General features: G+C 31.8%; 45 protein-coding genes and 1 pseudogene (1 of these 46 running past the window's edge). 20 read left to right on the forward strand and 26 right to left on the reverse strand.

What is annotated here, in order from left to right; translation table 11 throughout:
- Positions 1-826: 826 nt before the first annotated feature.
- Positions 827-1501: a DUF4294 domain-containing protein gene (locus MW871_RS10680; protein WP_248428494.1), complete on the reverse strand. Its 675-nt coding sequence runs from the start codon at positions 1499-1501 to the stop codon at positions 827-829.
- 81 nt (positions 1502-1582) lie between these two features.
- Here MW871_RS10680 and MW871_RS10685 point away from each other — a divergent pair, with 81 nt between their 5' ends.
- From MW871_RS10685 to MW871_RS10730, 10 genes are all read left to right on the forward strand, one after another.
- Positions 1583-2671: a M42 family metallopeptidase gene (locus tag MW871_RS10685; RefSeq protein ID WP_248428495.1), complete on the forward strand. Its 1089-nt coding sequence runs from the start codon at positions 1583-1585 to the stop codon at positions 2669-2671.
- A gap of 114 nt (positions 2672-2785) precedes the next feature.
- Positions 2786-3466 carry a response regulator transcription factor gene (locus MW871_RS10690; protein WP_188050601.1) on the forward strand — a complete coding sequence of 227 codons (681 nt, stop codon included), beginning with the start codon at positions 2786-2788 and terminating at the stop codon, positions 3464-3466.
- Entirely contained in the window at positions 3463-4824 is a 1362-nt protein-coding gene (locus tag MW871_RS10695; protein WP_188050602.1) for a sensor histidine kinase, read from the forward strand. The genes MW871_RS10690 and MW871_RS10695 overlap by 4 nt, the downstream gene beginning before the upstream one ends.
- Positions 4825-4898: 74 nt before the next feature.
- Positions 4899-6146 carry a TolC family protein gene (locus MW871_RS10700; protein WP_248428496.1) on the forward strand — a complete coding sequence of 416 codons (1248 nt, stop codon included), beginning with the start codon at positions 4899-4901 and terminating at the stop codon, positions 6144-6146.
- 125 nt (positions 6147-6271) lie between these two features.
- Positions 6272-7357: an efflux RND transporter periplasmic adaptor subunit gene (locus MW871_RS10705; protein ID WP_248428497.1), complete on the forward strand. Its 1086-nt coding sequence runs from the start codon at positions 6272-6274 to the stop codon at positions 7355-7357.
- Between the two features lie 3 nt (positions 7358-7360).
- Complete coding sequence (locus MW871_RS10710) at positions 7361-10459, forward strand: efflux RND transporter permease subunit (protein WP_248428498.1); 3099 nt, start codon at positions 7361-7363, stop codon at positions 10457-10459.
- A gap of 400 nt (positions 10460-10859) precedes the next feature.
- The gene (locus MW871_RS10715) at positions 10860-11942 is read left to right on the forward strand and encodes an efflux RND transporter periplasmic adaptor subunit (protein ID WP_210646172.1); all 1083 of its coding nucleotides are present in this window, start codon (positions 10860-10862) and stop codon (positions 11940-11942) included.
- A gap of 28 nt (positions 11943-11970) precedes the next feature.
- On the forward strand, positions 11971-15189 hold the full coding sequence (locus tag MW871_RS10720; protein WP_248428499.1) for an efflux RND transporter permease subunit: 3219 nt from the start codon (positions 11971-11973) through the stop codon (positions 15187-15189).
- Between the two features lie 18 nt (positions 15190-15207).
- Positions 15208-16641 (forward strand): TolC family protein, encoded by a 1434-nt coding sequence (locus MW871_RS10725; protein WP_248428500.1) that lies wholly within the window; start codon positions 15208-15210, stop codon positions 16639-16641.
- 219 nt (positions 16642-16860) lie between these two features.
- On the forward strand, positions 16861-17202 hold the full coding sequence (locus MW871_RS10730) for a hypothetical protein (protein WP_248428501.1): 342 nt from the start codon (positions 16861-16863) through the stop codon (positions 17200-17202).
- A gap of 176 nt (positions 17203-17378) precedes the next feature.
- Here the strand turns inward: MW871_RS10730 and MW871_RS10735 are convergent, their stop codons facing one another.
- The 3 genes from MW871_RS10735 to MW871_RS10745 form a co-directional block, all read right to left on the reverse strand.
- A complete protein-coding gene (locus MW871_RS10735) occupies positions 17379-18332 on the reverse strand; it encodes a phosphoribosylaminoimidazolesuccinocarboxamide synthase (protein WP_248428502.1) in 954 nt (317 codons plus the stop codon).
- Between the two features lie 212 nt (positions 18333-18544).
- Positions 18545-20893, reverse strand: coding sequence for a S9 family peptidase (locus MW871_RS10740; protein ID WP_248428503.1), 2349 nt, complete (start codon positions 20891-20893; stop codon positions 18545-18547).
- Between the two features lie 43 nt (positions 20894-20936).
- Positions 20937-21746, reverse strand: a complete 810-nt coding sequence (locus tag MW871_RS10745; RefSeq protein WP_248428504.1) for a Cof-type HAD-IIB family hydrolase — start codon at positions 21744-21746, stop codon at positions 20937-20939.
- Between the two features lie 263 nt (positions 21747-22009).
- Between MW871_RS10745 and hmpA the strand changes: the two genes are divergently transcribed.
- Positions 22010-23209 carry an NO-inducible flavohemoprotein gene (gene hmpA / locus MW871_RS10750; RefSeq protein ID WP_248428505.1) on the forward strand — a complete coding sequence of 400 codons (1200 nt, stop codon included), beginning with the start codon at positions 22010-22012 and terminating at the stop codon, positions 23207-23209.
- A gap of 9 nt (positions 23210-23218) precedes the next feature.
- Positions 23219-23638, forward strand: a complete 420-nt coding sequence (locus MW871_RS10755; RefSeq protein WP_248428506.1) for an RrF2 family transcriptional regulator — start codon at positions 23219-23221, stop codon at positions 23636-23638.
- 33 nt (positions 23639-23671) lie between these two features.
- Here MW871_RS10755 and MW871_RS10760 read toward each other — a convergent pair whose 3' ends face one another.
- Together MW871_RS10760 and MW871_RS10765 are read right to left on the reverse strand one after the other, a co-directional pair.
- Complete coding sequence (locus MW871_RS10760) at positions 23672-24622, reverse strand: PhoH family protein (protein ID WP_188050614.1); 951 nt, start codon at positions 24620-24622, stop codon at positions 23672-23674.
- Between the two features lie 18 nt (positions 24623-24640).
- The gene (locus MW871_RS10765) at positions 24641-25168 is read right to left on the reverse strand and encodes a hypothetical protein (RefSeq protein ID WP_248428507.1); all 528 of its coding nucleotides are present in this window, start codon (positions 25166-25168) and stop codon (positions 24641-24643) included.
- A 121-nt stretch (positions 25169-25289) separates the two neighbouring features.
- Between MW871_RS10765 and MW871_RS10770 the strand changes: the two genes are divergently transcribed.
- From MW871_RS10770 to dnaN, 5 genes are all read left to right on the forward strand, one after another.
- Positions 25290-26117, forward strand: a complete 828-nt coding sequence (locus MW871_RS10770; RefSeq protein WP_210646164.1) for an SAM hydrolase/SAM-dependent halogenase family protein — start codon at positions 25290-25292, stop codon at positions 26115-26117.
- A 66-nt stretch (positions 26118-26183) separates the two neighbouring features.
- A complete protein-coding gene (locus tag MW871_RS10775; RefSeq protein WP_248428508.1) occupies positions 26184-26480 on the forward strand; it encodes a putative quinol monooxygenase in 297 nt (98 codons plus the stop codon).
- Positions 26481-26570: 90 nt separating this feature from the next.
- Positions 26571-27296, forward strand: coding sequence for a gliding motility-associated ABC transporter permease subunit GldF (gene gldF / locus MW871_RS10780; RefSeq protein WP_248428509.1), 726 nt, complete (start codon positions 26571-26573; stop codon positions 27294-27296).
- Positions 27296-28981, forward strand: coding sequence for a gliding motility-associated ABC transporter substrate-binding protein GldG (gldG, locus tag MW871_RS10785; RefSeq protein WP_248428510.1), 1686 nt, complete (start codon positions 27296-27298; stop codon positions 28979-28981). Before gldF ends, gldG begins: the two co-directional genes overlap by 1 nt.
- A 103-nt stretch (positions 28982-29084) precedes the next feature.
- Positions 29085-30203, forward strand: a complete 1119-nt coding sequence (gene dnaN, locus MW871_RS10790) for a DNA polymerase III subunit beta (RefSeq protein ID WP_188050620.1) — start codon at positions 29085-29087, stop codon at positions 30201-30203.
- Positions 30204-30354: 151 nt separating this feature from the next.
- On the opposite strand, the gene MW871_RS10795 is transcribed toward dnaN, so the two are convergent.
- From MW871_RS10795 to MW871_RS10810, 4 genes are all read right to left on the reverse strand, one after another.
- Positions 30355-30828: a GyrI-like domain-containing protein gene (locus MW871_RS10795; protein WP_248428511.1), complete on the reverse strand. Its 474-nt coding sequence runs from the start codon at positions 30826-30828 to the stop codon at positions 30355-30357.
- 50 nt (positions 30829-30878) lie between these two features.
- Positions 30879-32651 carry a MutS-related protein gene (locus MW871_RS10800; protein ID WP_248428512.1) on the reverse strand — a complete coding sequence of 591 codons (1773 nt, stop codon included), beginning with the start codon at positions 32649-32651 and terminating at the stop codon, positions 30879-30881.
- 169 nt (positions 32652-32820) lie between these two features.
- The gene (locus MW871_RS10805) at positions 32821-33654 is read right to left on the reverse strand and encodes a universal stress protein (protein ID WP_248428513.1); all 834 of its coding nucleotides are present in this window, start codon (positions 33652-33654) and stop codon (positions 32821-32823) included.
- A gap of 71 nt (positions 33655-33725) precedes the next feature.
- Positions 33726-34559 (reverse strand): universal stress protein, encoded by an 834-nt coding sequence (locus tag MW871_RS10810; protein WP_248428514.1) that lies wholly within the window; start codon positions 34557-34559, stop codon positions 33726-33728.
- A 173-nt stretch (positions 34560-34732) separates the two neighbouring features.
- Between MW871_RS10810 and mnmE the strand changes: the two genes are divergently transcribed.
- Positions 34733-36136, forward strand: a complete 1404-nt coding sequence (gene mnmE, locus MW871_RS10815; RefSeq protein ID WP_248428515.1) for a tRNA uridine-5-carboxymethylaminomethyl(34) synthesis GTPase MnmE — start codon at positions 34733-34735, stop codon at positions 36134-36136.
- Positions 36137-36157: 21 nt separating this feature from the next.
- Here the strand turns inward: mnmE and MW871_RS16420 are convergent.
- The 14 genes and pseudogenes from MW871_RS16420 to MW871_RS10885 all read right to left on the reverse strand — a co-directional run.
- Positions 36158-36612: pseudogene (locus MW871_RS16420) on the reverse strand (transposase); the annotation flags it as partial.
- Between the two features lie 324 nt (positions 36613-36936).
- Positions 36937-38298: an AMP-binding protein gene (locus MW871_RS10825; protein WP_248428517.1), complete on the reverse strand. Its 1362-nt coding sequence runs from the start codon at positions 38296-38298 to the stop codon at positions 36937-36939.
- Positions 38285-38866 (reverse strand): hypothetical protein, encoded by a 582-nt coding sequence (locus MW871_RS10830; protein WP_248428518.1) that lies wholly within the window; start codon positions 38864-38866, stop codon positions 38285-38287. Before MW871_RS10830 ends, MW871_RS10825 begins: the two co-directional genes overlap by 14 nt.
- Positions 38859-40619 (reverse strand): hypothetical protein, encoded by a 1761-nt coding sequence (locus tag MW871_RS10835; protein WP_248428519.1) that lies wholly within the window; start codon positions 40617-40619, stop codon positions 38859-38861. The genes MW871_RS10830 and MW871_RS10835 overlap by 8 nt, the downstream gene beginning before the upstream one ends.
- Positions 40612-41580 carry a hypothetical protein gene (locus MW871_RS10840; RefSeq protein WP_248428520.1) on the reverse strand — a complete coding sequence of 323 codons (969 nt, stop codon included), beginning with the start codon at positions 41578-41580 and terminating at the stop codon, positions 40612-40614. Before MW871_RS10840 ends, MW871_RS10835 begins: the two co-directional genes overlap by 8 nt.
- A complete protein-coding gene (locus MW871_RS10845) occupies positions 41568-43160 on the reverse strand; it encodes an AAA family ATPase (RefSeq protein WP_248428521.1) in 1593 nt (530 codons plus the stop codon). Before MW871_RS10845 ends, MW871_RS10840 begins: the two co-directional genes overlap by 13 nt.
- A gap of 30 nt (positions 43161-43190) precedes the next feature.
- The gene (locus MW871_RS10850; RefSeq protein ID WP_248428522.1) at positions 43191-44183 is read right to left on the reverse strand and encodes an AAA family ATPase; all 993 of its coding nucleotides are present in this window, start codon (positions 44181-44183) and stop codon (positions 43191-43193) included.
- Positions 44167-44745, reverse strand: a complete 579-nt coding sequence (gene pnuC / locus MW871_RS10855) for a nicotinamide riboside transporter PnuC (protein ID WP_248428523.1) — start codon at positions 44743-44745, stop codon at positions 44167-44169. Before pnuC ends, MW871_RS10850 begins: the two co-directional genes overlap by 17 nt.
- 311 nt (positions 44746-45056) lie before the next feature.
- The gene (locus MW871_RS10860) at positions 45057-46154 is read right to left on the reverse strand and encodes a slipin family protein (RefSeq protein WP_248428524.1); all 1098 of its coding nucleotides are present in this window, start codon (positions 46152-46154) and stop codon (positions 45057-45059) included.
- A gap of 362 nt (positions 46155-46516) precedes the next feature.
- Positions 46517-46735: a hypothetical protein gene (locus MW871_RS10865; protein WP_210646150.1), complete on the reverse strand. Its 219-nt coding sequence runs from the start codon at positions 46733-46735 to the stop codon at positions 46517-46519.
- A gap of 321 nt (positions 46736-47056) precedes the next feature.
- Positions 47057-48169, reverse strand: a complete 1113-nt coding sequence (locus MW871_RS10870; protein ID WP_248428525.1) for a Fic family protein — start codon at positions 48167-48169, stop codon at positions 47057-47059.
- 119 nt (positions 48170-48288) lie between these two features.
- Positions 48289-51684: a PIN domain-containing protein gene (locus tag MW871_RS10875; protein ID WP_248428526.1), complete on the reverse strand. Its 3396-nt coding sequence runs from the start codon at positions 51682-51684 to the stop codon at positions 48289-48291.
- Positions 51674-52060 carry a hypothetical protein gene (locus tag MW871_RS10880; protein ID WP_248428527.1) on the reverse strand — a complete coding sequence of 129 codons (387 nt, stop codon included), beginning with the start codon at positions 52058-52060 and terminating at the stop codon, positions 51674-51676. Before MW871_RS10880 ends, MW871_RS10875 begins: the two co-directional genes overlap by 11 nt.
- Positions 52061-52259: 199 nt before the next feature.
- A complete protein-coding gene (locus MW871_RS10885; RefSeq protein WP_248428528.1) occupies positions 52260-52766 on the reverse strand; it encodes a phosphatase domain-containing protein in 507 nt (168 codons plus the stop codon).
- A gap of 93 nt (positions 52767-52859) precedes the next feature.
- Here MW871_RS10885 and MW871_RS10890 point away from each other — a divergent pair, with 93 nt between their 5' ends.
- Both MW871_RS10890 and MW871_RS10895 read left to right on the forward strand, forming a co-directional pair.
- Complete coding sequence (locus tag MW871_RS10890) at positions 52860-53474, forward strand: HD domain-containing protein (RefSeq protein WP_248428529.1); 615 nt, start codon at positions 52860-52862, stop codon at positions 53472-53474.
- A 117-nt stretch (positions 53475-53591) separates the two neighbouring features.
- Positions 53592-54605, forward strand: a complete 1014-nt coding sequence (locus MW871_RS10895; RefSeq protein ID WP_248428530.1) for a helix-turn-helix transcriptional regulator — start codon at positions 53592-53594, stop codon at positions 54603-54605.
- Between the two features lie 128 nt (positions 54606-54733).
- Here MW871_RS10895 and MW871_RS10900 read toward each other — a convergent pair whose 3' ends face one another.
- Both MW871_RS10900 and MW871_RS10905 read right to left on the reverse strand, forming a co-directional pair.
- Positions 54734-56302 (reverse strand): GMC oxidoreductase, encoded by a 1569-nt coding sequence (locus MW871_RS10900; RefSeq protein WP_248428531.1) that lies wholly within the window; start codon positions 56300-56302, stop codon positions 54734-54736.
- A gap of 1199 nt (positions 56303-57501) precedes the next feature.
- A protein-coding gene (locus tag MW871_RS10905) for a ketopantoate reductase family protein (RefSeq protein ID WP_248428532.1) crosses the window boundary here: on the reverse strand, positions 57502-57671 show its final stretch. It continues 754 nt past the right edge of the window; 170 of the gene's 924 nt are visible here — the last part of the coding sequence; its start codon lies off the right edge, out of view; the stop codon is at positions 57502-57504.

Raw genomic sequence — 57671 nt, forward strand, 5'->3', positions numbered from 1 at the left:
TTCTAAAACTTTCGCTTTATTTTTGATCCGATTTTCATTATTTAAGTAAGAACTTATGCGCCATTGCGGGTGCAAAACTACAACGTTTATACCGTTATGCAAGCTTTTTTAATCACTTTTTTTTAACCTTTTATTAATGTTTTATTTAAAGAGCTGAAAATCTGATTTTTGAATGTGATATTTTTTTTTCTAAACAACTACTCCACTCTTCTAAATGCAATCTAAAAAAGGATTTTATCCTCTTTTATTGGCTTTGTACATAACATTTGCTCTTTGTAATCTTACTTAAAGCTACCTATTACATATAGTGTAGTCATTTTAAAAGCTTCTATCTTCTTTAATTATTGCTATTCTTGTCTTATATAGGTAAAATGGCACTAGAATTTACATTAATACTGTTTTGACACCTATATATAGGTAGGAGTTTCTTCTTTAGCCACAATCAAATGTCAATATAATATCGCGCTAGGATTGCTATTGTTGTCTTATATATAGGTAAAGCAATACTACCATTTATAAAACTGCTATTTTTTTACACCTATATATAGGTAGGTATTTTTTTTCTTACCTATATATAGGTGTAGTAATCCTATTGAGCAGACTGTGATCTAGAATAGTAAATTGTTTGTTACGCCTAACCTCTTCTAAACGTCTGAGAAAAACAAAATCGCGTTAGGGATAGCAGCGGAAAGCCCACAGTTAAGTGAAGTATAACGGAACTTGACGAGGACTTGAAGCGAATAGCCCGACCCATTCTAAAAAAGAGGCTATAACCGAACTCGGATATAGCCTCTTTTTTAGAATGGGAAACGCCAAAAGGAAAATTTTAATTTGCTTTAGCTGCTTTAGTCAACCATGATTCATTGAGATTTCCAATATCAATAGGTGTTGCCGTTTTTTGATTTTGTAACCTACCAGATTCAAAAGCTCCTACTAATATGGTTTCTATTAAATAATCTTCGTTTACCTCATAAGGTGCGTACTTTGATTTTAAGTTGATATCAAACATACTTGCAGCTGTATTAGACCAAAAGGCTTTCCAGCCACTTTTAAGATTCTTAACTAATTCAAAAGTGGTGCTACCAGTCTGACGATGTATTAATTTGACTAGAATTCGTCCTTGTCCTCTGGATAGTTTTTTGAGTTTGGCTTCAAATTCGTCGTTAAGATAATGCTCTACTATACTAAAATATCTTTTTTTCTCCTTACTTGTTTTAAGATTCGCCATTCCTTTATTCAAATTCGTCAAACGTTCTGAGGCTAATTTTGCATAAGGATAGGTTACGTATACGCGGTTTTGAAGGATCAAAAATTGCTTTCTTGCATCAGAACTCATTTTATCCTTGTATATTAATATTTCAGGTAGCTGAATGGTATCGTTAAGTATAGCGTCATCCTCTCGTAACTCATACCCCATTTTTGTAGTATCTTGAGCAATAATTTGAGCATTTACAGCAACAGCACCGAAAAGAAATAAAATAAAGAATTTAATAATCTTCATATAATAAATTTTAATTACCAAAATTATACATTTAATACACAACTGTAATACCAAAATCCTAATTTAGCAAAAAATTATTTTATGAGCACAAAATCGATATTAAAGGAATCCTCTATCACATTTTTAGAGCAATATTTAAATAACGCATCTCCAACTGGATTTGAAGCTGAAGGTCAAAAAATTTGGATGAATTATTTAAAACCTTATGTAGATACATTTATAACAGATACTTACGGAACTGCAGTTGGAGTTATTAATCCAGATGCACCTTATAAGGTAGTGATTGAAGGACATGCCGACGAAATTTCATGGTATGTAAATTACATTACTGATGACGGATTAATCTATGTGATTCGAAATGGAGGTTCTGATCACCAAATTGCACCATCAAAACGCGTGAACATTCATACTAAAAAAGGAATTGTTAAAGGTGTTTTTGGTTGGCCAGCAATTCATACTCGAAACAGAGGAAAAGAAGAAGTGGTTAAAGTAGACAATTTATTCATTGATATAGGTTGTGAAACTAAAGAAGAGGTAGATAAAATGGGTGTACACGTAGGTTGTGTAATCACTTATCCTGACGAATTTATGATTTTGAATGAAAATAAATTTGTTTGTCGTGCCATTGATAACCGCATGGGCGGATTTATGATTGCTGAAGTAGCGCGTTTGCTACATGAAAACAACATCAAATTACCTTTTGGATTGTACATTACTAACTCTGTTCAGGAAGAAGTTGGTCTTCGTGGTGCCGAAATGATTACTAAAACAATAAAACCTAATGTAGCAATTGTTACTGATGTTTGTCACGACTCTACTACTCCAATGATCGATAAGAAGATTGAAGGCGAAACAAAAATAGGTAAAGGTCCAGTAGTTACTTACGCTCCGGCGGTTCAAAACAATTTGAGAGAATTAATTCTAGAAACAGCAATGGCTAAGGAAATTCCGTTTCAGCGACTAGCTTCATCTCGGGTTACGGGAACAGATACGGACGCTTTTGCTTATAGCAATGGTGGCGTTGCATCCGCATTAATCTCCTTACCTTTACGTTATATGCATACTACTGTCGAAATGGTTCATAGAGATGACGTAGAAAATGTAATCAAATTGATCTATGAAACGCTATTGAAATTAGAAAATGAAGAGACTTTTTCTTATTTTAAATAATATTTTAAGGAGCTAATCCCGCTATCCGCTTTATCTTTTGTCCCGAAACCCGGGACAAAAGGATATCGCTCCTATCGGGGCTAAAGAAAGAATAAATACAAATTCAATTTTTTTATGAAAATTCTACTACTCGAAGATGATTTTACTTTATCAAAAGAAATTGCAACATTTTTTACTTCAAAATCTTATGAATGCACCCCATTTTATGATGGTCTATTGCTTGTAAAAAAATACAAAGCTAATGCTTATGATTTGATCATTCTAGACATTAATGTTCCAGGAAAAAACGGAATTGAAGTCTGTAAAGCGATTAGAGAATTGGACAAAAAAACTCCTATTATAATGTTAACGGCTTTTAGTGAAATCGAAGACAAACTTTCTTCATTCGAAAATGGTGCCGACGATTATCTGGTAAAACCTTTTCATTTTGATGAATTATACGCCAGAGTAATTGCTTTATTAAGACGAAAAGACATTCCACAGCAAACAAAAGATAAAATTAGTATTCATAATTTAGATATATTTGAAACGGAAATGAAAGTTTTTCGTTCAGACGAAGAGATTAAATTGACTCCAAAAGAGTTTAAATTGCTATTAACATTAGCCAATGCCAATGGAAATGTACTGTCAAAGCAATTTATTGCAGAAAAATTGTGGGATTATCATATAGAAACCAATCAAAATACAATTGAAGTTTACATCAACTTTTTAAGAAAAAAAATAGATAAAGACCATCCCGTAAAATTAATTCACACCAAAATAGGATATGGTTATTATTTAAAAGAGTCCGAATGACATTAAATAACAGAATATCACTTTTAGTAAGTTTACTCTTCACCGTCTTGTTTGGCTTGGCTTCAACATTGATATTTATATTATATGCTAATTTTAGAAAAGAGGAATTTAGAGATCGATTAGAAGTAAAAGCACTTTCGAATATAAAACTACTCGTAAATGTTAAAAAGGTAGATAAGCAATTATTAAAAATGATTGATCAAAATACCATTAACAAACTTTACAATGAAAAAACATTAATTTTTGATTCTAATTATCGCTTGATTTATAGCAGTATTGATGATGCAAAAATCAATTGGTCAGTTAATGACCTAAAATATCTTAAAACACATAAAACACTTTTTAAACAACAAGGTAATTATGAAGTATATGGTATCTTTTATGATACTAATTACGAAGATTATTACGCGTTAATCTCTGCAACGGATGATTACGGCAAGCGAAAATTACTTTATTTGCGTTTTATTCTGATTATTTCTTATATCGTTTTTACTGCAATTTGTTGGGTATTGACTTCATTTACTGTCAAAAAAATCATGCATCCTTTGGGTATTTTTCATCAAAAAATAAGAGATATAAATGCAAACAACCTTGATAGTAGAGTTGAAGTTCGAAGTAAAAAAAATGAAATCGACTTGATTGCTAGCGAGTTTAATTTTATGATGGACCGAATTGAAATTTCGTATCAAAAACAAAAAGAATTTACGGCTCACGCTTCTCATGAACTACGTACTCCTTTGTCTAGAATAACCTCTCAAATAGAAAACAATATTGCTCTCAAAGAAACAGATCAAAACGCTAAAAATTTCTTAAACACCATTCTTGGTGACGTCAATCAATTAACAGAACTTATAAATTCTTTGTTGATTCTGTCCAAATTGGAGAATAAAAAATACGAAAACAAAGAAATTTATCGACTAGACGAAATTCTATTTACTGCGATTGAGAAGTTGAACAAAATATTTCCTGATTTTGTTATCCTTTTTGAAATGGAAGAAAGTGACAATTTAGATTCGCTTTTAGAAATTACTGGAAATAAAAAGTTGCTAGAAATTGCGATTAGTAATATTCTAAAAAATGCTTTTACTTATTCGGATAATCAACAAGCGATAGTAAAAATTAAAGTTGATGGAGAGCAACTAATTATCTCCGTTTCAAACACTGGAAGAACATTAACTGCTAAGGAACAAAAAAATCTTTTTCAACCTTTTATGCGTGGTGAAAACGCTAATGGAACCACTGGTTTTGGTCTTGGTTTACGTATTGTACAGCGAATCCTTACGCTTCATAATGCTAAAATTTTATATAAAAATCCTGAAGAAAATACTAATTTATTCCTACTGATTTTTCATACTTAAGGTCTTTTTAAGGTTGAAATTAAGGCTTCTTAAAGATAGCCAGAACATCTTTGTATCCAACAAAAAAGGATATAATGAAAAAATTAATTGGATTAGTACTACTCTTATTTCTAAATCAAGTTGTTTTCGGTCAAAAAATAGTTACAGTTAAAGACTGCGAAAACATTTTTTTAGAGAACAATCTTGTATTGTTAGCCTCACATTACAATATTGATGCTTCAAAAGCACTCATTATTCAGGCACGTATTTGGGATAATCCCACATTTACGGCTGATTTGAATGCGTATAATCCAGAAAAAGAAAAGTATTTCTACAATGGATCACAAGGAGCTAAATCTTTTGGGATTGAACAACTCATCTACTTAGGAGGAAAAAAACGCAATGAAGTAAAATTAGCGCAAGCTACTGCAAAGCAAACCGAATTGGAATTTGATGAATTGCTTCGAACCTTAAAATTTCAATTGCGTAAAAGTTTCTACACAGTTTACTTCAATTCAAAAAATCTTGAAACCATAGACAGACAGCTGTCACATATTGAAGATTTAATAAGCTCTTATTCAGTACAAACTCAAAAAGGGAATTTGCCTTTGAAAGATTTGGTGCGTTTACAATCTTTGTTTTTAAATTTTAAAAATGACAGAATTGAAGTCGTAAACAGTACGATAGAGGAACAAGCAAACTTAAAATTACTGCTGAACGAAAGTGAAAATGTTGTTCCAACACTGACTGACATTGATTTTGAAAAATATACTAAAGAAATCAGCCTTGATGCCAAAGTATTAGAAAACATAGCCATAGAAAGTCGCCCTGATTATCTGCAACAGCAAAAAAACATTGAAATCAATGAGTTGAATATTAAATATCAAAAATCGCTCGCTATTCCGGACTTAACTTTAGGATTAGCCTACGCACAACGTGGAGGCGCATTTGATAATCAAAAAAATGTAACACTTGGAATACCATTGCCACTTTGGAATAAAAATAAAGGAAACATACAAGTAGCTAAAGCTTTATTAGAACAATCAAAAGTAGAAAAACAAGCCTTTGATTTACAGCTTCAAACTGAAATTGCTTCTAATTGGAACAAATGGAATGAGTCTCGAAAAAACTATCAGTTATTAAATCCTAAAATAAATGCTGATTTTGAAATGGTGTACAAAGGTATTTTAGAAAATTTTCAGAAAAGAAATATCAGCTTACTTGAGTTTACTGATTTCATGGAAAGTTACAATCAAGCAGCGATTCAAATGAATGAGTTAAAGAAAAAATTAGTCCTTTCTGGAGAAGAATTTAACAATACCATCAATAAGGATCTATTTTAAAATACCATTCATAAAATCCTCATAACGAATAGCAAACATTCAATTGTAAATAAAAATAAATTAGGCAAATTACACTTGCCTCGCAGCAGTATGCGACAGATACATAACCAAATAAAAGAAACAAAATGAATTATAAAACACTTATAGGAATTGGCTTAGTTGTATTAGCCATGACAAGTTGTAAGCAAGAAGAAGAAAAGCAAGAAACAGCAACCACATTTGTGCTAAGCGACAAAATGCTAAAAACAACCACAACAGCTGTAGCAACAAAAGAAGCGGTACGAAATGAATTAAGTTTTTATGGAAAAATTACTACGGACGACAATAATGCAATTGATGTCTATCCACTTGTTGGCGGAAACGTGGTTAAAGTAAATGTTGAACTTGGAGATTATGTAAAAAAAGGTCAAGTATTAGCAGTGATAAAAAGTACTGATATTGCTGATTTTGAAAAGCAAATGGTAGATGCTAAAAGTGATTTATTGGTAGCCAAAAATAACTTAAAGGTTTCTCAAGAATTATTTGAAGGAAAATTAAATTCGGAGAGAGAAGTACTTCAAGCAAAAGGAGAAGTCGATAAAGCGGCTTCACAATTGAATAAAATTCAGCAAACCTATAAAATTTATAATATAAAAAGTGGCTCCTTATATGAAGTAACAGCACCAATAAGTGGTTTTATAATTCAAAAAAGCATTAATCAAAACATGCTTTTGAGAAATGACCGCTCCGAAAATATTTTTGATATTGCCGAAATCAGCGAAGTTTGGGCTATGGCTAATGTCAACGAAAGTGATATTGAAAAAGTAAAATTAGGAGAAGATGCAGCTATTACCACTTTAAGTTATCCGGATAAAGTTTTTAATGGAAAAGTAGATAAAATTTTTAACGTGATTGATCCTAATACCAAAGCCATGAACGCTAGAATAAAACTGCAAAACAAGGATTTTCTCTTAAAACCGGATATGAACGCCACAATTAAATTATCATTTGAAGAAGATAAATCTATGATTGCGGTTCCAAGTACTGCCATCATATTTGATAAAAGTAAAAACTATGTTTTAATTTATAAAGATCGTAATAACATTAAAACTAGACAAGTTGAAGTGTACAGACAAGTTAGCGGTACGACCTATATTTCTAGTGGACTACAAGAAAACGAAAAGGTAATTACCACCAATCAATTGTTTATTTATGATGCTTTAAACGAATAAAACATGAACAAATTTATCAAAAATATTATTGCTTTTTCTATTAAGAACAAGGCATTTACCTTCTTTTGGGTTGGCGTTTTGGCCGTTGCAGGCTTTATCGCTTTCAAAAATATGCCTATTGAAGCATTTCCTGATGTAACCAATACTCAAATTACTATTATCAGTCAATGGAATGGCCGAAGTGCTGAAGAAATTGAGCGTTTTGTAACTTCTCCAATTGAAATTGCATTAAATCCGGTACAGAAAAAAACCAGTGTTCGCAGTGTTACTATGTTTGGCTTATCAGTAATCAAAATTATATTTGACGATGGTGTAGATGATGTTTTCGCGCGTCAACAAGTCAATAATTTATTAAAAAATGCCTCTTTGCCGGATGGTGTAGATGCCGATGTACAACCGCCTTATGGTCCAACTGGTGAAATCTTCAGATATACGCTTCAAAGTAAAAATAGAGATACTAGAGATTTATTAACCATACAAAACTGGACAATTGACAAGCAGTTGCGCGCCGTTCCAGGAATTGCTGATATAGCCGTTTTTGGAGGACAAGAAAAAACATACGAAGTAGGTGTTGATCCTGTCAAACTGGCTCGCTATAACATTACACCCTTGCAAGTTTTTGAAGCGGTAAATGGGAGTAATCTAAATGTTGGTGGTGATGTAATCGAAAAAAATGGCCAAGCATATGTAGTTCGTGGAGTTGGTTTATTAAGTTCTATTGCAGATATCGAAAATATAATTGTTGACGATGCAAACGGAAACCCTGTTTTGGTAAAAAACGTAGCTTCTGTTTATGAAAGTTCCTTACCACGAGTGGGTCAAGTGGGTCTTAACGACAAAGATGATGTGGTAGAAGGAATTGTTGTAATGAGAAAAGGGGAAAATGCAAAGGAAGTTTTGGCTTTGGTAAAAGCAAAAATTGATGAACTGAATAACTCAATTCTTCCAAAAGACGTAAAAATGGTTACTTTTTACGACCGTGATAATTTGATGAATTTCACCACCGAAACTGTAATGCACAATTTACTGGAAGGAATTATTCTAGTTACCTGCATCGTATTTTTATTCATGGCCGATTGGCGCACCACTTTTACGGTTTCAATTGTAATTCCGCTATCGTTACTTTTTGCCTTTTTATGTCTGAAATTAATGGGAATGAGTGCCAATTTATTGAGCCTTGGTGCAGTCGATTTTGGTATTATCATTGATGGCGCCGTCGTGATGGTAGAAGGTTTATTTGTAGTTCTCGATCGTAAAGCTAAAGATGTTGGAATGGAAAAATTTAACAAATTAGCCAAAGGCAGCTTAATAAAAAATACAGGAACTGAAATGGGTAAATCTATTTTCTTTTCAAAATTGATTATTATAACGGCTTTGCTCCCTATATTTTCTTTCCAGAAAGTAGAAGGAAAAATGTTCTCTCCCCTAGCCTTTACACTAGGTTTTGCTTTAATTGGAGCGTTACTTTTTACCTTAACCTTAGTTCCCGTTTTGTCGCATTTACTGCTGAATAAAAACGTGCGTGAAAAACACAATCCATTTGTTGAATTTTGGGATCGAATTGTAGAAAAAGGTTTTAAATGGAGTTTTAAACATAAGGTTAAATCATTGACTGCTTCAATTGTTTTATTAGTGGTGGTCGTAATTTCTGGAACTTTTTTAGGGACAGAATTTTTACCACAACTCAACGAAGGTTCACTTTGGATCACTGCAGAAATGCCAATGAGTAGTTCCTTGCAAGGATCGATGAAAGTTACCAATGAATTGAAAGCGGTCTTATTATCCTTTGAAGAAGTAGATGGCGTTATTTCTCAAACGGGTAGAAGTAATGACGGAACAGATCCAAATGGTTTTGGTTTTGTACAGTTTCAAGTGAATTTAAAACCCAAAAAAGAATGGAAAAGAAAAATATCCCAAGATGCATTAGTCGATCAAATGGATAAAAAGTTGAAGCAATTTCAAGGAATAACCTATAATTATTCTCAACCTATTTCTGATAATGTCTCGGAAGCCGTTGCAGGTTTTAAAGCAGCAAATGGAGTCAAAATTTATGGAGATGATTTGGTAAAAATTGACAGCATTGCAAATATTGTATTGAAAGAGATCAAAAACATACCCGGAATTAAAGATGCAGGTTTGATTCGGAATCTTGGTCAACCAGAAATTAGCGTAGTATTAAATCGTGAAAAAATGGCTGCTTATGGAGTGATGTTAAATGATGCACAAGCTGTTCTGGAACTCGCTTTTGGTGGAAAAACAGCAACACAAAAATATGAAGATTCAAAGAAATTTGATGTTCGTGTTCGTTATGCTAAAGAATATCGTAAAGATGAAATTGATATACGTGATCTAAAAGTGCCGACAAAAAGTGGTGCGAAAATTCCATTAAAAGAAATATCGGATGTCAAAAAAATTACGGGTCCAGCCTTTATTTATAGAGACAACACGAAGCGATTTATTGGTGTGAAATTTTCTGTACGAGATCGAGATTTAGGAGGTACTATTGCGGAAGCGCAAGAAAAAGTAGCTAAAATCGAACTTCCAACTGGTTATTCTATAGGATGGACCGGAGAATTTGAAAACCAAGTGCGTGCAAGCGAAAGATTAGCACAAGTGGTTCCTATAAGTTTAATTGGGATATTTATTTTATTGTTCCTCTTATTCGGAAATATCAAGGATTCGCTGTTAGTTTTAGCCAATGTTCCTTTTGCCATTATTGGCGGAATTATAGCATTGCATGTTACCGGAATGAATTTCGGAATTTCTGCCGGTGTTGGTTTTATCGCCCTTTTAGGGATTTGTATTCAAAATGGTGTCATCTTAATTTCAGAATTCCATCATAATCTAAAAGCCAAACTGTCGCTGGAAGAATCGATATTCGTAGGAGTAAAAGCAAGAACCAGAGCAGTTGTAATGACAGCGCTTATGGCTTCAATAGGATTATTACCAGCAGCAATTTCTACAGGAATTGGTTCTGAATCGCAAAAACCACTAGCTGTTGTAATTATTGGCGGATTGATTACCGCCACTATTTTGACTTTATTGATATTCCCAATTATATTTTGGATTTTCAACAGAAAAAAACATGCTCCAATAGAATAAAAAATTATTAGTTGTTTGGTTAGAAAGGCATCATTATTCATTTATAATGGTGTCTTTTTTTTGAAATCAATTTGCAATACGAATTCACGGACTATTCCTTATTACTACTATTTACTCTCTTTGATTTACCTTATTTCTTTTTTAAGTTTTTTTTAAGGTCAATTTTAAGGTCTCTTAAAGCCCATCGATAGCATCTTTGTTCTATCAAAAAAGATCAAATGAAACAAATATTGATATTATCAGCTTTATTATTTGAAAATCAATACAGTAATCCACCAAACTAGTTTCTCTACCACTATCTTTTTGATTCGATTTAGAATTTATTATTCTAAACATACCTTCCACAGATTATTTTCTTAAAGTTTCCAAACCTTAATAATCTACTAAAAATATTGATAAAATGAATAAAATTGTAACTCTTATAGGCATCTGCGCCATAATGAATTTAACAAGCTGCAAATCTGATGTAAAAAAAGAGGCAGAAATAGCTGAAATTACTGTTACTTCTCCAGTAATAAAAGATACCACATTTACAAAGGAATATATTGCTCAAATACAGTCCATACAAAATGTAGAACTTAGAGCACAAGAAAAAGGTTACCTAGAAAACATCTACGTAGATGAAGGTAGAACCGTAAAGGCAGGACAATTATTGTTTAGCATTATGCCTAAATTATATGAAGCTGAATACTTGAAAGCTAAAGCCGATTATAGAATGGTTCAAATTGAATTTCAAAATACTAAAGTTTTAGCTGATAAAAATATTGTTTCAAAATCAGAACTAGCGATGTCTAAAGCAAAATTAGAGGAAGCTAATGCAGATTTATCATTAGCAGAGACCCATTTGTCATTCACTAAAATTAAAGCCCCTTTTGAAGGAACTATTGACAGAATTTTGTTCAAAAAAGGAAGTTCTATAGATGAAGGTACTGTATTAACCAAAATTTCAAATAATAAAGAAGTCTATGCTTATTTTAATATGTCAGAAGTAGAGTATTTAAATTATAAATCTCGTGCAACTAAAGACATCAATAACAAAGCTACTTTATTATTATCTAATGGAGAACAACATAAATATCCCGGTCAAATTGAAACTATTGAAAGTGAATTTGATAACAATACGGGAAACATTGCCTTTAGAGCAAAATTTCCAAATCCTGAATTACTTCTAAAAAACGGAGAAACTGGAAAAGTAAGATTGACTGTTCCTATTAAAAATGCACTACTTATTCCGCAGAAAGCAACCTTCGAAATTCAGGACAAAATATATGTTTTTGTTATGGATAAAAACAATGTAGTTCACTCTCGAAATATTGAAGTAAAACAACGATTATCTAATGTTTACATCATAGAATCAGGATTATCTCCAGATGATAAAATACTAATAGATGGACTTCAAACGGTAAAAGAAGATGAGAAAATCAAACCTAAAATGGTTTCTGCTACATCGATTTTCAATAGTTTAGAATTAATCAAACAATAGATAAATTTAATCCTATAAAGTAACTATTATGTTTAATAAATTTATTCAAAGACCTGTTCTTTCTATTGTTATCTCCCTTATCATTGTTTTTTTAGGAGGATTAGCATTAATTCAATTACCAATTACTCAATTCCCATCTATTTCTCCGCCAAAAGTTAATATCGTAGCTGAATATCCAGGTGCTAATGGCGAATTGATGGTCAAATCAGTAGTAATTCCATTAGAAAGAGCCTTAAACGGTATTCCTGGAATGAAATACATTGCTTCGGATGCTGGTAATGATGGTGAAGCTTCTATTCAAGCCGTATTTGAATTAGGAACTGATCCCAATATTGCAGCAGTAAATGTTCAAAATCGTGTCGCTGCTGTTGTAAATAAACTTCCTCCAATCGTTGTTAGAGAAGGGGTAAAAATCACACGTGAAGAATCTAACATGCTGCTTTACATCAATTTGTACAGTAAAGATCCTAAACTAGATGTAAATTTCCTTTACAATTATGCCGATATTAATATGCTTTCAGAGTTGAAGCGTGTGGATGGTGTAGGATTTGCAGATGTTCTAGGAGACAGAGAATATTCGATGCGTGTTTGGTTAAAACCGGACAGAATGTTGGCTTACAAAGTATCTTCAGAAGAAGTTATGAAATCGCTTGACGATCAAAGTTTTGAAGCATCTCCTGGAAGATTAGGAGAAAGTTCTGGAAAAAAATCACAAGCATTTGAATATGTTTTAAAATATCCAGGACGTTATACAACTAAAGAACAATATGAAAATATTGTAATTCGTTCTAATGCCAACGGAGAATTACTCAGATTAAAAGATATAGCTGAAGTTGAATTTGGAAATGCGTATTACAATTTATATTCCAAATTAAACGGAAAACCTTCGGCAGCCATTGTAATCAAACAATCTTACGGAAGTAATGCCAGCGATGTAATTAAGAATGTAAAAAAGAAATTAGAAGAAATAAAAGGCGAATCCTTTCCAAAAGGAATGGATTATGAAATTGGATATGATGTTTCTAAATTTCTAGACGCTTCGATCGAAAAAGTAATTCACACTTTAGTAGAGGCATTTTTACTAGTTTCACTAGTGGTTTTTGTATTCTTAGGAGATTGGCGTTCAACATTAATTCCTGCTATTGCAGTTCCTGTTTCGTTAATCGGAACGTTCTTTTTCATGCAACTGTTTGGAATTACAGTCAACTTAATTACTTTATTCGCATTAGTTTTAGCAATTGGTATTGTGGTCGATGATGCCATAGTCGTCGTCGAGGCCGTCCATGCAAAAATGGAAGAATTTCATGTCAATGCATTGGAAGCTACAAAAATGGCCATGAAAGATATTGGAGGTGCCATTATCGCTATTACCTTAGTTATGGCAGCTGTATTTATTCCAGTTTCATTCATGTCGGGTCCTGTTGGAATTTTTTACAGACAGTTTTCGGTTACCATGGCTACGGCAATTATTTTGTCCGGTATTGTAGCGCTAACATTTACGCCTGCATTGTGTGCTATGATGTTGAAAAACGTACATGGAGTACCCAAAAAAGACACGGTTTTAAATAGATTATTAGCCAAATTCAATAACTGGTTTAATGGCTTGCAAGGAAAATACCAAAAACTGGTAACTCTTATTGTGAACAGAAGAGTGATTACTGTATTAGTATTATTAGTATTTTGTTTGGGAACTTATTTCTTAAGTTCAACTGTACCATCGGGATTTATACCTAATGAAGATCAAGGTTTATTCTATGCGGTGATACAAACTCCACCAGGATCTACTTTAGAAAGAACCGATGAAATTGCAGATCAATTGCAAAAAATTGCTTCTGGAATGGACGAAGTAAAATCAGTTTCAACGATGTCAGGTTATGAAATATTATCTGAAGGTACTGGATCTAATACAGGAAGTGTATTGGTAAATCTAAAAGGTTGGGACGAAAGAAAACACACGTCTCAACAAGTAATGGATGAATTAGAAGAAAAATCAAAAAATATAAAAGGAGCTACTATTGAGTTCTTCCCTCCTCCTGCTGTTCCTGGTTATGGTGCTGCCGGTGGATTTGAACTTCGAGTAGTGGATAAAATTGGTACTGGCGATTTCAAAAAAATGGAAAAAGTCACTAAAGATTTTGTCAAAGAATTAGGTAAAAGACCCGAACTTTCTTCTGTGTTTACTTTTTATAGTGCCAGTTTCCCTCAATATATGTTGAAAGTAGATAACGATAAAGCACAACAAAAAGGAGTTTCAATATCAGATGCTATGGATAATTTATCCACACTTATCGGAAGTAATTATGAAACCAGTTTTATAAAATACGACCGACAATACAAAGTAATGGTTCAAGCTTTGCCACAATACAGAGCAATGCCAGAAGATGTTTTGAAATTATACACCAAAAATGATGCAGGCGAAATGGTACCATACGGCGCCTTTATGACAGTTGAAAAAGTATTTGGTCTTTCTGAAATTACGAGACACAATCTGTACAATGCTTCTGAAATAAGTGGAGGTCCTGCTGCAGGTTATAGTAGTGGAACAGCCTTAAAAGTAGTTGCGGAAGTAGCCAAACAAACGTTACCAAAAGGATTTGGAATCGAATGGGCGGGAATTTCTATCGATGAATCCAGACAAGGAAATCAAGCCGTTTATATTTTCTTGATCTCTTTAATATTTGTTTATCTGGTACTTTCGGCACAATATGAAAGTTTTATGTTGCCTTTGCCAATTATTTTATCGTTACCTGTTGGAATATTTGGAGCTTTCTTTTTACTGAAAGTATTGGGATTAGAAAATAACATTTACGCACAAATTGCCATGGTCATGCTGATTGGTATCTTAGGTAAAAATGCGGTATTGATAGTCGAGTTTGCCGTACAAAGGCACGCTGCAGGACTCACCGCAATGCAAGCCGCCATCGAAGGAGCTACAGCGCGTCTTCGTCCTATTTTGATGACTTCTTTTGCTTTTATTGCTGGATTAATTCCGTTGGTTTTTGCCTCTGGTCCTGGAGCTGTTGGTAACAGAACTATTGGAGCCGCTGCTGCCGGAGGAATGTTATTCGGAACCATTTTCGGTGTAATTATCATCCCTGGATTGTATTACATCTTTGCAAAAATTTCAGAAAAACACATTCTAATTGAAGGAGAAGAAGAAGGAACACTGACAGAAGGTTTAAGAGATTATCTAAAAGGAATCTTCAAGATTGTAAAAAGAAAAAAGAATAAAAAGAATGATCTTTAATCTTAGAAATTTAAGAAAATGAACGTACAAAAAAATTATTATAAAATAGGAATTATAGCTCTTTTTGCAACTTTTACGAGTTGCAAAATGCTTGCTCCTGTTGAGAATGTAGAAAAACCAGAATTACCCGTATCTTTTGCAGATTCAAAAGACACTATTAATTCTGCTACAATAAAATGGAAAAGCTTTTTTTCTGATAAGAATCTCCAAAGCCTTATTGATACTGCTCTTACCAATAACATTGACTTGAAAATGACCTTGCAAGATATTGAAATAGCAAGAAATGATGTTAGAATTAAAAAAGGCTTATTTCTACCAACCGTTTCTGGTGGTTTAGCTGTTGGAACTGAAAAAGTAGGTCGTTACACAAGCACTGGTGCGGGTGATGCATCAACTGATATCACTCCTGGACATGCCGTTCCTGAAACACTAAATGATTTTTCTCTTGGCATTCGTGCCAGTTGGGAAGTTGATATTTGGAAAAAATTGCGAAACTCAAAAAAAGCAGCAGCAACACGCTATCTTGCTACTATTGAAGGCAAAAATTTTGTTGTAACTAATTTGGTTGCCGAAATTGCCAATTCGTATTATGAATTACTTTCATTAGACAATCAAATGGATGTGATTAAAGAAACGATTCAGTTGCAGAAAAATGCTTTAGAAATTGTAAAAGTTCAAAAAGATGCGGCAAGAGTAACTTTATTAGCCGTAAGAAAATACGAAGCCGAAGTTTTAAATTCTGAAAGTCTAGAGTTTGATATTAAACAACAAATTAAAGAAAACGAGAACAAAATTAATTTTCTTTTAGGAAGATATCCACAAACAATTGTCAGAGATAAAACAGTTTTTGAAAGTCAAATTCCAATACAAATTAATTCAGGAATTCCATCTCAATTATTGGCCAATCGTCCTGACATCAAACAAGCAGAATTAGAGTTGTTCGCTACTAAATGTGATGTTAAAGCTGCTCAAGCTGAATTTTACCCATCATTTTCCATTTCAGGAGGATTAGGTTTTCAAGCGTTTAAACCGTCATTACTTTTCACAACACCAGAATCTTTAGCGTATTCATTACTTGGAGAATTAACGGCTCCTTTAATTAATAGAAATGCAATAAAAGCCGAATTTAATAAGGCGAAAGCATATCAAGTTCAAGCAATGTACAATTATCAAAAAACAATTTTGAATGGTTATGTTGAAGTGTCAAATGAACTATCGAATATTAAAAACTTAGAACAATTGTACGCTTTAAAAAGTAAAGAAGTAGAAGCTTTAAATAGTTCAATATCTATTTCAAACGATTTATTCAGATCTTCTAAAGTAGATTATTTTGAAGTTTTAATGACGCAAAGAGATGCTCTTTCTTCAAAACTAGAATTAATTGAAGCAAAGAAAAGAGAATTTAATGCCGTTGTGAATGTGTACAAAGCATTAGGAGGAGGATGGAATTAATTTAATTCCTTTAAATTTTATAACAATAATAGTTTTCTTGTAGGTTGATAAAAGGCATCATTATTAATTTAATGATGCCTTTTTGAATTTAGACTTCACTTAAAATTGGTTTACTCGTGAACAATATCTTTTAATAAAATTTGTATTTTTATTACATTTACTTCAAATAATTGTGTAGTAATATAACACCAATCAAAAACTCTAAACAAAGCTAGAAAAATGTGTGAAAAATGTTTTATTAGAGAATATCCTAAATTTAATTCTACAAAAGAATTTGAAGTGTTTCTAGCAGAATTTGATAAAAAAATAGCAAAGTCAATAATTTTCATTAATCAAGGGGAATACAAAGCAGATAATCATACAATATATCTATGCAATAATTGTCAAACAATATGGTGGCTTTCTGATCCTGATAATCATTGGTGTGGATATTTTATGATAGATACAAATGCTAAAAAGCTTATTGACAAAGATGACCGAAATGGGAAAATCCATAAATATGGATGTTTGTCAATATTTATAATTCTGATCACTTTCACTTTGTTTAGATTAATTTCATAAAAAAGTGGCATCATATAACAGCTAATGCTTTACTGCTTTTTTGGCTAAATTTAAAAATGATTTAATACTTGCAAAATGTGTTTTTAATGGAAAAATAAATCTTACACTAAAAAGCAAAAAACCGCAATTCAAATTTAAACTGCGGTTTTTCTATTATTTATATTCTTTATTAGAAATTATCTATTTGCCAAATAAGCTACAACATTTTTCTCGATCCTTTCATTGATATTTGAGATATCTGCTTTTACAAATTTCTCTCCAAGGATATTCTCGTATAATTCGATATATCTTTCAGAAACCGTTTCAATATATTCGTCAGTCATATTCGGGATTTGTTGCCCTTCTAAACCTTGAAAACCATTTTTAATTAACCAGCGACGAACAAACTCTTTTGACAATTGTTTTTGTTCTTCTCCTTTATCTTGTCTTTCTTGATATCCTTCAGCATAGAAATAACGAGAAGAATCTGGTGTGTGAATTTCGTCAATTAAAACAATAACTCCGTCTCTAGTTTTCCCAAATTCGTATTTAGTATCTACTAAAATTAATCCACGACTTGCAGCAATCTCAGTTCCTCTTTGAAACAAAGCTCTAGTATATTTTTCTAAAACTAAATAATCTTCTTCGGTAACAATTACTTTTGATAAAATAGCTTCTCTAGAAATATCTGCATCGTGTTCGCCATTATCTGCTTTTGTAGTTGGCGTTATGATTGGTTCTGGAAATTTATCATTTTCTTTCAACCCTTCTACCATTTTAACTCCACAAATTTCTCTTTTTCCAAGAGCGTATTCGCGTGAAGCATGACCTGATAAATAACCACGAATTACCATTTCTACCTTAAAAGGTGTACATAAATGACCCACAGCAACACTTGGATCTGGAGTAGCAATCAACCAGTTTGGTACAATATCCTGAGTCAACTCCATGAATTTTGTAGCAATTTGATTCAGAATTTGCCCTTTATACGGAATTCCTTTAGGTAAAACTACATCAAAAGCCGAAAGCCTGTCTGTAGCCACCATCACTAAAAGGTCATCATTTATATTATAAACTTCTCTTACTTTACCTCGGTAAACCGATTTTTGATTAGGAAAATTAAAGTCGGTTGTCGTAATTGTATTACTCATCTTTGTTAAGTGTTGTGTTGTTGTTTTTGCAAAAATAGGTTGTTTGAAAGAGATACACAAAATTGTTGAAACATTATTCTAATTCAAAAATAGAGTCAAAAGTTATAAAGTCATAAAGTTGAAAGTCAGTGATAATTTGGTTTATAAAAAGAAGGAAGCACTACTGTAATTATTCCAGCTTTTAGACTTCAACTTTAGACACTTAAAAAAATCTACTTTTTTAGCAACGTACTATTAAATAAATCTAAAATTCGGCTGTATTCATCTACCCAAGAATAAGTTTCCTTAAAACCATGCGCTTCTACAGGGAAAGAAGAAAGGCTCCAATTTTTCTTGCCTAGTTCTATAAAACGTTGCGATAAACGAACAATATCTTTGTATTCTACGTTATCATCTACCATTCCGTGAAGCATCAATAATTTTCCTTGCAGATTATCAGCAAAATAAATAGGAGAACTTTTTTTGTAAGCTTCTGGATCCGTTTCTGGAAAATTCAGAATGTTTCCAGTATACCCATGATTGTAATGTGCCCAATCTGTTACAGATCGCAATGCGGCACCGGAAGCGAATTCGTTTGGAGTAGTCAACATTCCCATCAACGTAATAAAACCGCCGTAAGAACCTCCGTAAATCCCTACTCTACTTGCATCAATTCCTAAATTTTTAACTAAATAATTTTTACCATCAATTTGATCTGATAAATCTTTTCCGCCCATAAAACGGTAGATTCCAGTTCTAAAATCACGTCCGTAGCCATCACTTGCTCTGTAATCAATATCCAAAACAGTATAACCTAAATCAGTCAATAAGTTATGAAACATGTATTCTCTATGGTAACTACTCCAATAATTATGTGCATTTTGCAAATATCCTGCGCCATGTACAAAAAGAATAGCTGCTTTATTCGCATTGCTTGTTTCTGGTTTGTACAAACGGGCATAAACATCAGTTCCATCTTGAGCTTTAAAAGTAATCACTTCTGGTTCACGCCATTTATAAGACTTAAAAGCTTCAGTGGTAGAATTCGTTATTTGGCTAAGGGTAGTATTTTTTTTGTTGGCTGCCACATACAATTCCCAAGGTTTATTTTTATACGAATAGCGAACTAAAAGCGTATTTTCATCTGGAGACAAACTCACTTCATGAGCTCCATCTTTCGTTAAAATAGGTTGTAAAATAGCATTTGAAACTTCTAATTTATAGAAATTTCTATTTCCTGGATGCGTAGTATTTGTTGTTAAATAAAAAGATTTTTTATCCTTTGCCAAAGTGACATCACGAACTTCCCAATTTCCTTTTGTCAATTGTACTTTCTTTTTTGACTTTAAATTATAAGTGTATAAATGAGAAAAACCGGTTGCTTCTGATTGAAAATAAATCGTTTCATTATCTCCCAAAAATCCAAGTGTTCCACCGGAATAAGAATAAGAAGGAATACCAGGTCCACCAATCCAAGCTTCATCATGTTGATGGTCTAATTCTTGAAAAGTACCAGTCTCTAAATTTAAACTTACAATCCAACGGTCTTTGTTATCCTGACTTCTAATTTCAGAAATGGCATAAGATCCATCTTCATTATAAATGGGTTCTTGAACTACTATTAATTTATCTTTTTTCTCAGTAGTTTTTGATTTTTCATAAGATTCTAAATATTTTGGAACATCCTGAATATGGCTCAAAGATGAAAAATTAACAAAATAAACAGAATCTTTAGCAACACTGTAAATTCCAAATTTTGTTGTGAGTAAGTTGTCTACTGAAACTTTTTCTTTAGTCTCTTCAGTTTGGTTATAACCATCTGCAGTAATAAAAAGTTCCATTTTTTCATTCTTACCCTCTACCTCTTCTATGAGTCTGAAAGTAGCAAAATTTCCTTTTGGAGAAGCCTTTAGACTTCCAAAATTATATTTTCCATAATAATACGGTTTTGGAAAATCAGACTTAGTCAATTTCGATTTCGCCAAATTCCAATTTTTTAAGGCCTCTTGATCCCTAACAAACTGAAACAATTCTTGTTGCTGGCTTTTCAAAAAAGAGTCTTTTTCGGTAGATTTATCTTCTCCTTTTCCTCGTTTAAAATTAGTAATCTGAATAATTGAACCTTGATTAGTATTAAACTGAAATAAATTTTCGTTTTGTTTGAAGTACAAAATTCCTGCATCGGAACCCATTTGCAAACCAGAAATAGGATTGTTTTGTTGGTATAACTTTTTGCTAGTCTTCGTTTTTAAAGAATATGAAAACAAACGTCCTTTATCAATATAGTAATACAAATCGGGATTGGATGACTTTTTAAAATCAATTTTAGAAAAAGCTGCCTCACTTGCAGTTGCTAATTCTGGCTTTGACATTCCATTTTTCCAGAAATAAGTACTATTTCCTAATTCATTAGTTGGATTCCAATCAAAATATATTTTTTGTCCCTCTAAAGACCATCTTTCATTTTCTGGCTGTGCACCAATGAAAGTGTTTCCTTTCATGATTTCTTCCATTTTTAAAGCTTGACTTTGCGCTACAACGGAGAACAAAATGAAAAAGGATAAAATTATTTTATTATTCATACTATGGTTATTTATTGTGGTTTTTGGTTTAAATTATAGTTTATTATAAAAATTGCTCCGACAAATAAGTAGCAACACCATCTTGATCATTTGACAAAATGGTTTCAAGATGCGGAAGTGTATCCATCAAACTTTGAGGTGCATTTCCCATTATTAAAGCTTTTCCAGTCGATTTCAACATTTTTTCATCATTAAAACCATCTCCAAAGGAAATAGTTTCTTCAAAAATAAAATTCTCCAATTCTAAAATTTTACCAATAGCAATACTTTTATCAACGGATTTGTCCATAAATTCTAAACAAAAGGGAAGACTAAACGCATGATTAAACGTATCAGCATAATTTGATAAAATTTGATCCTTCAAATCAACTAACTTTTGGTGATTATGGTGTGTAAAAAATAGTTTTATCGATTTAAAATCTTCCAATGTATTAAAATCAACGATTTCAGGTATGTATTTTGACTCTTCCGAAAAGCTATTCAGTTTATCATTATTATGATTGGTTTGCCAATTGTTTTCTTTGAAAAGTACGGAAGTAATCTCCGAATCAATGTCAAGATCAAAAATACTTTTTACAATATCACTTTCCATATCTATTGAATACAAAAGCTCATTATCTGGTGAGTGAATTCGAGCTCCATTTGAAGTGACTAAATAAACGGGGCAATCTAAACCCGACACAATACTTTGTGCATCTAGATGATGCCGTCCGGTTGCCACAATTAGTAAATAATTTTGCTGGTGTAATTCTTGAAAGATAGCTTTAGTATATGCAGAAATCTTATGGTCTGAATTGAGTAAAGTTCCGTCTAAATCCGTAATAATTACTTTAATTTTATCTTTTAATATCATTTAATTTTTGACTCTCCTATTTATTAATTCCAAATTTATTCAATTTTAAAGAGAATCACAACCTTTAGTTCTAGTTTAGAAATAGAGCATACAATTTAACTTTTCGTAATTAATTTATATTAAAAGAAAGCAGTACTACTCCTATTTAGTATTAATAATTCATAAATTAATAACATTATGACAAAAATAGTTTAATTGTTGCATTTAAAATATAACAATTAAATTTAGTCGTTACCTTTGTAAAAACATATAAACACAACCCCATGAATACAAGTCAAAAAGAATTAGTAAAAGCTACAGTTCCTGTATTAAAAGCCAGCGGAAATGATTTGATCACCTACTTTTATCAAAGAATGCTAACTAACAATCCTGAGTTAAAAGATATTTTCAATATGGCCAATCAAGCCAGCGGAAAACAACAAAATGCTTTGACAGGAGCAGTTCTGGCTTATGCAGAGAATATTGATGATCCAACTGTTTTAATCAATACTTTAAAAGCCATTGGAAATAAACACGTGAGTTTAAATATTGCTGCTGAGCAATATGATATAGTAGGGAATCATTTAATTAATTCTATAATTGAAGTGTTAGGAGCAGCAGCAACTCCAGAATTAATTGAAGCTTGGACGTGCGCTTACAATGAATTAGCACAAATTATGATCAGTATTGAAGCAGATATGTATCAAAAAAACAGCCTAAAAAAAGGCGGTTGGAAAGGTTGGAGATCGTTTGTAATTTATAAAATTGTAGCGGAAAGTGACGAAATAAACTCCTTTTATCTTAAACCAGAAGACAATCAAGAAATAGCCGATTATTTCCCTGGGCAATACATATCAGTAAGCACTTTTATTCCAGAATTAGGCCATAAACAACCGAGACAATACAGTTTATCTTCTAATTCCAACAACGAATATTACAGAATATCTGTTAAAAAAGAAATGGGACAAAAAACACCAGATGGAATCGTTTCTAACGCTTTACACGACAAAAAAGAAGGAGATTTACTAGATGTAAGTGCTCCTGCTGGATTATTTTATGCAGATCCAGAAGCTAAAAATCCGTTGGTTTTAGTAAGTGGTGGAGTTGGTCTAACGCCAATGATGAGTATGGTAGAAACTAATAAAAATGCATTACAAAGAAACCAAACAGTATGGATTCACAGTTGTCGCAATGAAAATGTTCATGCTTTTAAAGATACCATTGAAGAGTTGAACAACGAAAAAACCTGGTTAACTTCCTTTGTTTTCTATGAAACTTTACCCGAAACAGAAACCAACGCGATTGAAGGAAGAATAGATTTACAACAAATAAAAGAAGAAATTCTGATTAAAGATGCAAAATATTATATTTGCGGACCTGCTGTTTTTATTAAAGTGCAGTATCAATCTCTAGTTAGTCTTGGTGTAAGCAGAGAAAATATACTTTATGAAGAATTTGGCCCACAGTTATTAAGCCTTAATTAATATTATTTTATGAAATTGAATCACTTTACTGATTTTAGTATGCGCGTTTTGATGTATTTAGATCAAAAAAAAGACAATCAGCAAAGTTCTTTAGACGCACTAGCAGCTGATTTTAAAATATCACGCAATCATCTCATTAAAGTGGTTCAATTCTTAGCTGTAAATGAATTGGTTCATACTAAAAGAGGAAAAAATGGTGGTATTTTAATTGCAGCAAGAGCCCGAGAAATCCTCTTAGGTGATTTAATTCATCTTTTAGAACAAGATGATACGCCGGTTGTCAATTGTGATTCAAAACCCTGTGTATTCAAATCGCATAATTGTAAATTAAAATCAGTTTTTAATACCGCTTATCTTGCTTTTATAGAAAGCTTAAACCAATATAAACTCTCTGATTTAGAATTTACCAATTGGAGTTCTATATTTTAAAACAAAAAAGACTTCTCACGAAGTCTTTTTTGTTTAATCATTATTTTCAATCATTTTGTAGGCATCAATCACTTTTTTGACTAATCGGTGGCGTACAATATCTTTATCATCCAGATAGATAATTCCAATTCCGTCAATATCTTTCAAAACCAACAATGCTTCTTTTAACCCAGAAATGGTTCGTCTTGGCAAATCGACTTGTCCCGGATCACCGGTAATCATAAACTTGGCACTTTTTCCCATACGTGTCAAAAACATTTTCATTTGGGAGTGCGTTGTATTTTGAGCTTCATCTAAAATTACAAAAGCATTATCAAGTGTTCTACCACGCATAAATGCTAAAGGAGCAATTTGAATAACGCCTTTCAAAATATAATCTTCTAATTTTTCATTAGGCAACATATCCCGTAAAGCGTCATATAAAGGTTGCATGTAAGGATCTAATTTTTCCTTCATGTCACCGGGCAGAAAGCCGAGATTCTCCCCTGCTTCTACTGCTGGCCTTGTTAGAATAATTCGTTTTACTTGTTTCTCTTTAAGTGCTTTTATTGCCATTGCAACTCCAGTATAGGTTTTTCCTGTACCAGCTGGTCCCACAGCAAAAACCATATCATTTTTTTCCATCGTATCAACCAGCAATTGCTGATTGGGCGTCATGGCTTTTATAATTTTACCACCAACACCATGCACTAAAATTTTATCTTGACCTTGAAATTTTCGGTCTTCCTGAATATCGCCAAGAATGACACGTTCGATTACATTATTGTCAATATTATTATACCTCGTAAAATGAAGCATTAAGCGTTGAAATCTTTTTTCGAACTCGTCTAAGACTTCCTTTTCTCCAAAAGCTTTTAATGTTGTTCCGCGCGCTACAATTTTAAGTTTGGGATAATATTTTTTTATTGTTTCAAGATGAGTGTCTTGAGCACCCCAAAATTCTTTTGGAGCGATGTCTATGAGCTCAATTATTCTTTCGTTCAAACTATCACGTTTTTTAAGTTAATTTAAAGTCAATCGAAATCCAATTCCTTTTGAATTGGTAATAAAATCTAATTTCTGTTTGTCAAATTGGTAATTACAAGTAGCTTTTGAATTATTATAATCAGCAACCACATTTTTTATTTTTTTAGAGAAACCAATCTTAATTGGAATAGCAACTAGAACTGCCGCAAGTCCTACATAGGTTATAAATGAAGGGTAATTGTTTCCTTCATCTTGTAGAACATATTGTCCATTTCCTACAGGTTTTCCAGTTATTCCAGAATCTGTTACACCTCGAGCTAGATCAGCAATCAACAAACTAATTCCTCCAATCAACAATATGTTTCCAGCAGTTTTTTTAGACCTGCCCGCATTGTAATTTGCTAGTAAATTTTCATTATTAGTTAATAATTCTCTTACTTGGTTTGGCGAAATTTTCTGGTTTTCAGAATTTAATATATTCCCGTTGGATTTATAAATTAGCTTTTGTGAAAACGATTGTAGCGCACTAATTAAAAGTAAGAACGTAACTATTTTTTTTATCATATATTGTGGTTTAAATTCAATTAAAAATTATCTATTAAAAAACTTTAAATTCTTTAGCTTTGCACTTCTCAAATTTAACAAAATTTAGGTTTAGATAAACTAATAAATTATAAAAAAATTTATGTCAATAATTACCCTAACTACGGATTACGGCTTGAAAGACCACTTTGTAGGTGCATTGAAAGGGAAGATTTTATCCGAGTACTCCGAGGCGAAAATCATTGACATCTCTCATGACATAGACCCATTCAACACAGTAGAAGCGAGTTACATTATCAATGCCTCGTATTCTAGTTTCCCAAAAGGAACGGTTCATCTTATTGGCGTTGATATGGAATTGAATAAAGAGAACAAACATATTGTCATGCAATGGAATGATCATTATTTTATTGCTGCAGACAATGGCATTTTGAGCATGGTTTCTCAAAAAATAGTTCCTCAAAAAATAGTTGCAATAAACATACACGATCGTTTACCAACGGATTCTGCTGATTTAGATGTTTTTGTAAAAGTTGCTTGTCATTTGGCTAAGGGAGGTTTGATGAATATTATTGGAAAAGAAATTAATAGTATCAAACAAGTTACCGATTTGCAAGCTATAGCAGCAGCAGATGGTAATTCGATAAATGGACATGTAATATATATTGATCATTTTGGCAATATTGTTACCAATATTTCAAAGAAGTATTTTATAGAAATAGCCAGAGGAAGGCCTTATGAAATTGAATTAAAAACTAAAAACATTAAAACCATTTTACCTAATTATTCTGATATTGCAAGTTCTGAAAAATATCCAATAAAATCCTACGAGGGTCAAAAATTAGCTTTGTTTAATGAAGCAGGATTTTTAGAAATTGCTATTTTTAGAAGTAATCCTTCGACTGTTGGCTCTGCCTCTAGCCTATTGGGATTAAATCATAGATCAATTATCAAAATAGTTTTTCGTTAACATTATAAGCTGTTCTGAATTCAAAGTGTAGTAAAAAGTATAAAATCCTAAATATAAAGTAATAAAATGTTTGTACGAATTGTAAAATTAAGTTTTCACTTGGAAAACATTCCTGCATTTTTAGAAAATTTTGCATTGAATAAACAAAAAATAAGAAATGCACCAGGAAATCGTTTTTTAGAATTGTATCAGGATAAAAATAATAAATCTATTTTTTTTACCTACAGTTATTGGGAAACGGAACTTGATTTAGAAAATTATAGAAATTCGGAACTTTTTAAAGAAGTTTGGACATTTACCAAGAAATTATTTAATGACAAACCAGAAGCTTGGAGTGTTGATAAACTTGCTTCTTTGCTTTAAGTTTTTTCTTGAAAGAAAATCTGGAATTTTAAAATTAAAACAACAATAATATAAAGAGGATTTTGTTATTTCAATCCTTACCATAAAAATATGAAATCAATAATATTACGAGAGGTAAAATCCTTTTTTGGCTCTCCCATTGGCTACTTAGTCATCGCTATTTTTTTAATCATAAATGGGCTTTTTTTATGGGTATTTGAGGGCGAATACAATATTCTAAAAACAGGTTTCGCTGATATGACCCCTTTTTTCACATTAGCACCATGGATCTTGATCTTTTTGATTCCTGCTGTAACCATGCGTAGTTTTTCAGATGAAAAAAAACAAGGAACATTAGAACTTTTATTAACAAAGCCTTTGAGCATTTGGGAAATTGTAAACGGCAAATTTATTGGTGCTTTACTATTAATTGTAATGGCAATTATTCCAACATTTATTTATGTTTGGGTGATCTACGGTCTAGGAATGCCAGAGGGAAATATTGATATGGGAAGTACTATTGGCTCCTATTTTGGACTCTTATTTTTAATTTCGGGCTACTCTGCTATCGGAATCTTTACTTCTACCTTGTCTGAAAACCAAATTGTAGCCTTTATTATTGCAGTTTTTTTATGCTTCTTTATATATTTTGGATTTGAAGGTTTGGCTACAGTTGTACCAAGTGTTTCCAATTTCATTGCTGCATTAGGAATGCAAGATCATTATAAAAGTATGAGTCGAGGTGTTATAGACACCCAAGATATACTCTATTTTGCCAGTATTACAATTGCTTTTCTTTCGTTTACTGTTTATAATCTAAAATCTTTTAAATCGTAATGAAAACAGCTAAAAAAAATAATTTAAAATCAGTTGCCTTTCTTCTAGTTGGTTTGTTTCTTTTAAACGCAATAGGTAGTTCATTCTTTCATCGTTTTGATTTAACTAAAGACAAAAGATATACACTTTCAACCACTTCTTTGAATATCATTAAGCAAGTTGAAAATCCTTTGTATATAAAAGTTTATATGCAAGGCAATTTGCCTTCAGAATTCAAACGCTTACAACAAGAAACAAAGCAATTATTAGAAGAATTTCAAGCTTATAATAAAAATATAATTTTCGAATTTGTTGATCCTTTGGAGAACAAAGACGAAAGTATGGACCAAATCAAGCAGCTTTATCGCAAAGGATTGACGCCAATAAATATTACTGTTGATGATAAAGGCAAGCAATCCCAAGAAATGGTTTTCCCGTGGGCAATTGCAGTGTATAATAATAAGGAAGTAAATATTCCATTATTAAAAAACCTTATGGGTGCTTCTACGGCTCAGAAAGTAATTGGTTCGGTTCAGCATTTAGAATATTCTATTGCTGAAGGTTTGAATAAAATTACCAAAGCCAAACAAAAGAAAATAGCAGTTATCAAGGGAAATGGAGAATTACAAGACATTTTAATGGCTAAATTTCTTATGCAAGTGCGAGAAAGCTATTTTATTGGTCCGTTTACCTTAGATTCTGTTGCAAAAAATCCTATTGGAAGTTTAGAAGCTTTACAAAAATACGATTTGGCAGTAATTGCAAAACCTACTGAAGCTTTTTCAGATGGAGAAAAGCAAGTGTTAGATCAATATATTATCAATGGTGGAAAAACATTATGGTTAGTTGATCAAGTTTCGGCAGAAATGGATAGTTTGTACAATGCCTCAGGAAGTACGTTGGCCTATCCTAGAGATTTGAACTTGAATGATATGTTTTTTAAATATGGAATTCGTATTAATCCTGATGTTGTAAAAGATGAGCAAGGAAGTCCTATAAAATTAGCTACTGGAGAACCCGGAAGCGCCACACAATACCAACAATTCAATTGGAAATTTGCACCACAAGTCTATCCAAGTAGTTCTCATCCGATTGTGAAAAATTTAGGTGGAATCAAATTTGATTTTGCTAATCCTATCGATACATTGAAAAACGGAATTAAAAAAACCATTTTACTGCAATCATCACCTTATTCAAAGAAAATAGGAACTCCAACCGAAATTAATCTTAATAGTGTTTCCGAGCAAACAACACCTAATGATTATTTGAATAAAGGTAATATTCCGCTTTCTGTATTGTTAGAAGGCAAATTTCACTCGATGTATGAAAATAGAGTTTTGCCTTTTGATCAAAAAAACTTTCAAACATCAGGAAAAGAGAATAAAATGATTGTTGTTGCCGATGGAGATTTGATAAAAAATCAGTTGGATAAAAACTTCCAACCGGTAGAATTAGGCTATGATCAACGTTCTGGAAATTTATATGACAATAAGGATTTTTTGATAAATTGTGTCAACTATCTACTGGATGATAACGGACTTATTAACATTCGAAGTAAAGATCTTGATTTACCATTGTTAGATAAAGAAAAAGTCTATGAAAATTATAGCAAGACACAATTCATAACTATCGGTTTACCAATAGTGATATTGCTGATTTTTGGATTCATTTTCACTTTTTTACGCAAAAGAAAATATAGTAAATAGATGTTGATAAAAAAGTTTCCAAACTAGAATAGTTTACGATATATTTGTAAAATGTATCGTATTTAGAATTTAAATAAATGCGTTAAAAAATAAAACAAAACAGATGAAATTTATAATATCGAGTTCGTACTTATTAAAGCAATTACAAGTATTAGGTAACGTGATCAACAGTAGTAACACCTTACCTATTTTAGATAACTTTTTATTTGAATTAGATCATAGTGTATTGACGGTTTCTGCTTCAGATTTAGAGACTACTATGTCTGCAACTTTAGGAATTGATTCTGAAAGTAAAGGTAGTGTTGCAGTTCCTGCAAAATTACTTTTGGAAATCCTTAAGACTTTCCCTGAGCAACCCTTAACGTTCACTGTTGAAGAAAATAGTACTATAGAGATTAGTTCTAATTCTGGAAAATATGCATTAGCTTATGCTCCAGGTGATGAATTTCCGAAATCTGTTAGTTTAGACGATCCTTCAGTAACGCTTGTTCCTGCCGATGTTTTGGCAACAGCCATCAGTAAAACTATTTTTGCAGCCGGAAATGATGATTTACGTCCGGTGATGTCTGGAGTTTTCTTCCAGTTTTCACCACAAGGATTAATTTTCGTTGCAACAGATGCACATAAATTAGTAAAATACGCAAGAACAGATGTAACTGCCTCTCAAGTCGCTGATTTTATTATGCCAAAGAAACCTTTAAATATTTTAAAGAACATACTTGGAACTTCTGATGCGGAAGTAAAAATTGAATATAATGATTCGAATGCTACTTTTTCTTTTGACAACTACGTTTTAATGTGTCGTTTGATTGACGGTAAATATCCAAATTACGAAGCGGTTATTCCAAAGGAAAACCCAAATAAATTAATGATAGACCGTTCTCAATTTTTGAGTTCTGTACGTCGTGTCGCAATCTTCTCAAACAAAACCACACACCAAATTCGATTGAAAATTGCTGGTGCTGAACTAAATGTTTCTGCGGAAGATATTGATTATTCTAATAAAGCTGAAGAAAGATTGACTTGTGATTATCAAGGAGACGATATGCAAATAGGTTACAATTCTCGTTTTCTTACAGAAATGTTAACTAACTTGCAGTCTGATATGATCATGTTAGAAATGTCTTTACCAAATAGAGCTGGAATTCTAACACCTGTTGATGGTTTAGAAGAAGGCGAAACAGTAACTATGCTGGTAATGCCAGTAATGTTAAATAGCTAATAAAATATTTTAGTTATCAAAATACGCTATTAACCAAACCAATTTTTATATTTGAAAAAGCCGTTTCGATTTCTCGAAACGGCTTTTTTATTGCTATAAATAACCATTTGCTTGATAAATAACTTCTTTAATAATTACTAATAGTTAGAAATTATTTTTTTAGAGGCAAATAAATTTCGATTACTGATTTGGGATTATTCCATTGAAAACGGTAATCATATTTTTCAAAGTGCAAAAAACCTGTGTTTTCATGATCTTCAATCTTTAAATTCAAATCAGGAATAATCGTTTTATAAATATGATTTAGTGTTTGTTTAATATCTTGGATCGCACCTTGATGTACGAAAATTTCATAATTGCCTTTTGAAATTTCGAAATTAATAAAATGGTCTGGAAAAATTTGTTCGTTATTAGGAATAGCGGTTAGATAAAAATACTCGTTTTCAACTTTAAAAGTAATTCCATACTTAACCCAATTTCCAGAATGCTGATTTAGATTGTGCTTTTTTAATTCTGCATTAAAGGCGATCCAATGTTTGCTAATAATTATAAAATTCTCTTTTTGAGATTTGGTTAATTGAGTTACCAATCCAGCTGTTTTTATGTTTTGTTCAATTGTCACCATTCTCAATATAGTAAATTCTAAATTCTATTAAATACTTCACTATTTTAATGCTAAATGACTCCCATTTTTTTCATTAAAAAAGTAGCACTTCTATTTTTGCAAATACCATCTCTAAGTTTATAGTCAAAATGCAGATCGTTATTGATAATTTCTACTTCAAAACATTTATTAGTTAATAAATCTGGATAATCATTAGTAGTCAAGCAAACTTCAATATCGTGCGTAGCAATCGCTCCTATGGCTTTTTGAGCAATTACCTTTTTAACCACTTCAATTGTCCCATTTCGCTTGTCATCAGAATTCGTTCCTCGTAGTATTTCATCTAATAAAACAAAAGCGGGTTGCTTTTCTAATTGATCCATAATTTGTTTTAAACGCTTGATTTCAGCGAAAAAATACGATTCGCTATCTGACAAAGAATCGGATAAACGCATCGAAACTAAAACCGGTAAAGGATGCACATTGGCTTGCTTGGCACAAACTACTGAACCCATTCCTGTGAGAACCATATTAATCCCTAGACTGCGTAAAAATGTACTTTTTCCAGACATATTAGAACCCGTTAAAATCATAAAAGATTGAGGATAAAAACGAACATCATTTCCTATTCTAGTCGTTTGGTTCAATAAAGGATGACTTAAATCAGTAAAATCAATCTCAAAGTTGGTGTTTAAAGTAGGATAAACAAAGTCAGGATTGTTGTAGGATAAGTTCGCTAAACTATTTAGCATTTCAAATTCTCCTATAATTTCTAACCAATCCTCTAGCGCTTCGGCATGATCTGTTTTCCATTGCACTAATGATTTAAAAACATGCAAGTTAAAAAGAAAAGTTCCGTTAAAAAGAATTGCGGTTATCAAATTACCAATGGTATCCATATTAGAAAACAAACTGGATAATTGTTTAAAATGTACGCTCGCATTTTCTTTTTTAAAGGTTAGTTTTTGCTGTAAACTGATGAGCTTTTGAGACGTAAATGCCTCCTCTTCAATTTTTTTTAACAGCAAACTATATTGTCCAATGGTTTTGTCAATATTAGAAGAATTAGCAACTTCAAGCTGAATTCTTTTCGTAAATACACCTAAAACGACAAGATTTATAACAAATAAATAAGACAAAATCGAAGCAAAAGTAACATTTGATGTCACGATATAACCAATAATATTGAGCAGAAAAATAACGGGCAAAAAGTATGAAATAAAAACGGTGAACTTAGATAACGGTGCACTATTAAACAAACTCCATTTTAGTAAAGTTTGGTAATTGGATTGACTGTCATTGCTTACTTTGGCAAAAGCCAAAAATTCCTGACGCCAATCTAACTTTTCTGTAAGTTCTTTTATGGCTTCGTGATTCTGGATAATTTCTTCATTAGAAGATATTTTAAGCAATTTAGTAGCTAATGTTTTTTTTCCGATGAAAGTAGCCGTACGATTTACATTCTGAAATAAAGAATGTTCTCCAAAAATATCTAAATCATAAGCGTATGGATGCTGAAAATCATTAAACTCAATTCCGTTTTCAAAAGGAATTTTTTCTCTCTCTAAATAGGTGATTTCATCTTTATTTATAGCAAATAAAGCTTGTGTCACTTGTTTCTTGAATTGTAATTTAGAATGTATTCGCATTAAAACTATAAAAGAAACAAAAAAAAGTATTGCAGAAGCAACATAAATTGTTGCACTCGTTTTGAGATAATAATAAATAGAAACTAAAAAAAGTACAATAGCAATTAGTCTAAAAAAACTAATAGTATTGTACTTTTTGTTAATTGTATTTAATTGAACTGAATATTCTTCCTTTTTAATTTTGTATATGTCCATTGCTACTTTTAGTGAATTACAAATATAATCAATTTCAAAAATGAATAGCAACGACAAACACAAAAACCAAGAGCAATTGCGAAAATGAATTACAAAACTAAATGTCCTTTTTATTTAATTTTATAAATCCATTTTAGATAAATTTCATTTAATAAAATATGCTTATTGCTTAATCAATTGGAATTGCAAGAATTGGAATTTCATTATTAACAGCAATTTTTTTGGTCAAACTTGGTTTGAAAAGTCCTTCAAAAAATCCTCTTTTGTAGGTAAGCATCGTCAAAATATCGAGTTCTTTATACATTATAAAATCCAAAATTATTTCTTGTACATCATCACTATGAATCACATAAAAATCTATTGGATCTGCACTAAATTCTTTTTCCCAGCTTTTAATAGTTTCTTTGGTAACATCAGAATTACTGGTTTTTACGTACAAGCATTTTACTTTAGCTTTGGTTTTTTTAGCAATCTCTAGCACCATTTTAAGTGCTTTTTTATCTTTAGGTCTAAAGCGAGTAGTAAAACCGATGATCTCAATTTTCTTAAACTTGGCTTCTACTGGAACACATAACATTGGCACATCAATACCTGTAATTACTGATCCTGTATTGGTTCCTATAAAAAAAGATTCCCATCCAGTAGCGCCAGCCGTTCCCATTACTACAAAATCAATAGCATCATCTTTAATTGATTTTTTTATATTATGCAATAAATCACCATCCATAAGTCGATGTGATAGTTTAACTTTATCCAAATGGCGTTCTTCGGCAATGGCGCGAAGTTTTGGAATTTCGTTTTTAAACATTTCAAACTGGGACAACTCTAAAGAATTGTAAATCACAGCATAGTTTTCAGGAAAAAACTGATTGTCATAAACAGGTAGATCAAAAGTGTGTAAAAGAATGATTTCAGCATTTACCTTTTTTGCAAATTCTAAAGCGTGCACAAAAGCATTAGTTGCTGTTTCGGAAAAATCGGTTGGAAATAAAATTTTCTTCATTTTGTATAGTTTAAAATATATTTAATCAAATATTATTGAGTTTAAAAATTCTTCTCTTAAAAATCAATTCCTTATTCAGGAATAGCTACTACTGGAATGTTAATATGAAAAGCTAATTTTTTTGAAAGACTCGTTTCAAATAATTTTTCAAAGAAGGTTTTATGATACACATGCATCGCAATCATATCAATTGTATGTGATTCTATAAAACTTAATATTAAACCTTCCGTATCCTCACCTTCGATTGTTAAAAAAGCAACTTCTTTGTCTTTTGTCATTTCTTTCCATTCCTCCATACAATTCACTTTATTTTGCTTTTCTTTTGAAACAATTTGAAGACAATCTACCGCCGCATTGAATGTTTCGGCAAGAGAGAGCATTATTTGAAAAGAAAGCGTATCCTCAGTTTTATATTGAGTAAGAAAAAGCATTTTTTGAATGGGTTTGTATTGGCAATCTTTTGGAATAACAAGTACTACCGCATTTACGTCACTCATAACTTTAGTAGCATTAGTGCCAAAAAAAGTTTCTTCAAGACTAGATCCGCCTTTAGTTCCCATCACTACAAAATCAAATTTTTCATTGGTTGTTATTTTTTTAATCTCTTGAACTAAATTGCCCGAAAGCAATATATGACTTATTTTGATGTGACTTAAATTATTTGCTGCGGCTATATCGCGCAATGAAGGTACTTGATCTTTGTAATTCTCAAAATTACTAAGTTCAGTTACGTCGTATATTTCGTGTAAATATTCCGCTGCATTTACAAAATTAGCTTGTGGAACTTGATACACATGTAAGGTAATTACCTCAGCATGAATAGAGTCAGCTAATTGTAAAGCATAAATAAATGCATTTTTTGAAGCTTGTGAAAAGTCAGTTGGAAAAAGGATTTTTTTAGACATACTATTTAATTTATTGCAAATCAATTATTTATATAAATTTACAAAACAAAAACCAAAATAGAATGATAATTATCAGTTTGAAGAATATTTAACAAAGAAATAATGCCGCGGGATTCTTTAGTCTGTCCTTGTTGCCATGGCATTTTTCCTTACTTTTGCATAAATTGATATATATGATTCCTAATGATTCCATAGTAGCGCTTGCAACTCCTTCAGGAGCTGGGGCTATAGCCATAATTCGAATTTCCGGACAAGATGCCATTACTATTGGAAATTCTGTTTTTAAATCCATAAAAAATAAAGAACTAACCACTCAAAAAACACATACTTTACATTTAGGTCATATTATGGACGGTAACAAAACTTTAGACGAAGTTTTGATATCGCTATTTAAAGGCCCTAATTCCTATACGGGTGAAAATACAATTGAGATTTCTTGTCATGGTTCAACCTATATTCAGCAACAAATTATTCAGTTATTGTTAAGAAAAGGCTGTCGTATGGCGGATCCAGGAGAATTTACTTTAAGAGCTTTTCTAAACGGTAAACTCGATTTATCTCAAGCAGAAGCGGTAGCCGATTTAATTTCGTCCGACAATGAAGCATCGCACCAAATCGCTATGCAGCAAATGCGCGGTGGTTTCTCTAAAGAAATAGCCAAATTAAGAGAGGAATTATTAAATTTTGCTTCGCTTATTGAACTCGAATTGGACTTTGCCGAAGAAGATGTCGAATTTGCCGATAGAGCACAATTTCATGAATTACTAAACCGAATCGAATTTGTACTAAAAAGACTGATTGATTCCTTTGCTGTTGGAAACGTAATCAAAAACGGAATTCCAGTTGCGATTGTTGGTGAACCAAACGTTGGGAAATCTACTCTTTTGAATGCTTTATTAAATGAAGAGCGCGCGATTGTATCTGAAATTGCTGGAACTACACGTGACACTATCGAAGATGAATTGGTCATTGGCGGCATCGGATTTAGATTTATAGATACGGCAGGAATTCGCGAAACGCAAGATGTGGTTGAAAGTATTGGAATCCGCAAAACTTTTGAAAAAATCGAACAAGCTCAAGTGGTGATCTATTTGAGTCCGCTTACACCAAAAGGAGGAACATTAGATACTGAAAACATAAAACAAGTACAGCTGGAAATTGAAAAAATAAAAAATCAGTTCCCATTGAAACCTTTAATTATTATAGGGAACAAAAAGGATTTATATTCTGACGAACAAATCCTAAATCTGCAAACTCAAATCCCAAATATCTTACTAATTTCTGCTAAACAAAATATTGGAGTCGATGATTTAAAAAATCAATTACTATCCTTTGTTAATACAGGAGCTCTACGAAATAATGAAACAATTGTAACCAATACAAGACATTACGACTCCTTACTAAAAGCATTAGATGAAATTCAGAAAGTAAAATATGGTTTAGAAAATAACCTTTCTAGCGACTTAATGGCACTTGATATTAAGGAAGCTTTGTATCAATTTGGGACCATTACTGGTCAGGTTTCTAACGATGAATTATTAGGAAATATCTTCGCAAATTTTTGTATTGGAAAGTAATATATAACCTGTTGGGTAAAATTAATTGATTTTAATATTATTAATTGGCCTGTCAAATATGAATTTATTGCTATATTGAACTACAGTAATAGCTATTCTTTTTGATATAATTCTTCTTTCAAAACCATTAAATAATTTAGCATAATTATTTCTAATTTTAAATTGATTACACAATTGTGAAAAAAGTGATTCAATACTTTTTCTTGATTTTTTAAAAATATAGGATTGTTTTTATACCCTTTTTGATTGATTTTCATTGGTGTTTCTAAAACGATATTGGCAGTTTGAAACAACTCTAATTGTTGAGTTAATGACAAATACCTACTATATACAAGTAATTTATAATCAAATAATTACCTTTTTATATCTCTCAAGATTTGAGTATCATGAGTATTTTATTTTGTAATATCAATGGAATAAAAAACTCCAGAAACAGAGCAAATACATTGTAATTTATACCCATAAAACCAAGTGTCGGTCATTTTACTTTTCTTTCTACTCGAAATGCGTCATTAAAAAGAATTTAAAACTTATAAAACTCTAAAATTATTTTTTGCTATATTTGAAATAGACGCTGGTTAATTTTCGATTTCAACATACTGTTTTCCAGTATATTGACTAATCTCTATTTTACTTTTATTCTCTAAAATAATTTCATTCAACGGTATTATAATATTATTTAAATACTATATCATCTAAAATTTTAAAACAAATTTTAGATTTGTGGTTCCTTAAAAAACATTAAAATAAAACATAATAGTTCTTAAGCAGTTTTTAAATAATTTTTAAAAGACCTTTTTTTAATCACAAAAGCTAATTAACTCCGAAGAGTACTTAGTTTTTTCTACATCATTATTTTGAGATATTTTTTGAATTTCTACATCAATGTTGATGTCATTTTTAAAAATAACATTCAATAAATCTATAATTACCTCAGCAGTAATCTCATTAGAATAGCCAATAAACTGAATTGACTTATCTTTTCTCTGATGCATTTTGAAGCCAGCTAAAGGTATCTCGGACAAAACATTAGAAACATCAATATTGTTGATTTTAATTCCTGATTTTGTATTAAAAACAACAGGATTTCTGGCTTCTAAATCAATCAAAAACGGAATGCCTTTTTCTATTTTTAAACTGCAAAAATCACCTGTTCTGTATCGTATTAAAGGAAGAAAAGGATTGCTTCCTCCGGTAACTACTAGTTCACCTCTCTCGCCATAAGGAAGCGCAATATCATCAAATTCATCGAAAATTTCTAAATACAAATCAGGTCTTATAACTTTATGACCAATTCCAGTTGCATAAGCTATATTTCTGCATTCCGTCAGGGAATAAAGATCGATTACGGGACATTTAAAATAACTTTCTAAAGTATCTTTAGTACCTTTTGTCAATTTCATAGCCGAAGAAACCATAGCTTTTGGAGTCAAGTTAGGCTTTAGATCCAACAATGCCATAAAAGCCAGCGGATCGCCTGTTAGGATTTGCGGATTGAATTTCTCTAGATATTTTACAGCATCATCAGGATGATTCCAATCTGATGTATTTAGGTTTATTTTTAAAATTCCTGCACCTTTTAAGTAGGCTGATAAAGAGGCATAAGTCAATGTTTTTTCTTGAGCGCAAATCAAAGCAATTGCTACAGTTTTTTTGCATGAAGTTATTGAAATATTAAAATCTTGGAGAATGGATTCTATTTGTGGAACCCAACTTGCCTGCGAAACAGCATCAAAAAGCACATCTAATTTCGGACCTGTTGAGCCGGAAGTATGATAAACTAAGAGCTCGTATAAATCTGCCTCATCTGAAACAAATAAATGAGGATTTTTTCTAATATCATCTCTGTTGGTTGTTGGAAAAGAATTTAAAATATTGGATTTATTTTTATAAAATGGAACAGTTTCAGTACTCCATTTTAAATATTCGTTTAACCAAATTGGAGTCTGCTCTTGCGTCCAAAATGATTTTTCCTCACAATTTTTCTTTTTATATGCTTTAACTTTTGAAAGATTTACAGCATCTAATCGATCACCACTTTTAAAATTAAATTTTGGAGCAAATTCATCTTGTTTAAGTGCATTTAAAAAACTTAAATCATCTAACAGAGGAAAACGTTCCTCGTCTGTTAATGCTATTTGTGGCTTACTACTCGCGTCCATACGTATTTGCTGCCTCACGGGCTCTTTTCTCTTCCATTTGTCTTTTAATATCCATTATTCTTTCATTTGCTTTATAGGATTTTTTTAAAACGTTATGGCGTTCTGCACTGTTTAATGAGGATAATTTATCAGCTGCTTCTTCAGGATTTTCTCCGTTAGGAAGTATTTGACAACAATTTAATAACAGCCTCACCATCTCTTCGGCACGCTCATCATCGCTGACCCATTCGTTAAATTTTACATACGGTGAAGCGTGACGCAATTCTTCAAACCAAAAATCATATAATTTTTCTTCAGCAAAAGAGGCATTCTTAAAGTCCTGATGGCTAAGTAACCAAGTAGAAATATGAATAGCGCGCCAATGATTCTCTCCAATGGCTTTTAAATGATCGCCTGATGGTATTTTAAATATCGTATTTAAAAAATTACCGCTTACCGTTCTGTACGTATCACAAAGCAACGCTATCGAATTCAGTCCTTCCTTTGCTAAAAAGCTTGACGATTTAAAAAAAAGGTCTGGACACTTTCTTACATGAGTAACAAGTTCAAAAACATCATATTTAGACATAAGCGTAATTTTGTTGTGAAAATTCTAATGCAAATTTTAAAAGCTCAGCTTCGTTGGTAACATAATACATATTCCAGCCCATTTTATGCAATCGGATCACCAAATCTTTGTTGTAATCTGGTTGAGAATGCAATACCATTGTCCCGTGTCCGCCAGCATTTTTTAATGTAATTTCAGCCAATTCCCAATGAGTTTGTTCTGTTTCAGTATCAGATTCCAACATACTAAAAATATCATTATCGGTCACTATTACAATGTGTGATTTTTTATTTGGCTTTTCTTCAAATGGTTTGCGTAAGCGTTCAATCCCGTATGCATAACCAGTTCCCAAATAAGAGGTTAAAGTTGTCAGCAGATCTGTTTCATCTGTAATAAAACCATTCGTTTCCAGATAACTTCCAGGTTCTCCAGAAAGACATCCCATAACCGATGCACCAGCACGTAATGCAGACAATCCAATAATTGTAGCAGCGAGAACAGGCCAGGAAAAATTGTGCTTCGGATTCATCATCGAACCTGAACAATCGATACCAATATAAACATTTAAAGGACTTTCTGAAACTTCATTATCAGAATCGGATCCGTACGTTCGTTTTTGCATGGTTAATCCTGGAATAAGTGACGGCGATTGTATCGCCGACTGTAACCAGTCTACTTCTTCAATTGCGTCACCAATATCCCAAGTTTCTAAACCTTCCGGTAAATTTAAAGACACATTTTCAGAAGTTTCGATCGGAAAATCTATTAAATGTGGTAAAGCAATTTCTTTGTAATATGCATTGATCAAACGCTGTTCATCGGCTTTTGGATTGACTTGTTTCATCAAATCAATATAATTTCCAGGTCCCATATATCCATTTCTAGGTCCATGACCTCCCAACTTGTTTTGTCCGGAACCTAAACTGTCTTCTTTCTTTTCAGCATCACCATCTACGAGACCAAGAGCTTCTTTTCGCATGTCGATTATCTCGTCATAACCTTCCAAATCAAGTTCTGTCATACCTGAAATGTCCATAGCCCCCAAACCTGCATCTTCTGCGTCTAGCAATACTAAAATCTTTTTACGTGCCTCATTAAAAGTTTGATCCTCCATTAAATAAGGATACAGCATAACGGCAAATCGGCCGCCGCCGTGAATCCAGTCTTTGGAGTAACTTCTAATCAAAGACGCTAATAATGAGGCATCCGCATCAATTTTTTTACTATGAAGGGATAATTTAGTGGCCAGTTCACCTCGGTTCAACCGCCATAAATATTCATAGGTACGCATCATCAAGGTCCAAAATTCAGTAAAAGTATCTTCTGTATTTATGGCTTTATAAACCTCTGACATACTTAATTTATTGACACGCTGTAATTTGTCATTAATTAAAAAGTCAGCATATAAATTGGAAACCATAGGTGCTCTGTTCTCAATACCAGGCAGACCAAATCGAATGCGATTCAGTAAAATAGCATTATCATATAAATTAGCTGGCGTAAAAATATGATGCCCAATTTCGTGAGCCAGAACTTCAAGAGCGTACCCTTCAATATGGCGTTCTAAAATTTCTTCTAAATTGATCACAATACGATGATCTGTTAGCCGAATCATAGCAAAACTGCCGGTAAGTCCTTCTTCTTTAGCCTCCTGATGAGATAAACACCAGATCGGTTCCTGCAAGCGAAGCAAAGGATTCCATTCCAGCTTTGCCTGTGGCCATAACGATTTCCACAACGCTAAGGTTTTTTCTATTTCAAATTGATTATGCATTGCCCAGACTGAATAGGTATAAAAAATAAGAGTTTTGCAAAGTAAAAACCAAAGTATCTTTTGTAGCTGCAACCGACGAAATAGTGTTTCTATCAATTTCGTGATTTTTTTCCAGCCATTTTTCCAAGGTTTCTAATCGCTTAGAATTTGATAAGATGTAATCGGAATCAACCGTATCAGCTGGAACCAAAACAGTACCAAACTGGTCTGCAAAAAGTGCGTAACTATTTTTTGAATCGGTTACAAATACGTGATCGTCTATCTGCGCCAGTTTTGGCGGATGTTCAAAAAAGCCCATTGACCCTTTGAAACCACCTTGCACACCTTCAAATTTTGTATCGTTATTACTCCATGGAAGATCAAAAAGGTCATCTCTTTTATGATCTGAATCTAGATTATTGACAATTAGCTGCTGCAGATTTTCTGAAAGTTCACAAAAATCAGCTTTTAATCGCGTTCTTAAATGTGCTAAACCGCATTTCCATGCATAAATGCGCCCTGCTGTTTTAAAATCTTCTATAGTTTTAATCTCAATGCTAGTGTTCTTCATAAGTTGACACCAGTCTAAGATTTTTTCTACTGCGTACGAATGAAAATTTAAAAGTACATCATTCAATAAGTAAATCGTTTTTGTTGGAAATTTCAATACTAAATTGGGCATTTCAGCCATTAAGAGCCAAGCTGTTTTGTATTCATTATTATAGCGTATTGCCTGTCCACTACCAATTAATTTCAATGATTCTAAATACAATGCTTTTACTATTTCGTGGATTTTCTCGGGAGCTGAATTTTGGTTATAAACTGCTTTTACGATAGGTTCAACCACTTCTTCCATCCATCTCAGAATAGAATGTGAAGGTAAACTGCCATACTTCATTTCATTTTCATCATACCAATGATTGTACAACGCACTCTTATCGCTTAATTCTGCAATAAGTGGAGGAAAGCTTATTTTTTCCATTGAAGCCATCTTTTATAATTGGTATAACGTTGATGTAAATATTTCAATTTTAAAATATCATCTGCTCTGTACCCATACAATTTTTTCTCTTGCGACCATTTGTGTAGTTGCTTTTCAATATTTAAAAGTCGGTTATCAATTTCCTTTGAGGAAATATTTTCAAGACCTTTTTTAAATTCAGCTTCAAATTGATCAACTGGATCATTTCTGTCCAAATCTTGACTAATATATTCATCGCAAGACAAATCGAATAAATTTCGCAACCATACAATTCTATCTACTCTATATACTTCGTTACCTGCCTGATCAAAAAATGGCGATTCTAAATGTGGCGTTAAACTATCGTGCAAAACGAATGGTAAAACTTGTCTAATATCCTCTAATTCTACTTTTTTATTTCCTCTAAAATAAGCCAATGCTTTGGAAAACATCAATAAAGTCATGATTTTTCGAACGGACAAACCATTTTTTGCTTGAGAACCCAAATCCTTGATTGGATCTTTTCCCGTTTCTTTTCTAAAAAGAGTGCGCATGTCCAGACCGGACAATTTTGCCGTGTCTTTTGTCATATATTCCAATCTATTTGACGCGGGTTCAAAAAACTCGAACTGACGGCAGAAAAATTCGATACGTTTACGCAATTCCGGGTCTATCTGTACTTGTCTGATCTGTTTGTTGATCGTATTAAGCTCTTCTTCGGTAAAAATAATTTCTTCGGGAATAATAGCTTCTGGTTTAAAATTAAGTTCAATACGCTGTAATAAATCCTCAATAAATCGAGTATTAAAATGCATGGCTCGAATTACAATATCAATTCTATCCTTTAAAGCTTCAATAACTTGATACGTTCCTCCACCTGCATCATCATTAGCTGTTAAATACCAAGCTCCTTCTGGACATTCATAAATCTGATCAAAAATTTCAGCATAATTATCTGAGAGAACAGTCAATAAAGCAGATTGCGTTCTGGTGGGGATTCGATTGTATTCATCAATAATTTTTACTCGCATACCCAGCCATTTTCTCCAAGCAATTCTAATATCTGACGTTTTTTCGGCCTTTACCATATCCGAAGGCAATGGATGCCCTAATAAATCTGAAATCGTCATTTGAGGTTGACCGTGCTGAATGGCTCTCAATACATCTTTATTATCATATCCCGCTAGCAAACCCATCAAAATCGAAGTAGCTGTTTTTCCTCGGCCAGGTCCGCCCACAATAAGGCATTTGCCTCGTGCTGCTAAATTCAATAATGGCATTAATACAAAACTGGAATAGCTCTGATCTGTTGGCAAACAAACTGGTACTTTACTATCGCCAAAAAAAAACTTTTTAGGATCGCCATCATTGAATTCGATATCATAGTACGGACTGATAATAGCGGTATTTGTAATCCAAAAATAAGCCTGACGCAATTTTTCATCAAGGCTGACTGCATCATTAGATTCATTTTGAAGATTATCACTTGAATAAAGATCTTCTACCTTAAATTTGTTCTTAATTTTATTTTCTTGTGGATTAGTAGGCGATTCTGGGACTTTTTTGAAAAACCCCATAGTTTTATTTATTAAGTCAGACATGGTTCTATTTTTGTTCTAAGTTAGTTAAATTTAATATTTTCTATATACTGCCAATACTTTTGATACTTTTTCAATTCTTTCTTCAACAGTACCTTCCAGCATATAATAGCTAAGATTTCTATCCTTAAGATCTTCGATGATTTTTTGCTGAAATTCTTTTCTTTTCACATCACCGGATCTGTCCCAAGTATCATCATAAGGAATATCGGTATCACACACAAAAATAATGTCGTGCCTTTGTTCTGCTGCTTTGGCTAAATTCTGCAAAGCGGAAAGTGCTTCTCCATGATAATCAAGTGAAAATAAATAAGTCGTAATTGCATTGGTGTCTGAAAACAAAAACTGATTTGATTCTGTTACCAAAGCATCTTCTCTTTCAATGTGAGTTTCTGCAATTTTTAAAAGATCGTCTAAGGTTAATCGTTTATTTATTTGATGTTTCTCCCAATATTCTCTTCCGTACTCTGGCATCCATTGCGTATCAAAATGCACTGCTAATTTTTCTGCCAAAGTAGTTTTTCCTGTAGAAGGTGCACCAAGCAAAACTACTTTAGTAATCAAATCTTTATAGACTTCAGGATGAATAAATTCCTTTTGTTTAAATGGATTTTGTCTAATTTTTGTTGCTGATATAGGAACAATATTCCTACTTAAATCAACTTGTCTGTCAATCGCATTTAAAGCTTTACTCATGTGTACGCCATAAGGTTCGCTCGAATAAAAATGAGATATGCTACGATCTTCCAAAACTTCCAAAACATAGTCCTCTTGAATTTTCATAATTTCAGGTGAATAACCACTATCGTTAGGTGAATTTATTCCTTCAATAACTGTAATATTTGGGTATATTTTGCGTATCCAAGTGGCCCTGGTAGCTAACGAAATATTTATAACAGGATCATCGTAAATTAATAATAGTACTTCATCCATCTCCTTGATAGCGGTTTCAACTAACAATTGATGGCCTTTATGAAAAGGGGCAAATTTGCCTAATGTCAATCCTATTTTATGCTTGTCTTTCATATGCAAATTCTTCTTTGTACGCCTTTTTCCACTGCAAGTAACCAATTATTGCCATAATCAAAAAAAGGAAATATAAACCCGTTGTAAAATATAAGCTTTTATAAAAATATACAAAGATGGCCGCCACATCTACTACGATCCAAAAGATCCAGGAACCTAATACTTTTTTTATCATTAAATACTGAGCAACAAGGCTTGCTATCGTTATAAAGGCATCAGGATAAGGAAAAGAGGCGTCTGTTTTGGTCTGCATAAAATAGCCCAAAATCAGAGTTGATATAAATGTTAAAACAATCCATAAGGCTGCTTTTGTTATTAAGGTAATGCGTAATGTACTTTTATTGTCACCCCCGTACTTCCAATTGTACCAGCCAAATATTTGCAGAAAAATATAAATAACATGCAAAATCATATCCGAATATAATTTTGATGTATAAAAAACAAAGCAATATACTATGACCTGAACTAATCCAAAATACCAACACAGGATATTTTCTTTAATAGTAAAATAAACGGCCAAAAAACCGAAAACTGTGCCAAAAATTTCTAAAGTTGTATTCATATATATTTGCTAAGATATAATAATCTATTAAACTTTTAATTGATAGCGGAACAAATCAAAAAATTATGAAGAAATAAAAACTGAGGCAAAAGATCTCTATTTCCTTTAACAGTATTTAAATGATTCTAAAAGATATCGAACCGCCATAAAAAGACATTATCATCAGCTTGGATAAAGTGTTTTTTTATTAGTTACACAATATATATCAGATAAATCTCTATAAAAAAACACCATTGATTTCCAATAGTGCTTTTTATAGTTATTTAGAAACATTGACTCTTTTAAAAATTGAAACCATAAACACATTTTTTTTATTTAACGAAAATCTCTTTCAATTGAGTGATTACATTTCCGCCACCTGAAATGGTAATCTCACCAATTTTATCGGCAATTTTCTCTACATATTCCATCTCTTTCAATTTCCATAACATTTCATTTTCTTCCATTAATTTGGCGGTGTTCAACAAGCTTCTAGTAGAAGCGGTTTCTTCTCTTCGCATAATACTATTGGCTTGTTCTTTTTTCTCGGCAACCAAAACCTGATTCATAATCTCCTTCATATCTCCAGGCAAGATCACATCTCGAATTCCAGCATCAGAAATCACTAAACCTAAATTGCTAATCTTAGCTGTTACTTCAGCCAAAATATCACTAGCAATCGTATCTTTTTTGCTCAACAACTCATCCAAAGTAAGTCCACCAACAAAAGCTCTTAAAGCCAATTGCATCAAAACATACAATTGTTTTTCGAAGTCTTTATTATCAACCAAAGCTTTCAAAATATCCACCACTTGGTATCTCACAAAGAAATTGATTCTCAACCTTGCTTTGTCTTTCGTCAATAATTCCTGTCCAGAAATCTCCACTTGTTGTTGTCTCATATCAACTGTTTTTACATCAATTGTAATCGCATTATTCCAAAAATAATGGGTTCCTGATTTTAATTCGGTTGTAAAAGTTCCGTTAACAAACAACAATGCTTTGTCGTTACTAGCTACCATAAATTTTCTAACGAATGGTCTCACTTTGGCATTTTCTAAAAGGGTTACGGCAATATTTTCGGTGATATCAATTTTAGACAAATCGGCTTTCACAAATTCATTTTTCACAATGCCTTTCCAAAACGCATATCTTCCAGCAGTTAAAACAGTTGTGAAATTTCCGTTTGCAAATTGCAACACTATTTCAGTATCGCTTACTTCAACAACTTTTAACATCGCCGCCAAATCTTCATTTTCTAACAAAATATTTAATTCATACTGCGTTTGGAATGGAAAGTTCATTTCATGAATGATCACTTTTTTATCTCCAAAAATCCAATGTTTTCCTTCTTTTAATACGTTTACTAATTTCCTGTTCTCGAATACCAAACCTACTTGGTACGCATCGATTGTAATTCTATTGATCATATTTTTTTGTTTAAAGTTTTAATTGTTTAAAGTTTTGGAAACAATAAAATTCTTTTTTCTTTCCTCTTTATTCTATTCTCTTTGTTCTATTCTCTTTATTCTTTTTTTAAATAAAAAACCTCATTGTCTTTCTTCTCCGATAAAAACGGACGAATAGTTTGTAATTCTTTTGCTCCACTTGTTTTACGATTCTATTTTGCAAAAGCAATTCTGAAAACTACCTAAACAATCAAACCCAAAAGAAAAAGAGCATTCCTAAATACATTGCTGTTCGCACTGGTTGTATCATGAGTGTGCAATTTTAGATTTTACAATCCTAATTGTACCGATAAAGACAAATCAGTTTTTTTGTGGTCATCTTTTTAAGAGTGATGTTCTCTGAAATACAGATTTTCAGTCTGTGCTTGACTTACCATTTGTCTAACCGAATCGAAAAACGGTGCAGGATTCGAACCTGCAAAATTGTCTATTGTTCTAACCAACTGAACTATCACATTGCTGTGAATGGGAATCGAACCCATGACCCATAGAGTGGTGATAATTTTCTGGGAAACTACCAAAACCTCCAAATCAAGTTGCATAGAAAAACATAATACGCTTTCGCGAAAAGTTCCCTACAATGGTGCTATACAGAAACACGTAACAGGACTTGTTTGATATTGTCAATCTCCTTCTTTTGTCATTCCGACGAAGGAGGAATCTCATAACTTTAATAAATCAAAGAGCTTGTTTTATTTCTTGAACAAAGATTTCGACACGACTGCGCAATTATTCTGCGTAGAAGATTTTTTTTTTTACAAATACTCCAAAAAACAAAAAAAGCGTCCCGATATCAGGACGCTTTTTCTATTTATGTTGAATTAGAAACTACAATTATAAAATAGTTTTCTTTATTTTGTTTTTTACAATACTATTCCGTTGATTTTATAACTAGTACTTCTACTCCCTTTATCTTCTTTTAGCAATATACCTTTTAAAATCAAATTGTTAATATCACGCAAAGCTGTATCATCAGAACATTTGGTTAGTATTGACCATTTTTTGGTGGTCAGATTGCCTTCAAAATCATTCCATAAAAGTTCCAACATTTTTTGTTGACGAGAGTTTAAAATAGTTTTTTCATGAGTTTTCCAAAAATTAGCTTTTTGCAAAACCGTACTTATAATTTCTTCGGATTGGAGAATGGCTTTTTTCAACGTGTCTAAAAACCAAAGCAACCAGGTTGTGCAATCTAAATTTCCTTTTTGAGATTGTTCTAACAATAAATAATAATCCTTTTTGTTTTTTAAAATTTGCGAAGACAAACTGTAAAAACGCATCGCATCATTCTCCGATTTTGCCAAAATGCTTTCTGAAATAGCTCGGGCAATTCGACCGTTTCCGTCTTCAAAAGGATGAATCGTAAGAAACCACAAATGAGCAATTGCCGTTTTTATAATCAAATCTTGTTGTGATTCGGTATTCAGCCAATCTAAAAAAGTATGCATTAAATCTGGAACTAACGCAGCAGCTGGCGCTTCATAATGTACTTTTTCAGTACCAAATCCGCCCGAAACTACTTGCATGGGTCCTTTTTCATCTTTGCGCCATTGGGCAGTTGTTATCGTGTACAAACCACTTCTTCCTGAGGGAAATAAAGCGCCATGCCAACTGAACAAACGCTCTTGCGAAATAGCAGAAGCATAATTTTGTGACGCATCCAATAATAAATCTACAAAACCGTCAATGTTTCGATTTGTTGGTAGATTGTTCGCTAAAGGAGAACCTATGCTTTTGGCAATAGACGAACGTACTTCTTCGGGTTTGTATATTTCGCCTTCTATTTGGCTAGAGGTAATAATTTCTTTTTCTAACAACAACAAATTAGATTCCTGTTGAATATCAAATCCCAATGATTGCATTTTTCCCAAAAACCGTCCTTGCATAAAACGTACTTCGCTTAATGGCGAAAGTATCTTTTCGTTATCCCAATAAAAGTTAGGAAAATTAGGGTTTTGGTAGATGTATTTTGGCATTGTGAGTAAGTTTGCGGTAAATATACAATTATTAACCGCATAATTTGCGGCTAATATGGCATTATTTACCGCAATATGTTACAAAATTGATTTGTTGGTACGATCGGTGATTCATGTTTTTAGTTATTAATCACGGATTTAAGCACCTTTACCAACTCATCATATAAATTGCCCATAAGTCTAAAATCTTCAAATAACTTTTGATTAAATGATTTAAATATATCTTTAGGCATACCATAAATTGCCCTTACTATTATATTATAAGCGAAATTGTTTTTCTGCTCTATAGTTAAAACTTGCATAACATACAATTCTTTTAAAAATTTGCTAAGCATTATAATAATTTGTGAATTACCATGAATTGTAAACTGTAAATTTTCAAGACATATATTATAAAAATTCTGACCATTACTTAAATTTTGATAGAATTCGTTTTTTAAAGTTTCTAAATTAATATCTATTCCTATATAACTAGACTTCAATAAAAATCTATAGAACTCGGTATCACACTTTTCAGGATAAAATGCTAATAAATATTTTTCTGGATTTATGATATTTCCAACTGTATTTCCTCTTTTAGAGAATAGGAAAAGAGTAGAATCACTAGTTATAAGCTGAAAATTTTGCCTGTCAGATATGCAAAAATTATCAATCAATAATTTCATAAAATTATCAAGTTTTTCTTTGTTGCCAAATTTCGGAAGTAAATCTAATTTTTCAGGAACTAAATCAATTATACAGTTTTTTTCTATCCAGTCAAGTAGTAATTGTAAAAATTCAATTCTTTTCTGATTATAATCTTCCGGAGTATCATACCGTCTAATAAACTGGTTTGTAACTTGAATAGTCATTTGAGAGGATGGTGAGTTTGCCAATTCAATAATTTCTCGATTTATTTCATTCCTTAATAAATATGAAACTGTATATTTATGTTTAAATTCAAAACCAAGTTCTTTTTCTAAAAAATAAAACAGGATTAGCGTACTAAAGTCTAGTGCATAAGTAATTTTTTCATTATCATGAAAAACTTGTTTTGTCAAACCTGATGGAATTGTTGTAAATTTATTTCCAACGAAACCAGTCAAATGTAAGTATGTGTCAATATAATTTTCACGGAAAACAATTCTTGCAACCTCTGAAAAACCCATGCGATAATTAAAATAATCATCCAATGCTTTTTCTTTAATTTCTTTTTCTTTGGTTCCAATATCACCAAAATGTGATTTAAAAAAAGTTTCAAAATCTTTCATATCTGTTGGCATCTGAAGCGATTCAAATCCTAGTTCATTTACAGGATTATTTGCCTCTTCTTGAATCATTCTGAATAAATGCCATGCATCATTAATAATTTCAACTATTTGAATTGAAATTATTTTCCCCGACATTCTAGTTATTGAAGTAAAACTCTCGCCTACTTTTCGTCCAATCAACTCTTTTTGCAAGCCAGTTTCTCGATCAACTTTTAGATACACTTTTTTATCAGAAACTAAATAAGTAACCCAACATCCTATTTCTACTTCATCAAAACTAATAAAAAAATTATGATCTTTTAAAAACAATGAACTAGCAAAATAATTTTTACGTGCTATAGTATTACTAGGATTAGATGCGAGTTGATACAAAATATCAAATCCCATTTTTGCGTTTACGTTATTACGCATAAGGACAATGGCTACAGTAACGCCAAATCGTTCATCTTCGATTTTCCAATTAATTTTATCCGACACTTCCTTTATTCTTCCTTTATTATTGGTTCTTTCAAGAACATTCAAATAAAGAAGAATGTACTGTTCATTGTCTGGGAAATTCCCGTATAAATATCCATCAATATCCTCAAGATTTTCTAAATCATTAATTTCGGTATAAAGATTATGTTCAAATTCTAGCAATTTAATATCCGGGTATTTAGAATGCAATCGCCAAAACTTTAGTAAGTCCAACACTTCGGCATACCTACCTTTCTCTTCGCAGTTTTTATCACAAAGTTGTTCATGTAGAAGTATTATAAAAAAACGAAGTGATTCACTAACATCTGATTTATTAACATATTGCTCTAAAAATTGAATTGCTTCGTTTCGTCTTCCTATTGAATTTAAATTCTCTACTATTAAATTCTTCCAATTTATATCAAAATCTTTGTAAATCATTAAGGCTTTAAGTCTTTCAGAAATTACATTATCATTTTCTTTTAAATATCTTACTCTAATTGTTAACTCAAATAAATCTTTTAATTCTCTACTTTTAAATTCCTTTTCTAAGATTTTTATTAATTGTTCTGATAAAACATTTTTATCTACTCGCTTAAAAAGAATATTTAAAAATGCTTGCAAAATATTAATTCCATTTCTTTCTTCAATTATTTCGAAAGATTTTAAATAATCGTTGAATACATCAAAAACCTCCCTATTTTTTCCATTTAAATCATATAAAGCAGACTTAAACAGATAAAATTCACTAGATAAAACATCTGCTGATTGTTCATATTCAGTTACGAATTCTAAAGATTTTTCATACTCTTTTTTATGATTTAATATTTGGCAAAAGCTAAAAGTATAAAACCAAAATGGCTTAGGTGTATTGGAAAAATCTACTAATATACCTTGATAATAAACATCTTCATTTGTCAATAAATACCCAAAATAATTATAGTAAAATTTTTGATGAGATGTCGAATCTTTAATTTCAGTGTCACTCAACTTCGTGACATATAATTTCATTAAATTGAATACTTTTTCTATTAGTAGGTTATCCTCTAAAATAAAATATTCTCCAGCAATGTATTTCAGAGGATATTCATTGAATGCTTTATTAATAGATAAATCAATAACTACCCTCCAAGATTCAAGATTACCAAAAGTAACTTCTTTATATTTCTCAAAGTCAATATCTAAAACTAAATCATACTTTGACAACTCCTCTAAAAAATTTAAACTCTGAGTTGATATTATATGAGAAATGATACTTAACTGAAAATTATAATCTTCAAAAACAAATTTAGGAATGATTTTTAAAAAAGATTTTATATCAGTTGATAAAATAGCCTTAACATACCAAGCAGATATATTATACTCATCAATTTGTATAATTTCTTCTGCTTTACTTAATGCCTTTTTTTTATCATTTAAATTCAAATATTCGACACAAGCTCTATCTCTGAAATTATTTTCATTTAGATTTAAATTTGATGCTTTGATAAAATCTTGTGCTGAATCTTCTTTTTTATATTCATCTAGTTCACGTTTACACAAACCTTTTAGAAACAAAATCTTACTTAGAATTATATTTTTATCATTTAATTCAATTTCAACAACTCTTTTTTCTAAACTATTTAATAATCCTAATGCTGTATTGGGTTTAAATGAATTAATTAATTCTTCAATATTTTTTAGTTGTTCTTTAAAATCAGAAAGTAAATAATTCAAGCCATTAATAACATTCGTGATATAAGTATCCCCTAATTGAACTGAGCCTCCTCCACTTTCAATACTTCCAAAATTAGTATTATTAATTTCCATAATTATCTCCTAATTGAATATTTCCACCGCCACTATTTATTGTTCCTGTATTAACATTTTTATTATTTGAAATAGTATTTTCTATATTAGGTAATTTCTCATTCAACTCTTTTAAATAAGTTGCAAATTCTGGATTATCTTCAATTGAATTTTCAATAAAAGCTTTTGCAATGTTTTGTTTTTCTATGCTTTCAGGATTTTCTTGAAGTTCAAATAATGCTTTCTTTGGTTTACCATCTTTAAAAAATAAAGATTTAATCCATCCAATAGTACCTTCTGATATACTTTCAAATCCTTTTTCAGTAAACTTTTCAATACCCTTTTTTCCTAATTCAATTAAAAAAGGTGTAATTATTGCCATTGTAATTGGTTCCATAATATTTTTATTTTTAAGATTTAATTATTCCTTAACCAGTTAGGATTTATCCTCTCAAATTAACAAATAATAAACCACAAACTCACAAAACCATTTGCGAATCTGCGATTAAAATCCAACTGTTTTCCCGACTTAAACTACTGCGCCTTATTTTTGCTGCACAAAAAGGATTTGAACCTTCATCATTTGTTTTTTTTATTTAAAAATCTCCATAATAAACCTGAAAACAAGGTAATTTTAAATCCTTGCGCCACATGTCTACTACTTGATTTCTATCGTCTAAAACAAATTCTACAAAGTAATTTTCTTTAATAAAGGAATTGTAAATTTCAGTTTTGATGATGGAATCTTTTCTATTGTCCTTTGATTTTCGCATGATTAAATCATCAAATACAATTGTATGTTTTTCAAGAAAACGAAGTGTTGGTTCTTTAAATCGATCTTCTCTTCCTGAAACAAGCAAAATCGCATAACCTAGCTTTTTGTAGTTTCTCAATACATTTGCCACTGGTTCATTTAGCAAATCTTCATCAGACTTGCTAGCATCAAATGGATTTCTGCCATTCATCAAACACAATGTTCCGTCTAAGTCGCAGATAATTGCTTTGGGTAATTCTGGGTTTTGGGTACAATATTGTGGTTCGTCTTTGTGTAAGAGATTGAATTTCTTTTTGGCGCTTTTCGTTTTTACAACTTCATTATTCATGGTTTCTATTTTTGATGATACAAATTTTTTGCACAAGTACGCAACTATTTTGCGTAGTAAAATGTATTTTGTATTTTTGGTTAAATCTTATATGTGAACCTATCTCAAATATACTCGGAATTACTCTTGAAAAACGGCTTCAATCCTACTAATGTAAAGACCTTATGGCTTGATTTAGAAAAAGCCTATTCTAGTAAATCAAGACACTATCATAATTTGACACATTTAGAAGAAATGATTGAATTATTTGAACAGTATAAAAATAAGCTTCAAAATCCCGATGAAGTGTTGTTTAGTATTTTCTATCACGACTCTATTTATAAAGCTACGCGAAAAGATAATGAACTAAAAAGTGCTGAATATACTCTGAAAGTTTTAGCTACCAATGAATTACTTGATAAACAATTGATTTTTGATATGATTTGTGCGACACAACTTCATCAACACAATGCAATTGAAGACATTAATTGGTTGATTGATTTTGATTTAAAAATCCTTGCTAAAGATTGGGAAGCTTATCAAATATATTGTAACCAAATTAGAAAAGAATATCGCATTTATCCTGATTTTCTATACAATCCTGGCCGAAAAAAAGCTTTGGAACATTTCTTAGAAAATGAGTTTATTTTTCAGACAGAAGAATTCAGAGAATTATTTGAAGAAAAGGCAAGAGTTAATATTAAAAGAGAAATTATCTCATTAACGTGAATTGCGTGAGGGATGGAAACGGCATCCTTTTTTGGTCTCGTTTTTTTTACGAGACCAAAAAAGATACAGTGTACAGCCCGTTCGCCGCGGCGAACACGCCCAAAAAATTAAACAACTATGGCTCAAAATAAAAACGCACTTATTCGATATAAAACTATTGACAAATGTTTGCAAAATTCCTATAGAACTTGGACTTTAGAGGATTTGATGAACGCTTGCTCGGATGCATTGTATGAATATGAAGGAAAGGAAAATCCGGTTAGTAAGCGAACGGTTCAGCTCGATATTCAGTTAATGCGAAGTGAAAAATTAGGTTACAATGCGCCAATTGTGGTGTATGACAAGAAGTTTTACAAATATGATGATGACGAATTTTCGATTACGGATATTCCGCTGACGGAAACGGATATGAATGTTTTGACAGAGACAGTTTCGATGTTAAAGCAGTTTAAGGATTTCTCTTTGTTTAAAGATGTTTCGGATATTTTACAGCGGTTGGAAGACAAAATTTATTCTGAAAAGTCAAATACGCAACCGGTAATTCATTTGGATAAAAACGAAAATTTGAAGGGTTTGCATTTTTTGGAAGAAATCTATCAGGCAATTATAAAAAAAGTGGTTTTAGTGATTACTTACAAATCCTTTAAATCTGCAGAAGAAAAAACGTTTAATTTTCATCCTTTTATTTTGAAGGAATTTAATAATCGTTGGTTTTTGGTAGGGAAAAGAAAGGGAAGTCAACCCATTACCAATTTAGCATTAGACCGAATTATTTCGATTGACTACGATTTGAGTTTGCCTTACTTAAAAGAAAACTTCAATCCTGATTTATTTTATAAAAATGTAGTTGGCGTGACCGTAAATACTGGTTTACAACCCAGACGCATCGAACTCTGGATTGATGGAAGTAATGCGAAGTATGTTACTACAAAACCTTTACACAATTCGCAAAGGCTCATTAAACAAAATGAAGATGGAAGTATCATTATTCATTTATATGTCATTCAAAATTACGAATTAGATCGCATTTTATTAGGTTTTGGTGATAGTCTGGAAGTGCTTCGTCCTGAATATTTACGTGAACGAGTTAAATCAATTTTCTTAAATGGATTATCTCGTTATCAAGTTTGATACTAGAATAATAACTTTTGACAGGAAAACAGATTACTTTTTAAGCTTTTAGTCAATCTTGTACTTAATTTGTGAGTTAGTAACTCGATATAGCTTTGATTTTTCCAATTAATTCAAGTATTCTCTAACTATTTTAACTTATCCCCTATTTGCGCCATCGCTCTTTCCGCTATTGCAGTAATCGACAATGAAGGATTTACTCCAGGATTTGCTGATATCATTGCTCCATCTATTACATACATATTTTTATATCCAAAGACTTCGTTGTTTTTATTAATTACGCCTTGAGAACTATCTTTTCCCATTACTGCTCCTCCTAAAACATGGGCTGTAGATGGAATTCCTGCAAAAGATTCTAATACAAATGAAGTAGGAACACCGTTTACAATTTTACCATATTTTTTAGTCAATTCGATCGATTCTGGAATGTAAGCACTTGGCTTTACTCCTTTTCCAACGGAAGAAGCCATTCCGCCAAAAAAATTAGTTTTAAATTTCAAAGTACTATCAATAGATTGCATGAATAACAAAACGACAGTACTTTTGGACCAACTGTTTGTAAAATAGATTTTGAAATAACGCACCGGAAATTTCAATAATTGCTGTAACATATTAAATAAACGAGCCGGTGTATTTTTCCCAATAGCGAGTGGTAAATGCAATAGTTTCCAGAATCCAGAACCTTCTGAATAACGAACAATTTCAAGATGGCTATTATCATCCGTATGAAGCAAACTTCCTATAGCAACACCTTTAGACATATTTTTACTATGGTCTAAACTAGAAACACTTATTAGTGTTTCGTTATTCGTTCTTATATCTTCCCCCAGCTTATCAGACAGCAAAGGCAGTGATTTTGGTTTTAGTTTAAGCAGTAATTTTACCGTTCCCAAAACACCTCCTGAGAAAATAACGCTTGTTGCAGTTAACTCTTTTTTAGATTTAAAATAATGCGTACTCGATTTTAAAAATACTTTATAACCTGTAGCGCCTTCATTCCCATCAATAGGTAAAACATCATAAACTTCATGTTCCGCTAGAATTTTGGCACCTAAATTTTGTGCTAAATAAAGGTAATTTTTATCTAGTGTGTTTTTGGCATCATAACGGCAACCCGTCATACATCCTCCGCAAAAATTACAACCAGCTCTTTCTGGACCTTTACCATCAAAATAAGGATCAATCACTTTTTCTCCTGCTTTACCAAAAAAAACGGCTACTTCAGGATTTTCAAACTGATCTTCTCTTCCCAATTCTATTGATAATTCTTTAAGTCCTTTATCGCCATCAAATAATTTTGGATTTCTAGCCGCACCAAGCATGGTTAGTGCCGTTTTATAAAAGGGTTTAAGTTCATTTTCCCAATCTGCTAATTCGCTCCAACTGCCCGATTTATAAAAAGAGGTTTTAGGAACAGGCAAAGTATTGGCATATACCAAAGATCCGCCTCCTACTCCAGTGCCAGAAATAATGACAATGTGTCTAAAAACACTCATTTTCATGATTCCAAAAAAATTAAGCGCTGGCATCCACAACCATTTACGGAGGTTCCAATTGGTTTTAGCAAAATCATTGGCTTTATACCATTTCCCTTTTTCGATCACTAAAACTTTATATCCTTTTTCAGAAAGTCGTAAAGCACTAACAGAACCTCCAAAGCCACTTCCAATTATAATATAGTCGTAATCTTTTTGCATTTTTATTTAATTATACGCGAAAAATAAGGAATTAATTTGAATAATATGCACGCATAACAAAAATGATTTTCTAAATATTAACTTTAAAATAAAACAGAGTAAACCTAAAGTCTAGTTCTTATAATTTATTTTAGGAAAATAGTCTTAACGCTAAATTTCATAGCAATATTTAACACTATTTATTTATTGAAAAAATGGTATTGGATACATCGTCTTGGCGTTTGGCGAGGTTAGGGACTTTAAAGCAGAGTATTTTCTGCCGAAACGATGATATGATAAAAAAAGCTAATTCCGCTAAAACCCCAATCTCGCTAAACGGCTGTTATGCGTTAGGCTTTTTTACCTTGTCTCTTTTAAGTAATCCATAATAATTGTTAATTTTCGTTTTTTTACTGAATTATTTAGAAATTGTTGATGATTTGAAATTATAAATTCTTCTATTTCTAATCGACCAAAATAAACTTCTATAAAAGAAACATATATTTCTTCCGCAAAAAAGCTATCAAGTTTAGTTTCAATGTCTAAATCATATTTTTTACTTGATTTTATTCCATTAAACCTCAAAAAGCCTATCTATTTTCTAAAAGAATGATTTACAGTTCTATTTATTTCGTCCATTCACTTTTTAAGTTTCCACCTTCTCCAATGTATAGTATTTTATTCCCTTTTTCAAAAAAAGTATAAACACCTGGAGCATTAGGTATTTTATTTTCTCTCAATTCTTTACTTTTCTGAAACTTTATCTATTCTGCTCTTAAAAAGTTTTCTTGGGCTAAATGAAAATCTTCAAGTATTTCTGTTGACGCTATATTAAAATTCATAAGTATATTTTTATTCAAAAAAAAAAAATGCCATTCCATGGATATTCTGATCCTCTCCAAATTGTCATTTTTAGTGTAAATAATATTGGAATTAAAATCAATAAAATAATCATTAATATCGGAAAATTTATTTTTTCTGTATAATTTAAATAAAACACATAGCCGAAAACAATTTGTAAAATAATAATCAAAATTAAATAAAATAAATCACCAAGACCTTGTCCAAAAACTGCTTTTCCACAAAAAATCAGTATTAGTATTGAAATTGTCCAAATCAAATATAAAACATTGCATAAATTCAAAATTCGTTTCATATTTCCTTCAGTTTTTAATTTGTAAGATTTTTTTAAGCTTACCGCTATCTATCTATTAAAGCAATTATAAATTAGATAATTTATCAAAAACCATTTGATAGGTTGGTGTTTCAATTTCGTACTTTAATGATTCGGTAACGACAAAACCAGTCAATGAATCTAATTCTGTTTTATTACCCGCTAAAAAATCTCTGTGCATTGAAGAAGTGGCACTATGAGGTGATTTTTCAAGTT

It is taken from the genome of Flavobacterium pygoscelis, assembly GCF_023162025.1.
Taxonomy (GTDB): domain Bacteria; phylum Bacteroidota; class Bacteroidia; order Flavobacteriales; family Flavobacteriaceae; genus Flavobacterium; species Flavobacterium pygoscelis.

Bases quoted from the DNA above. Each gene is read 5' to 3' on its own strand.
- MW871_RS10880 (WP_248428527.1), bottom strand. From the start codon at position 52,060: ATGGAACCAATTACAATGGCAATAATTACACCTTTTTTAATTGAATTA.
- MW871_RS10715 (WP_210646172.1), top strand. From the start codon at position 10,860: ATGAATAAAATTGTAACTCTTATAGGCATCTGCGCCATAATGAATTTA.
- MW871_RS10860 (WP_248428524.1), bottom strand. From the start codon at position 46,154: ATGATCAATAGAATTACAATCGATGCGTACCAAGTAGGTTTGGTATTC.
- MW871_RS10735 (WP_248428502.1), bottom strand. From the start codon at position 18,332: ATGAGTAATACAATTACGACAACCGACTTTAATTTTCCTAATCAAAAA.
- MW871_RS10705 (WP_248428497.1), top strand. From the start codon at position 6,272: ATGAATTATAAAACACTTATAGGAATTGGCTTAGTTGTATTAGCCATG.
- MW871_RS10680 (WP_248428494.1), bottom strand. From the start codon at position 1,501: ATGAAGATTATTAAATTCTTTATTTTATTTCTTTTCGGTGCTGTTGCT.
- hmpA (WP_248428505.1), top strand. From the start codon at position 22,010: ATGAATACAAGTCAAAAAGAATTAGTAAAAGCTACAGTTCCTGTATTA.
- MW871_RS10775 (WP_248428508.1), top strand. From the start codon at position 26,184: ATGTTTGTACGAATTGTAAAATTAAGTTTTCACTTGGAAAACATTCCT.
- MW871_RS10755 (WP_248428506.1), top strand. From the start codon at position 23,219: ATGAAATTGAATCACTTTACTGATTTTAGTATGCGCGTTTTGATGTAT.
- MW871_RS10770 (WP_210646164.1), top strand. From the start codon at position 25,290: ATGTCAATAATTACCCTAACTACGGATTACGGCTTGAAAGACCACTTT.
- mnmE (WP_248428515.1), top strand. From the start codon at position 34,733: ATGATTCCTAATGATTCCATAGTAGCGCTTGCAACTCCTTCAGGAGCT.
- MW871_RS10800 (WP_248428512.1), bottom strand. From the start codon at position 32,651: ATGGACATATACAAAATTAAAAAGGAAGAATATTCAGTTCAATTAAAT.
- MW871_RS10745 (WP_248428504.1), bottom strand. From the start codon at position 21,746: ATGATATTAAAAGATAAAATTAAAGTAATTATTACGGATTTAGACGGA.
- MW871_RS10830 (WP_248428518.1), bottom strand. From the start codon at position 38,866: ATGTCTAAATATGATGTTTTTGAACTTGTTACTCATGTAAGAAAGTGT.
- MW871_RS10795 (WP_248428511.1), bottom strand. From the start codon at position 30,828: ATGGTGACAATTGAACAAAACATAAAAACAGCTGGATTGGTAACTCAA.
- MW871_RS10840 (WP_248428520.1), bottom strand. From the start codon at position 41,580: ATGGAAAAAATAAGCTTTCCTCCACTTATTGCAGAATTAAGCGATAAG.
- MW871_RS10690 (WP_188050601.1), top strand. From the start codon at position 2,786: ATGAAAATTCTACTACTCGAAGATGATTTTACTTTATCAAAAGAAATT.
- MW871_RS10700 (WP_248428496.1), top strand. From the start codon at position 4,899: ATGAAAAAATTAATTGGATTAGTACTACTCTTATTTCTAAATCAAGTT.
- MW871_RS10895 (WP_248428530.1), top strand. From the start codon at position 53,592: ATGGCTCAAAATAAAAACGCACTTATTCGATATAAAACTATTGACAAA.
- MW871_RS10695 (WP_188050602.1), top strand. From the start codon at position 3,463: ATGACATTAAATAACAGAATATCACTTTTAGTAAGTTTACTCTTCACC.
- MW871_RS10740 (WP_248428503.1), bottom strand. From the start codon at position 20,893: ATGAATAATAAAATAATTTTATCCTTTTTCATTTTGTTCTCCGTTGTA.
- MW871_RS10900 (WP_248428531.1), bottom strand. From the start codon at position 56,302: ATGCAAAAAGATTACGACTATATTATAATTGGAAGTGGCTTTGGAGGT.
- dnaN (WP_188050620.1), top strand. From the start codon at position 29,085: ATGAAATTTATAATATCGAGTTCGTACTTATTAAAGCAATTACAAGTA.
- MW871_RS10885 (WP_248428528.1), bottom strand. From the start codon at position 52,766: ATGAATAATGAAGTTGTAAAAACGAAAAGCGCCAAAAAGAAATTCAAT.
- MW871_RS10725 (WP_248428500.1), top strand. From the start codon at position 15,208: ATGAACGTACAAAAAAATTATTATAAAATAGGAATTATAGCTCTTTTT.
- MW871_RS10875 (WP_248428526.1), bottom strand. From the start codon at position 51,684: ATGGAAATTAATAATACTAATTTTGGAAGTATTGAAAGTGGAGGAGGC.
- gldG (WP_248428510.1), top strand. From the start codon at position 27,296: ATGAAAACAGCTAAAAAAAATAATTTAAAATCAGTTGCCTTTCTTCTA.
- MW871_RS10870 (WP_248428525.1), bottom strand. From the start codon at position 48,169: ATGCCAAAATACATCTACCAAAACCCTAATTTTCCTAACTTTTATTGG.
- MW871_RS10710 (WP_248428498.1), top strand. From the start codon at position 7,361: ATGAACAAATTTATCAAAAATATTATTGCTTTTTCTATTAAGAACAAG.
- MW871_RS10685 (WP_248428495.1), top strand. From the start codon at position 1,583: ATGAGCACAAAATCGATATTAAAGGAATCCTCTATCACATTTTTAGAG.
- MW871_RS10835 (WP_248428519.1), bottom strand. From the start codon at position 40,619: ATGCATAATCAATTTGAAATAGAAAAAACCTTAGCGTTGTGGAAATCG.
- MW871_RS10850 (WP_248428522.1), bottom strand. From the start codon at position 44,183: ATGAAAGACAAGCATAAAATAGGATTGACATTAGGCAAATTTGCCCCT.
- MW871_RS10720 (WP_248428499.1), top strand. From the start codon at position 11,971: ATGTTTAATAAATTTATTCAAAGACCTGTTCTTTCTATTGTTATCTCC.
- MW871_RS10765 (WP_248428507.1), bottom strand. From the start codon at position 25,168: ATGATAAAAAAAATAGTTACGTTCTTACTTTTAATTAGTGCGCTACAA.
- MW871_RS10825 (WP_248428517.1), bottom strand. From the start codon at position 38,298: ATGGACGCGAGTAGTAAGCCACAAATAGCATTAACAGACGAGGAACGT.
- MW871_RS10865 (WP_210646150.1), bottom strand. From the start codon at position 46,735: ATGCAACTTGATTTGGAGGTTTTGGTAGTTTCCCAGAAAATTATCACC.
- gldF (WP_248428509.1), top strand. From the start codon at position 26,571: ATGAAATCAATAATATTACGAGAGGTAAAATCCTTTTTTGGCTCTCCC.
- MW871_RS10805 (WP_248428513.1), bottom strand. From the start codon at position 33,654: ATGAAGAAAATTTTATTTCCAACCGATTTTTCCGAAACAGCAACTAAT.
- MW871_RS10730 (WP_248428501.1), top strand. From the start codon at position 16,861: ATGTGTGAAAAATGTTTTATTAGAGAATATCCTAAATTTAATTCTACA.
- MW871_RS10810 (WP_248428514.1), bottom strand. From the start codon at position 34,559: ATGTCTAAAAAAATCCTTTTTCCAACTGACTTTTCACAAGCTTCAAAA.
- MW871_RS10845 (WP_248428521.1), bottom strand. From the start codon at position 43,160: ATGTCTGACTTAATAAATAAAACTATGGGGTTTTTCAAAAAAGTCCCA.
- pnuC (WP_248428523.1), bottom strand. From the start codon at position 44,745: ATGAATACAACTTTAGAAATTTTTGGCACAGTTTTCGGTTTTTTGGCC.